Origin of the sequence: Streptomyces violaceorubidus (assembly GCF_000717995.1) — a bacterium.
Lineage (GTDB): Bacteria > Actinomycetota > Actinomycetes > Streptomycetales > Streptomycetaceae > Streptomyces > Streptomyces violaceorubidus.
In genome coordinates this window covers 57672-113559 of the sequence record NZ_JODM01000030.1, presented here as the reverse complement: position 1 = coordinate 113559, position 55888 = coordinate 57672, and the positions used below count along the sequence as shown (strand labels likewise).

Below are 55888 nucleotides of genomic sequence, written 5' to 3'. Positions count from 1 at the left end.
CCCGGCTGCCGATCCGCACCGCGAAGGCCGCCGCTGGCAGATACGGGATCAGGGAGAGGGCGCTGGTCAGGTTGAGCGCGAAGTCGAAGGCGTCGCTGGAGAAGCTGGTGGCGATCAGCACCACCTGGGTGAGCAGCGACGACATCAGCAGCGCCGGCACCGGCACGTCGGCGGCGCTGGCGCGGCGCAGGAAGCGCGGCATGTCGTCGTCCTTGGCCGCGACGAAGAGCACCTCCGCCGCCATCAGCGTCCAGGCCGGACAGGCGCCAGGCCAGACCGACCCCACGGTCGACATGATCAGGACCCAGTACGTCACGTTGCCCACACAGGAGCTCGCCCAGTAGCCGAAGGCGGCGAAGAAGCCCAGGTACTCGCCGAAACCCGCCTTGGCGTACGCGTACACACCGGCGTCGAGGTCGGGTCTGCGCACCGCGAGGGACTGGAAGACGAAGGCCAGGGTCAGCATGCCGGTGCCCGCGATCGCCCGGGCGATCAGCGCGCCCGCGACGCCGGTCTCCGCGGCGAAGCGCCCCGGCAGCGAGAACACCCCGGCGCCCACCATCGACCCGACGACCATGGCGGTCAGGGTGAACAGGCCCACCTTCGCGGTGGGCGGGGATGTGCGCTCGACGTCGGAAGCAGCGGCCTGCGACATGCCGTCCCTCCGGGTGGCCGGTCGATTGGGACCAATGTGCACCAGGTAGGCGCTTGGGGCATCTTGGTCAGCCGTGCAGGGCGAGGTACGGGGCGAGCGCGAACAGCGTCGCGATCAGGGCGTACTTCAGCCGGCGCGTGGGCAGCGCGTGGGCGATCCGCCAGCCCAGCAGCACCCCGGCCAGCTCGGGCACGCCGACCAGCACCGCCAGCGGCCAGTCGACGGCACCCCGGGCCAGGTAACCCACCGTTCCCACCCCGGCGATGACGACGGACTGGGCCTGCGCGGCGGCGAGGGCCTCCAGCAGGGGCACGCCCATGGCCACCAGCACGGGGACGGTCAGCATCGGTCCGCCGATGCCCACGACCCCGGCCGCCACGGCCACCGCGCCGCCCAACCCCGCCACCACCGCCGTCGACGGGTGTGCCCGCTCGGCGGCCGGACGGCGAGCCTCGCGGAACCACACCAGGCCCGCCACACCCGCCGTGAACACCCCGAGGACCAGGCCGAACATCCGCTCGGACGCATACGAGTTGACCAGGACGCCGAGCGGGGCACCGGCGACCGCGGTCACCGCCAGGACCAGCGCGGTGTGCCGGGTCCCCGACTCGCGCAGCTGCCCGGAGCGCAGGTAGGCGGCGGTCGCGAGGACCCCGGTGGCCACATGGGTGACGAGGGCCGTCCCGGCCACCTCCGCGGGCGTCAGGCCGGTGAGGGCGAACAGACCGATGGTGGGCAGCACTCCGCCCGGCCCGACGGCGGTGATGCCCACCCCGCCGAACAGACCCAGCAGCCCCGGGGCCACCAGCACGGGCACACTCGCACCGGCCACCGCCGGCCTCCTCTCACATGTCCCGCGGCCCACCACGACGGAGCGTGGCGCGCAGGGTCATCCGGTCCGCGCGGATCCGGATCGACTCCGTGTCCACCGGCCGACCGTCCGCCAACCGGGTCAGCCGCTCCAGGGCGAACACCGCCGCCCCCGGCTCGATCCCCAGCAACCGTGCCGTACCGGGGTCCGCGTTGACCGCGTGCACGGCCACCTCGGCCCGCCCGAGCCGGACGCCCGCCGCTTCCTCGATCAGGCCGAACACGTCCCGCTCCCGCAGGTCGCCCGCGAGCACGGCACGGCCGATGCCGGCGGTCAGGTAGCTGGTGTCCAGCGACAACGGCAGCCCGTCCAGCCACCGCAGCCGCTCCACGTACACACCGCCCTCCCCGGCCGGCACCTCCAGGCGGCCGGCGATCGCGGCGGGCAGCACCGGCACCCGAGCGGCCACCCGCACCTCGTTGGTCACGGTGCCGCGCCCGGTCAGCTCCTCGGCCAGCCCGGTCAGCCGGTCGAGAGCGTGTCCGTACTTCGGCAGCAGCACCGTCGTCCCGACCCCGCGCCGACGGGTGATCAGACCCTCGTCGCGCAGCAGGGCCAGGGCGTCCCGCACGGCGTTGCGCGAGGATCCGAACCGGCGGCCCAGGTCCCGCTCGTCGGGCAGCCTGCCGCCCGCGAAGGCACCGTCCGTGATCTGCTGCCGCAGGATGTCGGCCAGCTGCCGCGCCCGCTCCTCGCGCGGCCGTCCCCCGTGGTGGTCCATGCCGCCCACGGTAACCCGCACGATGTTTCGCCGAGGTTACGCCACCCGCATTGACCTGCGGAAACGGCTGACCTGCGAGTTCGCGGGGGAGGGCGGCGCGCTGCGCCACCCGGCCCGCGGGAGGGTCACCGCGCGGTGCGCAGATCAGCGCCGCGCCGGGCCAGGTTCAGCACCCCTACGACGATCAGCGCCACCCCGAGGAGCTGCGGCACGACCCACCAGTCGCCCCGTACGTCCTCCCGGTACAGGACCACGCCGAGCAGGAGGCTCACCGTCGCGTCGCCCAGCGTGAGGGCGGGCTGGGAGGCGACCAGCGGACCGCCCTGCATGGCGTGCTCCAGCAGGAGCACGGCGCACACCCCCGCCGCCGCGAAGCCGTAGGTCTGCCAGGCGGTGCAGAAGCCGACCATGCCGTCGTCGCCCAGGACGCGCATGGAGTCCTTCATCAGTCCGGCCGTCAGCGCGTAGCACACCGCCGTGGCCGCACCGAGGCAGCCGGCGCGGGCCTTGCCCACGGGCCGCTTCAGGCCGGCGGCGGCCAGCAGGACGGCCGCCCCCGCACAGGCCGCCAGCGTCGGCACCCAGCGGTCCAGGGGCACGTCGGTCTCGCCGCCGCCCGGAGCGGCCGAGGCCAACGCGACTCCGAGCCCCACGACCACCCCGCCCACGGCGAGCCACATGACCTCCGGCAGCCGGTTGCCGGTCAGCAGCGAGGCCAGCAGCAGGGCCAGCGGAAGCTCCAGCACGAACAGGGGCTGTACGAGTGACAGCGGGCCCGTCGCCAGGGCGACCGCCTGACCCACACCGGCCACCACGACGGCCAGCATGCCGCCGAGCCACACGGGGCGCCGCAACAGGTCGAGGACGAGTCCGGGGCGGAACCCCTGGGACTGCGGCACGGTCAGCGCGGCCCGCCGCTGGAGCACGGTGGCCAGCGCGTTGCTGAAGGCGGCGACGAGTGCGAAGAGCACCGGCAGGACAACACCCATCCCCTGATCCTCACCCCGATCCGCCCCGGCCGCGCGCCGCGTCGTGTCGCGTCCGGGGTGCCGGGGTTGTTCAGCTGCCGCTCTGCCCGGCGGGAGCCTCGGCTGAGGGGTCCTGCTGCTGCTCGGACGGGGTGGCCCCGGTGGCGGTGTAGTAGACCGAGGTGCCCTGCTTGGTGCGCTGGGCCTGGTTCTTGGCGACGAGGCCCTCGAGCGTGGTGCGCACGACCGTGGTCTTGACGGTGCGTCCGGAGTGGGCCTCGCTCAGCGCCGTGGTGACCTCGGCGGCGGACCGCGGTTCCCGCTGCCCGGCGAGGTGCTCGCGCACCATCTCCACCAGGGTGGGCCGGCCCGCGTCCCGCGCCGCCGCGGGCTTCCCGGCGGTCTTGGCGGCGGACTTGGCGGACGGCTTGGCGGATGCCTTGGTCGCGGTCTTCGCGGGTGCCTTGTCGGGTGTCTTGGCGGCCGTCTTGGCGGCCGTCTTCGCAGGCGCCTTGTCGGCCGTCTTCGCGGGTGTCTTGGTCGTGGTCTTCGCGGGCGCCTTGTCGGTCTTCTCGGTGGTCGTCGCGGCGGTCGACCTGGTGGCCTTCTTCGCCGTCGGCTTCGGCGCCGGCTTGGCACCCGGCTTCGGGGCCGTCGCGCGCTTGGCCGCGGCGGGGGCCTTCTTGCCGCGAATCGCCCTGCCCCCGGACGACCGCGGCACGGCACCGCCACGCGGAGCCGGCACCGTCGCCGCCCCGGCCGAGGCGGCGGGCTCCGGCGCGGGGGCGGACTGCGGCGGCGAGGTGATGCCGAGAGCCTGCTGCATGTTCACCAGCAGGGCGTGGTCGTGCTGCAGCGCGGCCAGTTGCTGCTGGAGAGCCGTGATCTCCGTGCTGACACGTTCCTGCTCCTTGACGTTGCGCTCCAGGTCGTCGGTGACCTGGACGCTGTACTGCGACGCCAGTTCGGTGGCGGACTGCATCGTGCTCTCGGACATGGTGTGACTCTCCTTGGTTCGCGGCCGTGAAGCCTGACGCGCAGCCTCAGTTGTCGCTTTGTTCGCTGCCGAGTCGGTATACCACGTATGACCGCCGTCGTGGTATGTGCCGCCGCAACCCCGTGCGTGTGTTCGGGTCGCGGAGGGCGGGGGTCACCCGCCCTGGGGCACCTCCACGACCTTCCCGTGCTCGTCGACGGTATGTGTCTGCCAGTAGGTGTCCCACTTGTCGCCGACGTGTTCCGGGACCTTGCCCTCGGGGTAGCGGGTGTAACCCGCGGGCGGCTCCTCGCCCTTGGGCACACATGCGCTGCCGGTGCCACCGATGCTCAGCACCGGGTACTCGCCGCCGCCGCAGGTGGCCTCCTCCATGGAACAACCGGTCAGGACCGCCGCGGCGGCCACACAGGCCAGGACGAGACCGCGGACGGACCGCCCGGCGCGGACGGAGGGCGCGGTCGGCGGTCGGTGCAGCAGATGGGTGGTTCGCACGTTGACTCCCTGGAGGGCGACTGGTGCGGCAAGCGTCCCCCGGCGGGGGGAAGCACCTCATGAGTATGAGTACTCAATCGGACGAGCCCCTTACCTGCCCCGGTCGGCCAAGCGGTCCACCCGGCGCGCGCTCGCCCGTGCCGCCCGCTCGGCCTCCGCGACGGCGTCCGCGGCCGTACGGCCCCGCTTCTCGGCCTCCCGCCGTTCCCGTTCGGCCCCGTCGAGGTCCTCGCGCGCCGCGCGCAGCCGCTCCTCGGCGGCGGTCACCGTCTCGCGGACGCGCCCCAGTTCCTCCTCGGCCCGGCGCAGTGACTCCTGCGCGCCGGCCTGCTCGGCGCGTGCGTCCCGCAGGTGCCGTTCGGCCCGCTCGGCCTCCTGTTCGGCCCGCTCCCGTTCTTCACGCCGTTTGCGGCGCCGCTCGGCGAGTTCGTCCTTCGCGTGTGTGCGGGAGGCGGTGCGGGGAGACTGCCGAGGCTCCCTCGACCCGGGTGCGGTCCGGGCGGGCTCCGCCGGAGCGGTGCCCGAGGGAAAGGCCGAGGGCGGGGTGAGGGAGACCTCCAGACGTCCTCCGGCCCACCGGTCGGCGGCGTCCGGGTCCGCGAGGACCGCGCGCAGGGTCGCCTCGACCTCCCGCTGTGCCGCCGGGGAGAGCCGTTGCCCGGTCTCCTCGGCGAGCCGCGCGGCCTGCCGGGAGAGGGCGGCCACGATCTGCCGGCGCTGCGCCGAGAGTTCCTTCAGCCCGGCGGCGTCCAGGGTGCGGTGTGCCGCGCGCAGTGCCTGCCCCAGCTCCAGGAAACGGCGGGTCTCCTCCGGCCGGGAGCGCGTCAGCAGATTCGCCGCCCATGCGGCGAGTGTGGGCCGGCGGGCGGCGTGGATGCGGCGGGCGTCCTCCTTGCGACCGGCCGTTCTCGCGGCGGCGGCGTGTTCCTCACGCCGGGAGACGAAGGCGGACGGGGGTGTGGCGTACAGCTCGTCCAGGACCTGCTCGACCGCTTCCTCGTCCGGGCCGTCCATTTCCGGGCCGTCCTCTTCCGGGCCGTCCGTGTCCCGGCGTCGCCCGCCCTTGCGCTGCATGGAATCCGCCCTTCGTCCTTCGCCCTCGCCGGTGTGGGCTACCTCGCCGCCGCCTCCACGTCGTCGTAGACGAGCAGGCCGTCCGACCGCAGCCGGACGCCCGGGGTGGGGGAGTGGGCGGTCAGCCGGCCGTCGTGCATGAGGTGGTCCGCGGGGGTGTCACGGGCCAGCACGGCGAAGTCGGCGATGAGGCGCCGGTGGCACCGCCACCACACCGCCTCGCCGCACATGACCGCGGTGCGTTCGTGGGCCGCCCGCGCCAGCAACTCGTCCATCGCCTCGACGAACTCCGGCGAGCGGGTGTGGCCCGCGTACGCCCGGAAGGAGGCGTTGCGCCAGACGACGTCGGGCGAGCCGGGTGCGGGCTTGCGGAAGCCGCCCAGACGACGTTCCCACCGGTAGTCGAGGCCCTCCTCGGGCATCCACCGGGCCAGCCGGTCCCGCAGCAGGTCGGGGTCGCGGCGGCTGCCGGGGGCGGTCCTGACGTCGACCACGGAGGTGACACCGGCGCCACGCAGCAGTGCGGCCAGCTCCGCGCGGCCCGCGGTGCCGTGCCCGAACGTGAGCAGGTGAGGCTGCGACATGTCGTCACCGGTCCCCTCGCTGCCCGCGCCCATGCCTTCTGTCTACGGTCACCCGGGCGGCCCCGCGACCCGAACGGGGCCGACCCGGGCCGCGCTGCCGGCCGCGGGCGGTCAGCCGAAGGTGCGCCGGTAGGCGTGCGGGCTGACTCCGGTGGTGCGCTTGAAGCGGTCGCGGAAGGCCGTCGGCGAGCCGAAGCCGACCTGGGCGGCGATGCGTTCCACCGAGTGCTCGGTCGTCTCCAGCAGGTGCTGCGCCTGGCGGACCCGGGCGCGGTGCAGCCACTGCAGCGGGGTGCTGCCGGTCTGCTCCCGGAAGCGGCGGATGAGAGTCCGGGTGCTCATCCCGGCATGGGCGGCGATGTCGGCGAGGGAGAGGTCCCGGGCCAGGTTCTCCCGCAGCCAGGTGAGCAGGGGTTCGAGGGCGGAACCGCGGGGCACGGGCGGGTAGTCGTGGACGATGAACTGGGCCTGGCCGCCTTCGCGTTCGAGCGGCATCACCGACAGCCGGGCGGCGTGTGCGGCGACCGCCGAGCCGTAGTCCCGCCGGATCATGTGCAGGCACAGGTCCAGGCCCGCGGCGGCACCGGCCGAGGTGAGGATCTGGCCGTTGTCGACGTACAGGACGTCCGGGTCGACGTCGAGGTCCGGATGGGCGTCGGCGAGGGCTTTCGCGGCAACCCAGTGGGTGGTGGCCCGCAGCCCCTCCAGCAGTCCGGTGGCGGCCAGCGGGAAGGTGCCGGAGCAGATGGAGGCGATCCGGGTGCCGTTCACGGCGGCCGCCCGCAGCGCGTCGCGGACGGCGGGGGAGAGCGGGTCGGCGGCGGTGGCCGTCCCGGGCACGATGATGGTGTCCGCCCCGCGCAATCCGTCCAGCCCCCAGGGTGCGCGCAGCGTGAAGGCGCCGGCGTCGATCGCGGGGTGCTCGGCGCACACCCGGATCTGGTATCCGGGACGGCCGTCGGGGAGCCGGGTCCGGGTGAAGACCTCGATCGGGGTGGACAGGTCGAACGGGATCACCCGGTCCAGCGCGAGAACGGCGACGGTGTGCATGGCCGGAACGTACCTCCTCGCGGGACGGTGATCGGCGGCAGTGGCGGTTTCCCGTTGAAAGCCGTCACTCGTGCCACAGGCAGCGCGAACCGGGCTCCCTGTCACGCCAAGCCATTTGCCTAATACAATTAGGACGATACATAATCGACTCAGGAAAGAGCCGCACAGGCAGCCGCACCACCGCCGGAGGCGACATGCACACCAGGGACGACTGGATCACCACACCCATCACCGCGGACCTCCTGCGGGGCGCCCTCGACCTGGAGCGCACCGAGCGCGGCCTGCTGCCCCACCGGCTGCCCGCCGGGGCCCGCGCGCAGAGCAACGACGGACAGCTCGCCATGGCCGAGTCCCAGCCCTCCGGCGTACGCCTGGTCCTGCGCACCCGCGCCACCGCCCTCGAACTGGACACCCTGCCCACCAAGCGGGTCCACGCCGGTGTCCCGCAGCGCCCGGACGGCGTGTACGACCTGCTCGTCGACGGCCGTCCGGCGGGCCGGGGCAGTGTCACGGGCGGCAACACCCTGACCATCGACATGACCACCGGCACGGCGGGCGTCGAGCCCGGCCCGGTCGGCACCCTGCGCTTCGCGGACCTGCCCGAGGGCGACAAGGACATCGAGATCTGGCTGCCGCACAACGAGACCACCGAACTCGTCGCCCTGCGCACCAACGGCCCCGTCGAGCCCGCCCCGGACTCCGGCCGCCGGATCTGGCTGCACCATGGCAGCTCGATCAGCCACGGCTCCGACGCCGCGAGCCCCACCACCACCTGGCCCGCCCTCGCCGCCTCCCTCGGCGGCGTGGAACTGGTCAATCTGGGGCTGGGCGGCAGCGCCCTGCTCGACCCGTTCACCGCACGGGCGATGCGTGACACCCCCGCCGACCTGATCAGCGTGAAGATCGGCATCAACGTGGTCAACGCCGACGTCATGCGCCTGCGCGCCTTCGGCCCGGCCGTGCACGGCTTCCTGGACACGATCCGGGAGGGCCACCCCACCGTCCCGCTGCTCGTCGTCTCGCCCATCCTGTGCCCCGTCCAGGAGGACACCCCCGGCCCCCTCGCCCCGGACTTCTCCGGCATCGCCGAGGGAAGCGTGCGGTTCGTCGCCACGGGGGACCCGGCGGAACGCGCGAGCGGGAAACTGACCCTGAACGTCATCCGGGACGAGCTGTCCCGGATCGTCACCCAACGGGCCGCCGACGACGAGAACCTGTACTACCTCGACGGCCGCGAACTCTACGGACAGACCGACGCGGTGGACCTGCCCCTGCCGGACAACATCCACCCGGACGCCGCCACCCACCGCCTCATCGGCGAACGCTTCGCCAAGCTGGCCTTCGCCGACCGAGGCGCCTTCAGCGGCTGACCCTCATGAGTCGGTCCGCGGGGACCGATGAGCGTGGGCCGGTCAGAAGGGGGCCGCTTCGCATGGGGCGCGCCCCATGAGCCGGTGCTCACGCCCCGACGACGACCGCGGCGAAGCGCCGGGCCACCTCGCGCCAGACCACCTCGGCCGCGGGCTCGTCGAGCTCCGCCCGGCGGGAGAGTGCCACCGGGTCGAGGCCACGGGCCCGGAGCCGGTCGGCGTCCCAGGCCCCGACCCGGTCCGCCCCCGCCTCCGGGTGGAACTGCACGCCCCACGCCCGCTCACCGACCCGGAACGCCTGGTACGGGCACCGCTCGCTCGACATGAGCCACGCCGAGCCGGGCGGCAGGGCGGTGACGGCGTCCTGGTGGTGCTCGATCGCCGTCACCCGCTCCGGCAGCCCACCGAAGAGCGGATCCGCCCCGGCCTCGGGCCGCACGGTCAGCGGGGTGCTGCCGAACTCCGGTTCGCCGTGCTCACCGCGCACCGTGCCGCCGGCGACCTGGGCGAGGAGCTGCCCGCCGAGGCAGATCCCGAAGACCGGGTCACCCCGCCCCACCGCCTCGGCGACCAGGGCACGGGTGGGTGCGAGCCAGGGAGCGCGCACGTCGTCGTCGGGCAGGTAGCCACCGCCGAGCACCAGCACGCCGTCGTGCTCCGGACGCCGGGGCAGGGCCTCGCCGGCGTAGGCGTGCACCACGTCCAGGGTCACCCCGTCCGCGGCCAGCCAGTCACCGAACCGGCCCGCCCCACCGCCCCGATGGTTCTGCACCACCAAGAGCCGCGACATCTCCCCACCCCGCCTCACCTCGTCCGGACCCGGCCTCGCCACCCGGGAAACGCGGGGCCGTCCGCCCACCGTGTCACAGACTGGCCGCCCGATGTGCGGCTCAGCGGCGTGCCAGGTACAGGGACACGGCCTTGTGCAGCACCCTGTTCAGCGGATAGTCCCACTCGCCGAGGTACTCGACGGCCTGTCCGCCCGCGCCGACCTTGAACCGGAGCAGCCCCAGCAGGTGGTTGTCCTCGTCCAGGGTGTCGGTGATGCCGCGGAAGTCGTAGACGGCCGCGCCCAGTTCACGGGCGTCGCACATCATCCGCCACTGGAGGGCGTTGTTGGGCTGCACCTCGCGCCGCCGGCTGGTGGACGCGCCGTAGGAGTACCAGACGTGTTCGCCGACCGTCAGCATCGTGGCCGCGGCGAGTACCTCCCCGTCGTGATGGGCGAGGTACAGGCGCATGCGGTCCGGGTCCTCGGCCGTCAGCGCCTGCCACATGCGCCGGAAGTAGGGGAGGGGACGCGGCACGAAGCGGTCCCGGCGCGCGGTCTCCACGTACAGCTCGTAGAAGGTGGGCAGGTCCTCCTCGTCGCCCCGGACGACCTTGACCCCGGCCTTCTCGGCCTTCTTGATGTTGCGCCGCCACTGCTGGTTGAAGCCGTTCCGCAACTGCTCCAACGACCGCCCGGCCAGCGGTACCTGGCACACATGGCGCGGCTGGCCCGAGGCGAAGCCGTCCTCGCCGCCGGGCTCGGTGCGCCGCCAGCCCATCCGGCGCAGCCGCTCGGCGGTCTCGTCGGCCCCGGGCTCCCGCACCGTCGCCTCCACGTCGCCCAGCCGCCGGGCATCCGGGTCGGCGATCGCCGCCTTGACCGCGTCGGCGCTCCAGCGCCGCGCCACCACGGGCGGCCCCATGCGTACCGTGAACGCGCCGCGTCCCCTCAGGTACGCGAGCATCGGCTCCAGCCACCGCTCCAGACCGTCCGCCGTCCAGTCGATGACCGGGCCCTCGGGCAGGTAGGCCAGGTACCGCTTCAGCCGCGGCAGCGGCCGCAGCAGCACCAGCCCGGCGCCCACCAGCTCTCCGCCCTCGTCGAACCACCCGAGGCTCTCCGCCCGCCAGTCCGGCTTCACGTCGCCCCAGGAGGGGACCTGGAGGTGGCTCACGGAAGGCCGGGCCGTGACGAAGCGCAGATGCTCCTCGCGGGTGATCGGCTTCAGACGACAGCTCATGGGGTGTCCCTCTGTTCGGCTTCGTTCGACGGATCGTGCGGCGGTGCGACGGGTGGACGGCCGAGCCGCCGGAGCGTCCGCCGTCCCGCACCCCTCACAGGGAACAACGGCGACGGCCGTTCCGCGCGCTGTCACCCGGCCGCCCACCCGTGTGCTCCGTCCGCCGCGCGGGGCCGTCGGCCGGATGGCAGCGTGGCAGGACCTGGCGGTACGAGCGGGACGGACGGAGCGGACGGCCGTGGCACGGGCGATCTGGACGGGTGTGATCACCTTCGGGCTGGTCTCGGTGCCCGTCGGTCTGTTCACGGCGACCGAGGACCACACGGTCCACTTCCACCAGTTGCAGCGCGGCACCTCGGACCGGATCCGCAACCGACGGGTCAACGAGCGCACCGGCAAGGAGGTCGGCGCCGACGACATCGTCAAGGGATACGAGGTGAGCGAGGGCGAGTACGTCGTCGTGGAGCCGGAGGAACTGGACGAGATCGCGCCGGGACGCTCCCGCACCCTCGAGATCACCGACTTCGTGGACCTGGACCGGATCGAGCCGGTCTACTTCGGCCGCACCTACTACCTCGCCCCGCGCGGCGAGGAGTACCTCAAGGTCTACGAACTCCTGCGCACCGCCCTCGCCGAGACCGGCAAAGCGGGTGTCGCCACCTTCGTCATGCGCAATCGGCAGTACCTGACCGTGCTGCGTGCCGAGGACCGGGTCCTGCTGCTCCAGACACTGCACTGGGCCGACGAGGTCCGCGACCCCGTCGAGGAGCTTCCGGAACTGCCGCCGGACCGGGTGGGCCGGGGCAAGGAACTGGACATGGCGCTGCGTCTCGTCGACGCCCTCAGCGGCGACTGGGACCCCGCGGGCTATCGCGACACCTACCAGGAGAGGGTCCGTGAGCTGGTCCGGGCCAAGGCCGAGGGCGAGGAGGTGGCCGTCGCCGCGCAGGCGCCCGAGGCGACCAACGTCGTCGACCTGATGGAGGTCCTGCGCGGAAGCCTGGAACAGGCGAAGGGCAAGGGCAAGGGCAAGGGCGACGGCTCGGACGGCGGGAAGCCGTCCGCGCCGAGGAGGAAGGCCGCCGAGCCACGGAAGAAGACCGGCGGGCCCGCCCAGGGCGAGTTGCGGGAGCTGAGCAAGGCCGAGCTCTACCGGCGGGCCACCGAGCAGGACATCGCCGGCCGCTCGAAGATGAGCCGCCGGCAACTCGTGGACGCGCTCAGCGCCAACGGAAGCGGGAGCGGCAACGGCAGCGGCGACGAACACCGAAGCCGCGGTCGCCGGAAGAAGAAGACGACCGCGGCCTGATGAGTCCGGAGCACCGCTCAGGCGGTGCTGAGCATGCCTTCCCGCAGCCGGGTCAGCAGGCGTGAGATCAGCCGGGACACATGCATCTGGGAGACACCGAGGCGCTCGCCGATGTCCTTCTGGGTGAGTTCCTCCACGAACCGCCAGTGGATGATCTGCCGGTCGCGCTCGTCCAGCTCGGCGATCATCGGAGCCAGGGCGTGGAAGTCGTCCACGAGCGCCAGGGCGGCGTCGTCCGTACCGATGAAGTCCGCGAGCGCCGACTCGCCGTCCTCGCTGCCGTTGATCGCCGCGTCGAGAGAGGCCGAGTTGTAGCCGTTGGCCGCCAGACGGGCCTCGACGACCTCGTCCTCCGGCAGGCTCATCAGCTCGGACAGCTCCTGCGTGGTGGGGTTGCGACCCAGTCGGCTGCGCAGCTCCTCGGTGGCCCGGGCCAGCTGGACACGGGCCTCCTGGAGACGCCGGGGCACGTGCACCGCCCACGAGGTGTCCCGGAAGAACCGCTTGATCTCCCCGACGATGTACGGCACGGCGAAGGAGGTGAACTCGACCTCGCGGGTCAGTTCGAACCGGTCGATGGCCTTGATCAGTCCGATCATGCCGACCTGGACGATGTCCTCCATCTCCTCCGGCCCGCGGCTGCGGAACCGGCCGGCCGCGAAGCGGACCAGGGACATGTTCATCTCGATCAGCGTGTTGCGCGCGTACTGGTGCTCGGGCGTGCCCTCCTCCAGAACCGCCAGCTGCTCGAAGAAGAGCTTCGACAACTCCCGCGCGTCCTTGGGCGCCACCTTGGACGGGTCCGCGATCTCCGGCATCTCCGTCGTGGCGTGCTCGGTGGCCTGTGCGGTCGTCGTCGTCATGATGTGCCCTCCCTGTGGATCGGTCGTCGTGTCACCTTGTCGGCCGACGACCGATCGCCTACCCCGGGTCAGGCATCGCACACATGGCGGATTGCCATTACTTCGGCGAGGAATCCGCAAGGGTGCCTCCAACGCCCAGGTAGAAGCGGACGGCGGTGCCCTCCTCGGTCGTGTGAACCCGCACCAGATCGGCGACGTAGTGGACCAGCAGCAGGCCGCGGCCACCGATCTGTCCCCGTTCCGCGGGCCGCCGCCCGGCGAGCGGATCCGTGAGCCGGCCCCCGTCGCGGACCTCGCACACCACCTGGCCCGCCTCGGCCCAGACCGCGACCGTTCCGCTGCCGCCGCCGTGGACCACGCTGTTCGTGGTCAGCTCGGACACCGCCAGCTCCGCGTCCTGCAACCGTCGCCCGGTCAGCCCGAGCGAAGCGGCCCGGTCGACCGCGAAGCGGCGGGCCTCGGGCAGCTGACCGGGGCCGAACCGAAGGACGTCGGCGTCGGGCACACGTGCGAGCGGCTCGTTGTAGCGGGCGACGACCGCGCGCCAGTCGTACCGCTCGCTGACCCGCTCGCTCCCCGCGGTGATGACCGTCGGGTGGGTGACCAGGGCGTCGGCCAGGACGTCCGCGGCCAGCAGGGTCTCGTCGTACGGGCACAGGATGGTGACGGGACGGCCCTCGAAGGCCGCGTTGATCAGCGCCTCGTGCTGGGCGCACGCCGGGTACTCCGCGGCGCTGCGTCCGGCCCAGACGGGCTCGCCGATGATCCGCACCCGTCCCCGCGGGTGCGCGTCGGCGAACGCCCTCAGGACGCCCGGGATGATCCGCCCCGGGTTGCGCCCAGCCTCGGTCATGTCCAGGAAGGTGACGTCCCGCGCGTCCGTGCCCAGCCCCGCCCGGATCAGTTCCAGGTTGGGGCCGGGGACGGCCACCGCCACCGGTTCGCCCGCTGCCAGACCCTCCCGTACGAACGCCACCGTCCGGTCGGTGTACTCGGCCGCCGAGCGGTAGAACAGTGCCGGATGGATGAATGCCCCGTCGGTGGTCGCCGTGCTCATCGTGGCGCCACCTCGATCCGGTGCAGGGAGGGCCAGAACAGGTCGAGCACCCGTGGCAGCTGCGGCGGCGGGCGTTCCACCACGACCCGGCCGACGGGCAGGTTCAGGGCGGTGACGGCCAGTGCCGTCACCCCGGCCACGTCGACGAACCGCACCTCGGACAGCTCCACGTAGGACACGTCCGTGTGCCGCCGGGACAGTTCGGTCAGCGCGTTCTCCCAGGAGAGCCGGGTGCTCACAGTGATCTCGCCGCTGGCGCGGATGCCAGGCCGGCCGGGCAACGGGCCCACGTCCAGCAGGGCACCCCACCGGGCGCGGGCCGGGTCGCCCTTGGCGCCTGTGCCATCCACACTCGATCCCCTCCGGTACTCCACCGGGCCCCCGTCGGAACCCTTCTCCCGGCCAGGCAGCCTATCCCGACCGGACGCGCTACGCCGGTGAGGGGACAGGGAGGCGACAGCCGGGCGAAGCGGGGAACAAGACACTGAGCGCGTCCTCGGAAGGGAACTGGGCATGTTTGAAGCCGAAAACATTCGTGACTGGCGCGGCCTGGATGTCGTGGACTACGACGGCCGCAAGATCGGGACCCTGGAGTCCATCTACTTCGACACCCTCACCGACCGGCCCGCGTTCGCCACGGTCACCATCGGGCTGCCGACCCGCCGGCGGCTCGTCTTCGTACCGGTGGACAAGGCCACCGTCGGACCGTCCTACCTGAAAGTGACCTACGACAAATCGCTGGTCAAGGACGCGCCCGGGATCGACCCGGACGGTGAGCTGGCCGCCGAGGACGAGGGCGCGGTCTTCGCCCACTACCACCTGCCCTACGAGCAGGGCAGCCGCGGCGAACGCCGCCTCGGCCGGCGCTGAGGCCGGGGGGTGTCCCGGCCACCCGGCCGGCACACCCCCCTGACCCGGGCGGTCCCGCTACGCGACTTCCGCGCCGCGGGCCGCCGCCTCCGTCTCCGACGTCGCGCTGCCCGTCGCGAGGGTGCCGCCGGCGCTCTCCAGATGGGCCCGCACGAACCACTGGAACTGCTCCAGGTCCCTGAGCTGGCCGATCAGCAGGTCCTCCGTGGCCGTGTCGATCTTGCCGGCCTCCTCGATCGCCGCGCGCATGCCCTGGACGACGCCGGTGTACACGACGTCGAGCGCGCCGAGATGGGCGATGGCGTCTGCCCGTCCGATGGAGTAGTCGTCCCACTTGCGCTCGGCCACCAGCGCCCCGGGCGTGCCCTGGGCCACTCCGCCGAGCGCGGCGATGCGCTCGGCGACGTCGTCGGCCATGTCGCGCACCTGGTCGACCTGGGGGTCGATCATCTCGTGGACCGCTATGAAGTGCGGACCCACCACGTTCCAGTGCACGTGCTTGAGGGTCAGGTGCAGGTCGTTGAGGGCGTGCAGGCGCAGCCGCAGGACACCGATCAGCCGTCCGGCGGCCTCGCGCTCGATGCCGGGGACCGTGTACTGCGGGGTCAGGTCGTGCGTCATGGCGGACCTCAGCTCCTCATGCGTTTCGTACGTCATTGCTCGTGCACGAATGCCCCGTATCGGCTCCGGCAGACATGCGCGGGCGGCCTCCGGTCAGGACGGCGGGGCGGGCAGCGGCATCGCGCCGAGGGCCCGCGCCGCGTGCACGAGGTTGGACGCCATGGCCCGGCCGGTGGAGACCGACCACTCGTGGCCGCGCTCGTCGTCGAGGAAGTCCGGACCCGGGCCGGGACCGAGGTGCCAGTAGGTCCAGGCCTGGCCGGGGATGGTGTAGCCGATGTCCGCGAGCCCGCCGCTGATCTCGCTGATGACGTGGTGGGCGCCGTCCTCGTTCCCGGTGACCAGGACACCGGCGACACGGTTGTAGGCGACCGGGCGGTCCTCGTCGTCGGTCTCGGAGAGCATCGCGTCCATGCGTTCCAGGACCCGCTGGGCCACGGAGGAGGGACGGCCCAGCCAGGTCGGCGACGCGATGATCAGGATCTGCGAGGCCAGCAGCCTCGCGTGCACGTCGGGCCAGTCGTCCCCGTCGCCCATGTCGGTCTCGACCCCCGGTTTCAGGTTCAGGTCGACGGCCCGTACGACGTCCACCTCCGCCCCGTGGCCCTTGAGCGCCGCGATGACCGTGGCGGCGAGCGCCTCGGTGTTCGACGGCTGGGGGGAGGGTTTGAGGGTGCAGTTGATCACGAGTGCGCGCATGCTCACCCGTGTTCCCCGGTGGCTCCGGCGCTATCGTCGGCCGTATGGCTGACGAGTGCTTCCGGCATCCGAGGCTCGCCGCGCTCTACGACGTGCTCGACACCGACCGCGGCGACCTCGTCCCGTATCTGCGCATGGCCGAGGGGTTCGGGGCGCGGCGCGTGCTGGACATCGGCTGCGGGACCGGGGTGTTCGCCCTGCTGCTGGCCGGTCGCGGCATCGAGGTCGTCGGCGTCGACCCCGCCGGGGCCAGCCTCGACGTGGCCCGTGGCCGGCCGGGCGCCGACCGGGTGCGCTGGATCGAGGGCGACGCCACCTCGCTCCCCGCGCTCCGCGTCGACCTCGCCACCATGACGGCGAACGTCGCCCAGGCCATCACCGACCGGCCCTCCTGGCAGGGGACGCTGCGCGGCGCGTACGAGGCCCTGCGGCCCGGCGGGCACCTGGTGTTCGAAACCCGGGACCCGGCCCGGCGCGCCTGGGAGGAGTGGACCCGCGAGCACACGCACCGGATCGCGGACGTCCCCGGCGTGGGCACCGTCGAGAGCTGGTGCCGGCTGCTGGACGTGAGCGTTCCGATGGTCACCTTCCGGTGGACCTACGTCTTCGGCGCGGACGGCGAGGTGCTGACCTCCGACTCGACCCTGCGCTTCCGGGAGCGGGAGGAAGTGGCGGCCGACCTGGCCGAACAGGGGTACCTGGTGCGGGAGGTGCGCGGGGCACCGGACCGCGAGGGGCGGGAGTTCGTCTTCGTCGCGCGGCGTCCGGGGGAGGACGGCCGCTGACGCCGCCCGCACTCCGGGAACCGGCAACCAACGGCGCCCGCTCACTGCCCGGGCAAACCCGTGACGTGGCGCCCCGCGAGCGGCCGTCCTCGCCGCATGGCCCGCTTCCGGCACACCGTGGCCCTCGCCCCCGTACCCCGCCGCCGGCTGGAGTCGTGCGTCGCCGCGCTGCACGACCTGGCCGAGGGCACGGACGTCGAGGGAACACGCCTGCGGCTGCCCGACGGACGTCCGGTGCCGGGCCTGGTGCCGGCACGGGGGAGGCACCTGGGGGCGGGCGCGCGCAGTACCGCCCGTGCGCGATCAGGACGGTGCACCGGACGCCGACCAGTGCCTCACCGTGTCTCCTGGGACCGCCGCCGGGAGACGGCGCTGGAGGTCGACACTCTCGACGGCGACCCGCCCATCGCGCCCGCCTGGTCTGCGCACTCGGGCTCAGGAGCGCCGAACGGCCCCGCACGGCGTGGCTGTCGGTGGCGCTGCGCTGGAGCGGCGGCAAGCGGGCCAGACACCTCGGCGGCACCGGACGTCCGCACCTCGACCTCGGCAGACGGTGGCAGGCGACGGGCCACGGCCGCCACCCGTCCCGCGCCCCTCTGAGCGGGACCCGCACGCACCCGCTCGCCCGTGTCCCGGTGACGGTCGTACCGCGCCCCGCCCCGACGGACGCCGGCGGGTGACCGTGCAGGCACGGCTCAGCGACCGCTCCGTCGCCCGTCCGCTCCTCCCCCAGGCCGGGGCGGTTCTGGGTGGCGCCGTGTGCCTGGCAGGCCTGTGCCGAGGCCCTGGACCGCGCGGCGGCGGCCTGGAACACACAGGTCCCCGAACGGGGCCGCAAGGACGGCGAACGACTGGGCGCCGAACTGGCCGACGCGCTCCTCGGGCCGTGAGACGGCAGCCGAGCCCCCGCAGGCGCACCAGCGCGCGGAAGGCGCACACGGAAAACGAGTGAGCCCTGTACGCGCCCCCTTCACGGTGCGGACAATCCCAGTGACCGTGATCACCCGGCGGAAGACGCGGTGTCGTCCGGCCGCCGACTCCCGGGAAGCAGGTCGATCGCCATGCAGTTGCGTCAGCCCACGACCGTGACGGAAGCGCAGGAGTGCCTGGCGCAGGGCGCGGTGCCCGTCGGCGGGGCCACCCTGGTGTGGGCCACCTGGCAGCGCGACGGCTTCCCGGAGCTGGCCATGTCGCTGCGCGGACTGCCGGAGGCGACCGCCGTCGAACCCGAGTCGCTGGGCGCGGCCGTGGTGCTGCACCGGATAGACGACCGGGTACCGGAGGTACTGCGCCGGGCGGCGGGCTCGGTCGGCACCGGAGCCGTACGCCGGGCGGCGACGGTCGGCGGCAACCTGGTCGGCAGCAGTCTGCGCTGCCTGTTGCCCGCGGCCCTCGTCCTGGACGCCCGCGCCACGGTGCTGGGCCCGGACCGGCCCTACGAGACCGATCTGGCCGAGGTGATGGCGAAGCGTCACCTGCTGCTCGGCCTGCGCTGGCGCACTCCGGTGGCCAGCGGCTACCGCAAGCAGCCCGCCGAGGCCGGCGGCCCGCCGCCCCTGGTGGTCGCCACCGCCGTGCACGCCGACGGTGACGGCCGGCACCGGCTGCGGGTCGCCGTCCGCGACGGCTACGACGTGCTCAGCGAGAGCGCCGGGTGCGACGCGGGCGCCGACGAGACCCTCGGCGCCCTGGAGCGGACGGACATCGGCGCGCTGCCGGCCGGGGCCCGGGACATGGTGCGCGAGCAGGTCACCGACATTCTGGGCCCCCTCGCCGGCCGCTGAACCCGGCGGCCGGCGAGGGGACGGACCGAGTCAGCCCGTGGCCAGGGCCTTGACGCGGTCCAGCGACCCGTTGAACTTGTCATGGTCCCCGACGGTCGGCCCGGACGAGGTGTACTGCCACATCGTGTGGAAGTCCCAGCCGGCCGGGAGGGTCCCCACGGTCGAGGCGTAGCGGGCGACCCACAAGGGGTTGTTCGCGCCGAAACCGCTGTAGTTCCCGGTGCACTGCGTCCACCAGTTGGTGGAGGTGTAGAGGGCGGCATGGCGGCCGGTGCGCTGCTTGTACCGGTCCAGGAAGGCCCGGATCCAGCTCACCATCTGACTGTGCGTCCGTCCGTAGCACGTGGCCCCGTACGGGTTGTACTCGATGTCGAGGACCCCCGGCAGCGTCTTGCCGTCCTTCGACCAGCCGCCGCCGTGATCGACGAAGTAGTCGGCCTGGGCGGCGCCGCCCGCGGTGTCCGGGGTCGCGAAGTGGTACGCGCCGCGGATCATTCCGGCGTCGTACGAACCGCCGTACTGCTGGGCGAAGTAGGGGTTGCGGTAGGAGGTCCCCTCGGTGGCCTTCACATAGGCCCACTTCACGCCGCTGTTCCAGAGCGTCGACCAGGCGACGTTGCCCTGGTGGCTGGAGACGTCCACCCCCTCGGTCTGGGCGACGCGGGTGCCGACGGGGCGGCCCTGGATCCCTTCGTGGGCGAGGACGCCGGTGCCCATGTGGGCGGTGCCGCGAGCGGGTGTCCGGGTGTCGTCGGCGGAGGCGGTGGCCGGGACGACGGCCAGGGTCAGGAGGAGTGACTGGGCGGCGAGGACGACGCCTGAGGTGAGCAGGCGTGAGTGGCGTTTCGCCACGGCTATGGGTCTGCGCATGGCACCCATCCGAACCGCAGTCGGGCCCCACCGCATCCCACAGTCGCCCAGACGGTGTTGGGGTGGTCTCAGACCGACGCCTGGGAGACCGGCACGGCCTGCCCGGTGACCCGTGTGCGCGGATCGGTCGGACTGACCTCGATCAGCAGCTCGCTGGTCCGGCCCATGTCCTCGCCCTGGCGGATCGCGATCGCGGCCGGTCCGGTGACCAGGCCCAGTTCGCGGAGGTACCCGCCGAACGCCGCGGCCGCCGCACCCGTCGCCGGGTCCTCCACGACGCCGCCGACGGGGAACGGGTTGCGGGCGTGGTAGCGCTCGGCCGACTCGCGCCACACCAGGTCCACCGTCGTCCAGCCGTACCGCCGCATGACCTTGGCGAGATCGTCGAAGTCGTAGTCGAGGTCGGCCAGCCGGGCCCGGGACGCCGCGGCGAGCACGAGGTGGTCGTTGCCCCCGAACGCCACGTGGGCGGGCAGGGCGGGATCCAGGTCGGCCGTCGTCCAGCCGAGCGCCCGCAGCGCGGCGTCGCGTTCGGCGGGCAGGGCCGGGCGCGAACGCGTCGGCACGCTGGTCAGGGTGGCCCGCACCGCTCCTGACCCGCCGTCGAGCGCGGTGGACACCGGGATCTCACCGGCGGGCGTGTCCAGGACGACCTCGCCGGGGCCCAGCCGCTCGGCGAGGGCGACGGCCAGCGCGACCGTCGCGTGCCCGCAGAACGCCACCTCGGCCAGCGGACTGAAGTAGCGGACCCGGAACCGCCGTCGCCCGACATCGCCGCCGGTGACGAACGCGGTCTCCGAGTAGCCCACCTCGGCGGCGATCGCGAGCATCGCCGCGTCGTCCAGCCCGGCGGCGTTGAGGACCACTCCGGCCCGGTTGCCGCCCGTCGGGTCGTGGGTGAAGGCCGAGTAGCGCAGGATCTCCGTCGTCATGGCGGATACGCTGCCAGCCGTCGGGCGATCGTGTCCAACGATCGTTTGTGATCCATGCCATCGACAAACCGCATACCCTGGCCCCGTGGACACCCGACTGCTGACGACCTTCACCGTGCTCGCCCGCACCGGCGGCTTCACCGCCGCCGCGGCCGAACTGCACCTGGCCCAGTCCACGGTCACCGTGCACATCCGCACCCTGGAACAGGACCTCGGCGTACGGCTCTTCGACCGCCTGCCCGGCGGTGCGCTGCTCACCGACGCAGGGCGCCGCCTCCTCGAACGCGCCGAGGAGGTGCTCGACGCGGTCGCGCGGCTGCGGGCCGCGAGCGCGGAGGCCGGTGCCGTGTCGGGGCGGGTGGTGATCGGCAGCCCGTGATCGGCAGCCCGGAGTCCCTGTGCGCGAGCCGGCTGCCGGGGCTGGTCGCCGCGCTGCGCACGAGCCATCCCGAGGTGGACGTCCACCTGTACGCGGCCGGGACCCGGGAGTGCGTCGAAGGGCTGCGGTCCGGACGCCTCGACCTCGCCCTGCTGCTGGAGGAGGCGACGGACTGCGCCGACGTGACGTCAGAGCCGGTCGGCCGTGAGCCACTCGTCCTCGTCGCCGCCCCCGCACACCCCCTGGCGGCCCGGGACCGGGCGGTGGGCTGGCCGGAGCTCGCGGGGGAGAGCTTCTTCCTGCTGGAGGAGGGCTGCTCCTACAGCGACGCGCTGGCCCGCCGGCTGCTGGAGGTGCCGGACGCCAGGCCCCGGCTCACCAGGTTCGGCAGCGTCGACGCGGCGCGCAACTGCGTCGCGGCCGGACTGGGACTGACCCTGCTGCCGCGGACCACGGTGACGGAGGAACTGCGGCGCGGGCGCCTGGTACGGGTCGAGGGGCCCGACTTCCCCGACGTGCCGGTACGGCTCGCCCGGCACCGCAGACGGTGGACGGCACCCGCCGCGCAGGAGGTCGCCCGGGCGCTCGCCCGCCATCTGGGCGACTGAACGCCACGCGCTCCGTATCCGCCCGGAACGTCTGCCCGGTGCCTCTGCCCGGTGCCTCTGCCCGGAACACCCGCCCCATGCAGAACGCCTGTAGCACACCGGTGAGTTCGATCGCCGAGATGTCGGGAAAGTTCGCTCCTCGGTGGGGTCTGCGGCCGGTCCGGCCTGTGCGGTCAACCCGGTGACTAGCATGAGCCGCAAGCCCGCCGGAGTGATCACCACTCCTCGGTGGCACGGCTCCGACCCAGGTCGACCGGCCCTTTCCCCGCTCTCAAGGACCCGAGGGACCGCGGAATGTCAGTGTCTGCACCCCCCACCCCGCCCCGGACGCAGAAACCTCACCGCTCCACCCCAGCCGCCCCGCTGCTCGTGCTGCCGACCGCGGCCGCGGCCGCCGGTGCCGCCTGGGCGGCCGCTCCCGAGACCGCTCGGGGCTGGACCGCCACCCTCGCCGTGACGTCCTGGCTGTGCGTCGCCGTGTCCGTCGTCCTCGGCTCCCACCTGGTCGGACGGGCGCGCCGGACCGCGCTGGCCCGGCGGGCGGAGATCAGCGCCCTCAAGGCCCAGCTCGCACAGGAGAACGCCGGGCTCGTGCACCTGGTCAACGTGGCGCTGCCGGGCATCGCCCAGCAAGTGCGTGACGGCACCGGCGCGGACGAGGCCGTCGCCCACACCGCCCCCGCTTCCGGGCCGCACCTGCGTCAGGTCGTGCAGAGCTTCGCCGTCCTGGTGGAGGACGCCGTACGGCACGCCGCGGACGCCGAGTCCCGGCGGCAGCAGGCACTGCGGGAGACGCGCCAGGGCATCGCCGAGCTGGAACACCTGACGAACAGCACCCTGCCCGCCGCGGTGGAGAAGCTGCGGGACGGCACCTCGGCGGAGATCGTCCTCGCCGAGCTGGAGTGGCCCCGGGGAGCGCCGGCCCGCGCCTGCGCCGAGCTGTTCGTCCGGGAACTGGCCCACAGCGAACGGCGCACCGCCGCCGCGCAGGCCGCCTCCGCCAAGTCGCTGAGCCGCGTCCAGGCCAAGGCCGTCGGCATGCTCGCCGATCTGAGGGACATGCAGGATCGTCACGGCGAGGAGGTCCTCGGAGACCTGCTGCGCCTGGACCACAGCACCTCGCAGCTCGGCCTCATCACCGACCGGCTGGCCCTCCTGATGGGCGGGCGCTCCAGCCGGGCCTGGAACAGGCCCATCGTGATGGAGAGCATCCTGCGCGGAGCCGTCGGCCGGATCGCCGCCTACCAGCGGGTGCGGATGCACTGCTCCACCGACGCCGCCATCTCCGGCTACGCGGCCGAGGGCGTCATGCACCTGCTGGCCGAACTCATGGACAACGCCGCCAACTTCTCGCCGCCCATCGACGAGGTCCACGTCTACGTGGAGGAACGTACCGCCGGAATCGTCGTCACCATCGAGGACAGCGGGCTGAAGATGGCCGACGCCGCCATGCGCCACGCCGAAGAGGCGGTGTCGGGGCGGATGAACGACCTCGCCTCGTTGCAGGGCACGCGCCTCGGCCTCGCCGTGGTGGGACGGCTGGCCGCCAAGTACGGGGTCGGCGTGAGCTACCGTCCCTCCTCGCGCGGCGGCACGGGAGTCGTCGTCCTGGTGCCGCCCCAACTGCTCGCCCAGCAGCGGGATCCGGGACTGGTGCTGACCGGCCGTACCTTCGGCGGGGGCGGCGCCGTCCCCGTCCCCGGCCCCGCCCCGGCCGCGGAGGCCCCGGCCCTCACCCGGCGCGTCCCGGACGTCCGGCCGGCGGAGCCGGTGGAGCTGCCCGAACCGGCGGCGCACCGCGGACCCGCGCCCGCCACGCCGGGCGGCCTGCCCATGCGCTCCCCGGGCCGCGCGATGGCCGAGGCGGAGGCCGAGCGGGAACGCCGCGACCACCACCGGCAGCCCGCCGCCCCGGCCGCGTCGGCCTCCCGCGACGCCGGGGCCAGCTTCGGCGCCTTCCACCGCGGACGCCGGTCCGCAGCGGCGTCCGGGGCACCCGAGTCCGAACCGCCGGCCCCGGGCTAGGCGGCCGCGCGCCCGTCCCGCGCCCCCGTCGCAACCGCACCGCGCCGCGCCGCACGGCTCCGTACCGGTGCCCCGACCCTCTTGCCCGTGTCGCTCGTGAGATTGGAGGAACGGGCCGGTGCCCGCAGCACCTGGAACCACCGTCCCCGCACCCATCATGCAGACCACCGACAACAGCCTCACCTGGCTCCTGCAGAACCTCCTGGACCGCACCCCCGGCACCCGCCACGCCCTCGTCCTCTCGCGCGACGGCCTCAAGCTCTGCTGGACCGAACACCTCACCCTGGACCGGGCCGACCAGCTCGCCGCGATCTGCTCGGGCATCCAGGCACTCGCCCAGGGCGCCTCCGTCGAGTTCGGCAACGGAACGGGTGGCGTCCGGCACTCCATGACCGAGTTCCACGGGGGACTGCTGTTCATCGTGGAGGCGGGTGAGGGCGCGCACCTGGCCGTCGTCGCGGTGGAGGACGCCGATCCCGGCGTGGTGGGCCACCAGATGACCGAACTGGTCGAGCAGATCGGTGAGCACCTGAGGGCCGAGCCGCGCCACGCCGTCCCCGGCGGCAGCCCGTCGTGACGCGCAGGCCCGTGGACACCGGCCCACCCGACCGGCTCTACACGGTCACGGGCGGACGCAGCCGTGCCGACGACTCGTTCGACCTCGTCACCCTCGTGGTCGCCGAGTGCGGCCCGTCGGCCGGCATGCAGTCGGAGCACGTGCGCATCCTCGACCTGTGCCGGCACCCCACGGCCGTGGTCGAGGTCGCCGCCGAGCTGGCCCTGCCGATCACGGTGGTCCGCATCCTGCTCGGCGACCTGCTCGCCACCGGGTCCATCACCGCCCGCCACCCGCGCCTGGGCCAGACCGCCGCGTCGCACCCCGATACCGCCCTACTCCAGGAGGTGCTCCATGGGCTCCGCAACCTCTGACCCGACCGCCTCCGGCTCCACCGCCTCCGGGGCCACGGCGGTCTCCGGACGCAAGCCCCTGACCGATGCCGCGGAGACCGGGCTGAAGATCGTCGTCGTCGGCGGCTTCGGCGTCGGCAAGACCACCCTCGTCCGCTCGGTGAGCGAGATCCGGCCGCTCAACACCGAAGAGGTCATGACCCAGGCCGGAGTCGGCGTCGACGAGACCGGCGGGGTCGTCTCCAAGACCACCACCACGGTGGCCTTCGACTTCGGCCGGATCAGCCTCAACGACCGCATGGTGCTGTACCTGTTCGGCGCCCCCGGCCAGGAGCGTTTCTGGTTCCTGTGGGACCGGCTGTTCTCCGGCACCCTCGGCGCGGTCGTCCTGGTCGACACCCGCCGCATGGACGACTCCTGGTACGCGATAGACCGGCTGGAGCACCACCGCACCCCGTTCGTGGTGGCCGTGAACCGGTTCGACGACGACACCGCCCGGCACTCCCTGGACGAGATCCGGCTGGCCCTCGCGCTGCCCGAGCACGTGCCGCTGGTCGACTGCGACGCGCGGGTGCGGACCTCGGGCAAGAAAGTGCTGGTCACCCTCGTGGACCACCTCTACCAACTGGCCCTGGCGCAGGAGAGCGCATCGTGACCGACATCGACCCCTCACCGCACCCCTTCGCCGCGCCGGGCTGCCCCGCGCACCCGGACGCCGTACCGCTGGCCGGACTGGAGTACCAGCAGACGCCGTCCCAGCTGTACCGGGGGCTGCGGGCCGAACACGGCGCCGTGGCGCCCGTACTCCTCGACGGCGGCATCCCCGCCTGGCTGGTCCTCGGCTACCCCGAGGTCAGCTATGTGACCAGCCACGACGAGCTGTTCGCCCGCGACTCGCGCCGCTGGAACCAGTGGGGGAGCATCCCGCCCGACTGGCCCCTGCTGCCCTACGTCGGTCATCAGCCGTCCGTCCTGTTCACCGAGGGCGAGGAGCACCGGCGGCGGGCCGGTGTCATCACCCAGGCACTGGCCGGCATCGACCAGTTCGAGCTGGCCCGGGACTGCCGGCAGCTCGCCGACCGGCTCATCGCCGCCTTCGCCGGAAGCGGCCGGGCCGAGCTCATGAGCGGCTACGCGCACCCCCTGCCGATGCGGGCCGCCGTGCGCGTGTGCGGGATGCCGCACGGCGGCGCCGAGACCCGGCACCTGGTCGAGGACCTGCGCATCTCCCTGGACGCCTCCGAGGGCGACGACCCGGTCGCCGCCTACACGAGGGTGGGCGAGCGCATCCACCGACTGGTCCGCCACAAGCGCGAGCGGCCCGGACCCGACGTCACCTCCCGCATGCTGACCCACCCGGCGGGACTGACCGACGAGGAGGTCGTCCAGGACCTGATCTCGGTCATCGCCGCCGCCCAGCAGCCCACCGCCAACTGGATCGGCAACACGCTGCGGCTGCTGCTCACCGACGAACGCTTCGCCCTGAACGTCTCCGGCGGCCGCCTGAGCGTGGGGGAGGCGCTCAACGAGGTGCTGTGGCTGGACACGCCCACGCAGAACTTCATCGGACGCTGGGCCGTCAACGACACCCAGCTGGGCGGCCGGCAGATCCGGGCCGGGGACTGCCTCGTCCTCGGCCTCGCCGCGGCCAACACCGACCCGCAGCTCTGGCCCGAGGCACACGTCGGTGCCGAGAACTCCGCGCACCTGTCCTTCAGCAACGGCGAGCACCGATGCCCCTACCCCGCGCCGCTGCTCGCCGACGTCATCGCCCGCACCGCGGTCGAGACCCTGCTGGAACGCCTCCCCGACCTCGTACTGGCCCTTGATCCCGAGCAGTTGACCTGGAGGCCGTCCATCTGGATGCGCGGACTGACGGCCCTGCCCGCGCTCTTCACGCCCGTCGTGGCCTGAGAACCGGCGCGCGGTACCTCATCAGGACACGGGGGTGAAGCGCACCGGCAGCGACTGCGGGCCCCGGGTGAACACCCCCCGCTCCACCACCTCGAAGCCGTCTTCCGTCCGCAGGTCGGGCAGCGCGTCCAGGAGTTGCCCGACCCCGGTCTCGACCTCGGCCTTCGCCAGCAGGGCGCCGACGCAGAAGTGCCGGCCGAGAGCGAAGGCGAGGTGGTCGGCGGCGGCCGAGAAGGCGGTCGTCGTGGTCAGGTCGTCGCGCATGATGTCGAAGCGGTCCGGGTCGCGGTAGCGGCTCTCGTCCCGGTTGGCCGCCCCTATCAGGCACGTGACGGTGGCACCGGCGGGTATCGTGCCGCCGCTGAGCGTGACCTCCGTCGCCGTCTGACGCATGATCATGTGGACCGGAGGGGTGTAGCGCAGGGTCTCGGCGAAGGCGCGGGGGATCAGGCTCCGGTCCTCGCGCACCGCCGCCAACTGCTCCGGGTGGGCCAGCAGGTTGGCGAAGATACCGGCGATCGCCTTGTCGGTGGTCTCGCCGCCCGCGGCCAGCAGCAGGCTGCAGAACGCCTTGATGTCCTCGTCGCTCATGCGGACCCCGTCCACCTCCGCGGCGCACAGGGTCGACAGCAGGTCGTCGCCCGGGTTCTCGCGGCGCTCCCGGACGACCGGGATCATGTACTCGGCGAACTCCGTCCGGGTGCGCGCACCGGCCGCCGCGACCTCCGGGTCGCCGGAGAGGTTGCCGAGGAACGCGATGACCGACGTGTACCAGCCGTGGAACCGGTCGTGGTCGGCCTTGTCCAGGCCCAGCATGTCCGCGATGACGTTGACCGGGAAGCGGGTCGCGTAGTCGGCGACCAGGTCGGCGCGGCCGGTGTGCCGGAAGGCGTCGATCAGTTCACGGGAGTTGCGCTCGATCACCGGCAGGAACCGCTCCTGGAGGTCGGCCCCCCGGAAGGCGGGGGCGACCAGGGCGCGCCGGACCGCGTGCTCCCGGCCGCTCAGCTGGAGGATGGTCCTGCCGTGCACGGGCTCGAGCTGCCAGTCGTAGTTCTCCGTCGTGAACCGGTCGCCGCGGTCCTTGAAGACGCGTTCCACGTCCTCGTAGCGCGAGACGATCCAGCTCTGGGTGGCCTCGTGCCGGATGAGGGGCGCGCCGTCCCGCATCATCCGGTAGACCGGATACGGGTTCGCCGCGAATTCGGGGGAGAGGATGTCGGGGACCTGCTGCGCTGTGGACATGAGGCTCCTCGGTCGGCAACGGCCTTGTCCCGCCAGGCTATTGTCGACGCGGCGCCTTCGACAGACCGCGCGGCCGGGTGACCGCTCCCTCAGACCTCGCCGTCCCCGGCGCCGTCCACCGAGGCGCGCAGCCGTGCGCCGGCCATCCGCACGTGCTCGGCCGTCGCCCGGTCCGCCGCCTCCGGGTCGCGGGCCCGGATGGCCCGGAGCACCGCGTCGTGTTCGCACAGCGTGCCGCTGACGGTGCCCTCGATGTCGCTGACGCGCTCAGCGATGTCGACGTCGATGAACGCCGTGGCGTCACCGCCCGCGTCGCGCAGGTGCCGGAGGTGCTCCTCCAGCCCGGCCACGTCCGCGTCGCTCGCCCGCTGGGCCGCGAGCCGGGCCGAGACGCCCTCCATGTACGTGCGGACCTCGACCAGGTCCCGCGTACGCCGCTGGCCCAGCATGGCCCCAGTTGATCGCCCGGGGCAGGAACTCCGAGGTGCCCTCGCGGACGTAGGACCCCGAGCCGGGACGGATCTAGATGATCCCGAGCACGTCCAGGAACTCGTGCCGCTGATGAAACCGGGCACCGTCGTCCTCACCCCCGACCCGGCCGCCGCCTACGCCGGCCTGCTCTTCTCCCGCGGGGACGCCGCCAAGCAGGAACTGGCCTTCGGCGCCGTCGCTCGGGCGGGGCGGGCACCGCGGGAATGCACCGGCGGGGGTCGGTGTTGTGCCCATGTGACTGACATGCGCGAGTCAGAACGGATGCCGCGCACGAGGTCGGAAGGAGCACCCATGGCACGCAGTACCGCACGCCCGGTCGTCCGGCTGAAGTCGACGGCGGGGACCGGCGTCACCTATGTGACGCGCAAGAACCGGCTCAACGACCCCGACCGTCTCGTGCTGCGCAAGTACGACCCGGTGGCGGGGGAGCACGTGCCGTTCCGCGAGGAACGCTGATCGACGCGACGGCACGACGGCACGTCCGAGCGAGGAGAGACCCATGAAGGTGCGTAAGTCGCTGCGCTCACTCAAGGCCAGGCCCGGGGCGCAGGTGGTGCGCCGCCGCGGTGTGACCCATGTGATCAACAAGAAGGACCCGCGTTCCAAGGCCCGCCAGGGCTGAGCGGGCGAGCGTGCCGCGGCCCGGCCCCGCGATCGGCGGAGCCGGGCCGCGGCCTGTCCGGCCGGGGCGGCCCGCGCCGCCGACGTCCCGCGCCCCCCTGGCACACTGCTGGACGCGTGGACGCGCCACCCGCTTCAGGCATCAGGAGGACTTCGCCATGACCGAGCAGCCGCTGGACCGTGTCGCCCGGATCGAGCGCCGGTTCAACAGGCTCTTCGCGGAGTACTTCGACACCCTGGGCGCGACCTTGGACGCCCCCTCCTTCAGCCGTTTCACCCCGGACTGCGTCGGCCTGCTGCGCGACCTCTCGCTGCGCGGCGGCAAGCGGATGCGGGTCGTGCTGCTGCACGAGGCCGCGCGCCTGGTGACCGCCGAACCGGTCGAGGGGCTGGACGCCGCCGCGCTGAGCGTCGAACTCCTGCAGACCCACGGCCTGGTGCACGACGACCTCATCGACGACAGCGCCACCCGGCGCGGCGGCCCCACCACCTACTACGCCTACCGGGAGCGCTTCCCCGGACATCCGCGAACGGCACTCGGCCTCACCGTGCTCGCGGGCGACCTCGCGCTCGCCCTGAGTCTGCGGGTGCTGCTGGACGCGGGGCTGCCGGTCGGGGTGCGGCAGGCCATGGTCGAGGTCCAGACGCGGGCCGCCGCCGACACCTTCGTGGGACAGATCCTCGACCTGGAGCGGGACTTCGCCGACCCGGTACCGGACGCCGAAGCGCTGCACGACGTCGCCGACCACAAGACCGCCCGCTACTCCGTGCTCGCACCGATGCGCCTGGGGCTCCTGGCGGCGGGTGCCGAACCGGACGCCCACGAGGACGAGCTGCGCCGCTACGCCCGGCTGGTCGGCATCTGCGGGCAGATGCGGGACGACTGGCTGGACCTGTTCGGCGCCGAGGAGAACACGGGCAAGCCGGCCGGGGGCGACCTCCGCGAGGGCAGGCGCAGCTACGCCGTCACGCGCCTGCTGGCCGCCGTGACCGGCCCGGAACGCGTGACGGTCGAGGCCGCCCTCGGCGACCGCTCCTGCCCGCCGCAGACCGTCGCCGAGATCCGGGACATCGCCGAACGGCACGGTGTGGACGCCCTGTTGGAGGCGGACATGCGGGGCCACGCCGAAGCCGCCCGCCGGGTGGCCGAGGGCTGGCGCGGCCGGTGGCGGGCGGAGGCCGTCGACTTCTTCGCACGGGTGCCGCTCTGGAGCGTCGAACGCACCGCCTGACCGGTCCGGGGGGACAGCACCGCTGTGCTCCGGGGTGTACGTCCCCGGAGCACAGGTCACACACTCACGTCGTCGCACGACCGCACGGTGATGCGGTCACGGTACGAGCCTCAGCAGGCGGTTGGGCGAGCCCGTGCCGGGGGCGGTCACCTTGCCGGTGGTCGCGCCGTTCACCAGGGCGGTGTCCACCTGGGCCGGGGTGGCCGAGGTGTGGCCGGCCAGGTGGACGGCCGCCGCTCCCGCGACGTGCGGGGTCGCCATCGAGGTGCCCGAGATGGTGTTGGTGGCCGTGTCGCTGGTGTGCCACCCCGCCGTGATCGACGAGCCGGGCGCGAACAGGTCCAGCACGGAACCGTGTGGGGAGTACGGACGGTCCCGGCGCGGCCGTTGTCAGTGGCCGCCCTTACGGTTTCGGGCAGTGGGACCCGTGGAAACGCCGCGGGACCGGCCGGGGAGAGGTCTGCCATGTCGAGGACGTACCTGGAGCTGTCGCAGGACGACGGGAGCACGCACAAGTTCTACGAAGTCACCGTCCAGGGGCAGGTCGTGACGGTGCGCTACGGCCGGATCGGCGCGGCGGGACAGACCCAGACGTCGACCTTCCCCACCGTCCAGAAGGCCGAGGCCGCGGCGGCCAGGAAGATAGGCGAGAAGGTGCGCAAGGGCTACGAACCGGCCGTGCAGGGACAGCGCGCGCCCCGCGCGGTCACCCGCCGGCAGGTGGCCTCCGCGCCGTCGACGGCTCGCGCGGTCGCACCGGTCCTGTGGCGGTTCCGCACCGGCTCGGCGGCCTTCGGCATCCACATCGACGAGGACAGGTGCTGGGTGGGCAACCAGGCGGGCGACGTCTACACCCTCGCCCACGGCGGCGAGGTCCTCGCCCGCTACCAGCTGCCGGACGGCGTCAAGTGCCTGGTCGCCGACGACTTCTGGATCTACGCCGGCTGCGACGACGGCCGGGTCTACGACCTGTCGTCCAAACTGCCCTTCGCCGCCTACGACATCGCGGCCGACGTGGACATCTTCTGGCTCGACATCCACGAGGGCGTGCTGAACGTCGCGGACCGAGCCGGCCGGCTCACCGTGATCGACCACGAGGACGAACACCAGTGGTCGCGTGGCGGACGCGGTGAGCACGCCTGGATGGTGCGCGCCGACGACCGGGCCGTCTACCACGGGCACACCCGCGGCGTGACCGCCCACTCCCCGGACGGCGGCGCCGAGTTGTGGCACACACCCACCCAGGGCGCCGTGCTCTTCGGCTGGCAGGAGGACGACGCGGTCTACGCGGGCACCGCGCGGCACACGGTCCAGCGGCTGTCCAAGGCCACCGGTGCCGTCGAGGCGACGTACCACTGCGACAGCCCGGTGTACTCGTGCGCCACCTCTCCCGGTGGCCGGTTCGTCTTCGCCGGCGACTCCGCGTCCTCGGTGTACTGCTTCGACCGGGACGGCACCCGGCTGTGGAAGCTGGGCACGGGAGGTGGCTCCGCCCTGTCCATGCAGTACCGCGACGAGCGGCTCTTCCTCGTCACCACCGACGGTTCCCTGGTGTGCGTGGACGCCGGAGAGGCGGCGGTCACGGCCGCGCAGCAGGGCTCGGTGCCCGTCGCCCGCGACGTGAAGCTCGCGGCCACCCTGCCGACGTACGAGCCCGCCACCGCCGCGGCCGCCGTGACGACCGTGACCGCGGCGCCCGCGGGCTCCGTCGTGGTCGAATGCGTCCAGGACAACGGCCGCACCCGGATCCACGTGGTGACGGAAGGGTACGACCGGTCGTGGAACGTCCAGTTCCCGAGGGCGATCCGGGAACCGGGCGCGCGCTACGTGGTCGACGCGCTGCACGCCGCGTCGGGCGGCTTCTACCGGGTGCGGGGTGACATCAGGCGTCTGCGGTGACGGTGCCGGGCGGCGTCAGGCGATCGAGGCCGCGATGACGGCGGAGACGGCGAGGTTGCAGGACGCCGTCACCCACACGGCCGGGTGCGGCTCCGGCTCCACCAGCGTCGCGCCCAGCCGCCCCGGGGTGATCAGGTCGACCACCAGGAAGGCCACCGCCATCATCACCAGGCCCAGCAGCCCGAAGACGGCCGTGGAGACCAGGCCCTTGCCGAAGTCCTCGTACGTCGTCCATATGGAGGTGAAGACGATGCCGCCGATGCCCAGCAGCGCCGAGCTGAGCACCAGGGCGGCGTTGCGGTTGCGCTGCTCCCAGATCTGCCGGCCGAGCTTTCCGGGCGTCAGCACGTCCACGAGGACGATGCCGAGGACCAGGAGGACCAGCCCCAGCCCGCCGTATGCGGCGGCCCGGCCGAGTCCGTTGACGATGTCGCTCGTACATGGCGCCGATGCCGAGGCCGAGGGCCATCAGGACGATGTCGTTGGTGATGGCGAAGGCGCCGATGACCCCGTCGAAGGAGAAGGAGGCGTCCAGCACCTCCAGGTAGAGGAACATGAAGAACGCCGCCTTGCCCGCCAGCCGGACGGGGGACCCGGACGGCCTCCCCGCCCGTTCCGCGTCCTTCTCCGCCTCCTGCTCGCGCTCCTCCTCGTCCTCCAGCCGTTGCTCGAAGAAGCCGGAGAGGCCGCCGACGACCAGATAGGTGATCAGACCGGCGACGCCCGCCAGCAGCACCGTCTGCGCCTTGTCGGCATGCGTGCCACCGTGCTGGTGGGCGTGGGCGCCGAAGGTGGTCGCCGAGACCAGCAGCACGATCAGGGCGATGCAGACCGACAGCATGTCCACCCTGCCGAGCCGCGCCAGCGGACGCTCCAGCCACTCCAGCCACTTGATCTCCCGGTCCTCGAACACGAAGTCCAGGAAGATCATCATCAGGAACATGCCGCCGAAGGCCGCGATCGACGGATGGGCGTCCGTCACCAGCTCCTGGTAGCGGTCCTTGTCGGTGAGCGCCAGGTGCACCGCGTTCCAGGGACTCAGCCGGGCACTGATCGCCACGATCACCACCGGGAAGACCAGCCGCATCCCGAACACCGCGATCACGATGCCGACCGTGAGGAAGATCCGCTGCCAGAAGACGTTCATCTTCTTCAGGATCCCGGCGTTGATCACCGCGTTGTCGAAGGAGAGCGAGACCTCCAGGACCGACAGGATCGCCACGATGCCGAGGGCGGTCCAACCGTCGTAGAACACACCCGCCACCAGGCCGAGGGCCGTGACGGCGAAGGCCCAGCGGAACGTCCTGACAAGCACCGGCACTCATTCCTGTCGTCGCGCTGTACGGGGCGGCATCCCATGCCAGTGCCCACCACGCACGTTGTTTACCACGCTGGAGTCGTTCGTTTCCTTGAGTGGTTCGTGTCTCAGGGAGTAGGTTCGCCGCCATGACGGCATCCCGGCACTTCCGGAATCCGGCCACCGCAGAGGAGCTGCGCCGGGCGGGACTGCGGGTGACCGCCGCCCGGGTCGCGCTGCTGGAGACCGTACGGGCGGGGGACCACCTCGACGCCGAAGCCCTCAGGTCCGGGGTGCGCCGGCGCGTGGGACACGTCTCCCTGCAGGCCGTGTACGACGCCCTGCACGCCCTCACCGCGGCACGGCTCGTGCGCCGCATCGAACCGCCCGGCGGACCGGCGCGGTTCGAGGGACGGGTCGGTGACAACCACCACCACGTCCTGTGCCGGACCTGCGGCGCGATCGCCGACGTCGACTGCGCCGTCGGCGACGCGCCCTGCCTGACCGCCTCCGACGACCGCGGGTTCGTGATAGACGAGGCCGAGGTCATCTACCGGGGCCTGTGCCCCGACTGCTCCACCCCCGGCAGTTCTCCAGCACCCTGATCCGCCCCGTTCGGAAGGATTCCCATGTCCGAGAACCACGACGCCATCGTGACCGACGCGAAGGCCGAGGAGACGGGTGGCTGCCCGGTCGCCCACCAACGCGCCCCGCACCCCACGCAGGGCGGCGGAAACCGTCAGTGGTGGCCGGAGCGGCTCAACCTCAGGATCCTCGCCAAGAACCCCGCCGTCGCCAACCCGCTCGGCGACGGGTTCGACTACGCCGCGGCCTTCGACTCCCTCGACCTGCCGGCCGTGAAACGCGACATCGCCGAGGTGCTGACCACCTCGCAGGACTGGTGGCCCGCCGACTTCGGCCACTACGGCCCGCTGATGATCCGGATGGCCTGGCACAGCGCGGGCACCTACCGCATCAGCGACGGCCGCGGCGGCGCGGGCGCCGGACAGCAGCGCTTCGCCCCGCTCAACAGCTGGCCGGACAACGGCAACCTCGACAAGGCCCGCCGCCTGCTGTGGCCGGTCAAGAAGAAGTACGGCCAGAACCTCTCCTGGGCCGACCTGCTCGTCCTCACCGGCAACGTCGCGCTGGAGACGATGGGCCTGGAGACCTTCGGCTTCGCCGGCGGCCGCGCCGACGTCTGGGAGGCCGAGGAGGACGTCTACTGGGGCCCCGAGACCACCTGGCTCGACGACCGGCGCTACACCGGCGACCGCGAGCTGGAGAACCCGCTCGGCGCCGTCCAGATGGGTCTGATCTACGTCAACCCGGAAGGCCCGAACGGCAACCCGGACCCGATCGCCGCCGCCCGCGACATCCGTGAGACGTTCCGCCGCATGGCGATGAACGACGAGGAGACCGTCGCGCTCATCGCCGGCGGACACACCTTCGGCAAGACCCACGGTGCCGGTCCGGCAGACGCCGTCGGCGACGACCCCGAGGCCGCCGCCATGGAGCAGCAGGGCCTCGGCTGGAAGAGCACCCACGGCACGGGCAAGGGCGGCGACGCCATCACCTCCGGCCTGGAGGTCACCTGGACCAGCACGCCCACCCGGTGGGGCAACGGCTTCTTCAAGAACCTCTTCGAGTACGAGTACGAGCTGGAGCAGAGCCCGGCCGGCGCCCACCAGTGGGTGGCCAAGGACGCCCCCGAGATCATCCCCGACGCGCACGACCCGGCGAAGAGGCACCGCCCGAGGATGCTCACCACCGACCTGTCGCTGCGCCTCGACCCGGTCTACGGGCCGATCTCCCGCCGGTTCTACGAGAACCCGGAGGAATTCGCCGACGCCTTCGCCCGCGCCTGGTTCAAGCTGACCCACCGTGACATGGGCCCGAAGTCCCTGTACCTCGGCCCGGAGGTCCCCGAGGAGACCCTGCTCTGGCAGGACCCGCTGCCCGAGCCCGAGGGCGCGCCCGTCGACGCCGAGGACGTCGCGACCCTGAAGACCAAGCTCCTCGAGTCCGGCCTGTCCGTGGCACAGCTGGTCACCACCGCCTGGGCCTCGGCGTCCACCTTCCGCGGCAGCGACAAGCGCGGCGGCGCCAACGGCGCCCGCATCCGCCTCGAGCCGCAGCGCGGCTGGGAGGTCAACGAGCCGGACGAGCTGGCGCAGGTGCTGCGCGTCCTGGAAGGCGTCCAGCGGGAGTTCAACTCCGGTTCGGGCGCGAAGAAGGTCTCCCTGGCCGACCTGATCGTCCTCGGCGGCTCCGCGGCCGTGGAGAAGGCGGCCAAGGAAGCCGGATTCCCCGTCGAGGTCCCCTTCGCCGCGGGCCGCGTGGACGCGACGGAGGAGCACACCGACGCCGAGTCGTTCGAGGCCCTCGAACCGACCGCCGACGGTTTCCGCAACTACCTCGGCAAGGGCAACCGGCTGCCGGCCGAGTACCTGCTCCTGGACCGGGCGAACCTGCTCACCCTGAGCGCACCCGAGATGACCGTCCTGGTCGGCGGTCTGCGCGTGCTGGGTGCGGGCCATCAGCAGTCCCAGCTCGGCGTGTTCACCCGGACGCCCGGCTCGCTGACCAACGACTTCTTCGTCAACCTGCTCGACCTGGGCACCGAGTGGAAGGCGACGTCCGAGGACCGGACCACCTTCGAGGGCCGCGACGCCGCCACGGGCGAGGTCAAGTGGGCCGGCAGCCGCGCCGACCTGGTGTTCGGCTCGAACTCCGAGCTGCGGGCGCTCGCCGAGGTCTACGCGAGCGACGACGCCAAGGAGAAGTTCGTGCACGACTTCGTCGCCGCCTGGGTCAAGGTCATGAACCTCGACCGCTTCGACCTGGCCTGATCCACTCACCCGCACCGGGGGCCTGTCCCAGAGCCCCCGGTACAGGTCTTGGTACGGGCTCCGGGCGGGGCGAAATCCGGTGGCCGGGCCCGGCGCACGGTGCTGGGATGGCCTGATGCTCAGTGACGCGCCGGTGACCGTGGACCGGGGGCGGTACCAGGACACCGTCACCCCCTGGGAGGAACCGGCCTGGCGCACCGAGGCCATCGGCTGGATCGAGGCCCGGCTGGCCGCCCACGGCCTGCGGCCGACGGGACCGTGGCGGGTGCGGCTGCGGCCCTGGTCCGTCCTGCTGCGGCTGTGCGTCGGGGGAGGCGACATCGTCTGGTTCAAGGCGAACCCGCCCGCCAGTGCCTTCGAGGGCGCGCTGACCGCGGCGCTGGCCCGCTGGGTCCCCGGGCACGTGCTGGAGCCGCTGGCGGTGGACACCGGCCGGGGCTGGTCGCTGCTGCCGGACGGCGGGCCGCTCTTCCGGGACGTCCTGGCACGGGAGACGGTCACTCCCGGCGCGTGGGAGGAACTCCTGCGCCAGTACGCGGCCATGCAGCACGCCCTGACCTCGCGCGCGGGCGACATCGAACGCCTCGGGGTGCCCGCCGTGCCCGTGGGCGCGCTGCCCGGCGTGCTCGACCGGCTCGACCAGACCCCGCTGCCCCGGCGCCACCGGCTCGCGCTGCGGGAACTGCGCCCCCGACTGCCCCACTGGTGCGCGGAGCTCGCGGCCCTGGGCGTCCCGGACTCCCTCGACCACGCGGACCTGCACGACGGCCAGCTCTTCTGGCCCGCGCCCGGCCGGTTCACCTTCTTCGACTGGGGCGACGCCGTCGTCGCCCACCCCTTCTCCAGCCTCGCCGTCCCCGCCCGCCGGGCGGCCGAGCTCCATGGAACGCGGGTACTGCCGCGCCTGCGCGACGCCTACCTGGAACCCTGGACGGGCGACGGCCGTACGCCCGCACAGCTGCGGCGCGCGGTGAGCCTCGCCTGGCGGCTCAGCGCCCTGCACCGCGCCGCCGCCTACGGCAGGCTCTTCCCCGCCGCGTCCGGCGGCGCGGGTGCCGCGACGGGCGCGGCAGGCGCACACTGCCTCCTCGAACTGCTGGACGAACCCCCTGTGTAGCGGCGGCCGGTCCCAGCGGCCGGTCCCAGCGGGCCGGACCCGGCGGCCGGTCCCCGGCGCGCGGGCCGTTGTCAGTGGCGGATGCGAGGCTTCACCACATGGATGAGGTGGAGTTCATGCGGGGCAGGGTCTACGGCGCCGACCACGACAGCCCCGGGCCGCGCGCCGGGCGCAGCTACGCGCACCTGGTGGGCGGCCCCCTGGACGGCCTGCTGCTGGACGTCACGGACCTCACGGAGCAGGAGCGCGGAGCTGCCGTGGCGCTGGCGACGGAGATAGGCCGCTACGGCCCGGGCGGCCGCTCCTCCTACGCCCCGAGGCCGGGCGACGCCCGCCGCTTCGACTGGCGGGGCGACGTGCCCTGATCCGGCCCCACCGCCGTCTGAGCGGTCAGCGCCGCCAGCAGCCAGTCGTGCGCCGTCCCGGGGGTCGGCTCCGGCCGCCCGCCCGGCGCGGTGTTCACCTCGGCCACCAGCTCCCAGTAGCCGTCCAGGCGGGGATCGGCAGCGAGTTGTCCGGCCAGTCGGCGGCGGAAGCCGGGAGTATCCCGCACCCCGTACGCATCCGCGTACGCGGTGACGAACCCGTCCAGCGCCTCACTCGGGTGCGGCTCCCGGCCCCGGCGCAGGTGCGCCCCGGCCAGCTCGTACGCCTCCGCGAGCCCCGCGTACAGCACGGCGGCTCCCCACGCCCCGGCGGACCGGTGCGCCTCGGGCTGGGGCCGGGCGGTGCCCGGACACGGGGCGAGGGCGAGGGCGTTGAGACGGGCGAAGGCCAGGACCTGGGCGGGAGCGGGATCGTCGGGCGGCTGCGGCACCGCCACGTCCAGGAAGGCGCCGGCCGACCGGGTCGACATCCGCGCCGGCAGCCAGCCGCGCCAGAACCGCACCAGTGGTGCCGTGCTGGGCGGGACGGACACGGCACCGATCAACCGCAGCCGGTCTGCCTGCTCGCCCGGCGCGGATTCCTGGACCAGCCGCAGCGCGGCCTCCCGCCAGCGCAACGCCCTCAGCTCCGAGCCGACCTCACGCAGCCGGCCCGCCACCGCGGCCTCCAGCGCTCCGCCCTCCCGTGCGCCACCGGCCGCCGTGCCGTCCGTGTGCCGCTCGTCGAGGATCCGCCGTACCTCGGGGACGCCCAGCCCCAGGGCACGCAGCGAACGGATCATCCGCAGCCGGTCGAGTGCCTCCGGGCCGTACCGCCGGTGCCCGCCGGCGCTGCGCGACGCCTCCGGCAGCAGACCCCGGTCCGAGTAGAAGCGGACCGTCTTGACGGTGACACCCGCCCCCTCGGCCAGCTCGCCGATGCCGCACAGGCCGTCGTTCGACGTGAACACTTGAACCTCCCTCAGGGGGAGTTCCTACCGTACCGGCGACGGCGGACCGGCGATCGGGCCGGGCCGCCCCGTGGACGGAGGAGAGAGAAGACCATGACCGCGTTCATCCTGGTGCCGGGCATGTTCACCGGCACGCACATCTGGCAGGACACCGCCGCGCGCCTGACCGCGGCGGGCGCCGAGGTGCACACGGTCGCCCTCACCGGACTCGACGGACCGCGCACCTCCCATCGCGCCGCAGTCGACCTGGAGACCCACATCGCGGACGTGCTCGCGGTGGTCGACTCGGTGGGCGCGGACGAGGACCGGCGGATCGTGCTGGTCGGCCACGACTACGGCATCCACCCGGCGGTCGGTGCCGCCGACCGGCGTGCGGAGCGCGTCCAGCGGATCGTCCACCTGGACTCGGGCCTGGCGCGGGACGGCGTCCCGGCCCTGGCCGCCGTACCCGACCAGTCCCTGCGCGAGCGTCTCGCCGGAACCGCCGGGACCGGTGGGGCGGACCAGGCCCAGGGGCTGCTGCCGCCCCCGGCGCTCGACGAGTGGCGTGACTGGGGCAGCACCGCGGGAGTCTCCGACGCCGCGCTGGACCGGCTCACCGCCCTCGCCGCGCCGCAGCCCCTGGGCACCCTGCTGCAGCCGCTGCGGCTGACCGGCGCCGTCGACCAGGTGCCCACCACCGGGGTGCTGTGCACCGGCAACGGCACGAGCATCGAGCTGATCCAGATGCTGGTGCGCCTCGGCGACCCCGCGCTGCGCCCGCTGACCGATCCCCGGGCGACCTTCTTCGAACTCCCCACCGGCCACTGGCCGATGCTGTCCTGCCCCGGAGAGCTGACGGACGTACTGCTGCGGGCCGCGGCGGGCGAGGGGCACCGGCTGGAGCCGGTCGACGACGCCGCGGGGCCGGGGCATCTGCGGCCGTTCCTGATGGATGTGCCCGAGGTCCCGAGGGAGCGGCACGGGAACGTCGACCTCTATCTGCCCGCCGCCGAGGAGCCCCGGCCCGCGGTGGTGTTCGTGCACGGCGGCCCGGTCCCCGCCGACGCCCGGCCGACCCCGCGGGACTGGCCCACCCTGACGGGGTACGCACGGTGCGTGGCCGGGGACGGAGCTGTGGGCGTCCTCCTCGACCACCGTCTGCACGACCTCGGCGACTACGAGCGGGCCGCCGCGGACGTGGCCGCCGCCGTGGAGCTGGCGCGGGCCGATCCGCGGGTGGACGGGGACCGGATCGCGCTGTGGTTCTTCTCCGGCGGGGGCCTGATCGCCGCCGACTGGCTGGACGCGCCCCCGGCGTGGCTGCGCTGCCTGGCGGCCACCTACCCCGTGCTGGCGCCCCTGCCGAACTGGGGACTGTCCGGGACCCGTCTGCGACCTGCGCGCGCCCTGGCGAACGCGGGTGACCTGCCCGTCGTGCTCACCCGGGTGGGACGGGAGATGCCGGAACTCGCCGCCACCGTCGAGGAGTTCCTGGCCGCGGCCGAGGACTGCGGGGCGGACGTGGAGGTGATCGACGTACCGCACGGCCACCACGGCTTCGAGACCATCGACGTCACCGACGCATCGCGTACGGCGGTACGTCACGCGGTGCGCACGGTGCTGGACCACACCTTCGGGGCCGGGACCAGGGCCGGGACCAAGAGCAGGACAGGGACCGGGACACGGTGACGGCGGGCGGCAGGCGGCACGGTCACCCTCGGCTTCACCGCGCACAAGGGCGGCACCAACACCTCCCCGACCGCGTTCAGCCTGAACGAAGCCCGCTGCGCCACGACGTGACCGTCACCACGACACCTCGCGGACGTCGGCCCGGCTCTGCGGCTGCGTCGTCGCCGTGATCTCCGAGCGGTGACGGCTCGCCGTGAACGTCACCTCGAGGGTCTGCGGCGCGCTCTGCTCCGTACTCACCGTGAAGCCCTGGTCCGGCACGGCCGAGATCAGGCACACCCCGCCGTCGCCGAACCGCACGGTCGCCTTGCCGCCCTCGGACGGCACCGTGTACACGCCCGCCCCGCCCTCCTCGCATCCCGGGTCGCCCCCGCCCGCGGGAGGTCGCGGGGCGGTGGAGCGGGCGCTCGGCGTCGGCGTGGGGGGCGTGGTCGGCTCCGGCGGGCGCGCGCTGGTGCGGGACGGCCGCGGGGTGGGCTTCCGGCTGGTCGGTGACGGGCTGGGAGCGGCCGTCACGGTCTTGGAGACGGTCGGACGGGGCGGGGCCGGCAGTTCCTTGGGCGCCGTCTGCGCGACCGGCGCGGTCGGCCGGGTCGACCCCACCACGAAGTGGATGGTGATGATGACAGCCGTCACGCTGGCCGCCGTGCAGGACAGCCAGATGATCAGGTAGCGCAGGAGGCGGGACACGACACCATAGTGACGGACCGGCTAACGTGCCTGCCCATGGCCTCCGTACTTGTCGTCGAGGACGACCCTGTGATCCGGGCCGCGCTGATCGAGGTCCTCACCGGCCACGGCTACGCGGTGAAGACCGCTCACCAGGGTTTCGAGGCGCTGCGCGACATCACCCAGAGCCCGCCGGACATCGTCGTGCTCGACCTCGGCCTGCCCGACCTCGACGGACTCGACGTGCTGCGGATGATCCGGGGCATATCCCGCGTCCCGGTGCTGGTCGCCACCGCCCGGGACGACGAGACCGAGATCATCCGGCTGCTCAACGCCGGGGCCGACGACTACCTGGTCAAACCCTTCTCCGGCGGTCAGCTCGCGGCCCGGCTCGGCGCCGTGCTGCGCCGCTCCGCGCCCGCCGAGCTCCGGGCCGCGCGGCTGCCCGTCCTCCAGGTCGCCGACCTCCGCATCGACCCCACGGCACGCACCGCCCACCTCTCCGGCCGCGAGCTGCCCCTCACCCGCCGCGAGTTCGACCTGCTCGCCTACCTGGCCGCCAACGCCGACCAGGTCATCTCGCGACAGCGGATCCTCGCCGAGGTGTGGCAGCAGCCGTACGTGGAGGACCAGACGGTGGACGTCCACCTGTCCGCACTGCGCCGCAAGATGGGGGAGAAGGCGCGCAAGCCCCGCTACCTCCACACGGTGCGCGGCATCGGCATCAAGCTGGTCAGCGCGCCATGAGACGGGCCCTGGCCGGGATCGCCCTGGCCGTCACCTCCATGGTGGCGCTGTCGTTCCTCGTCCCCCTCGCCCTCCTCGTGCGCGAACAGGCCCGCGACCGGGTCACCACCGCCGCCGAGCAGCGCGCCGCCGCCCTCTCCCCGGTGCTCGCCCTCACCACCCGGCGCGCCGACGTCCAGCAGGCCGTCGCGGAACTCGGCTCCGCCGACCAACTGGTCGTGCGGTTGCCCGACGGCGGCTTCGTCGGCACCCCGCACGCGCCCGAGGAGGCCCTCGACCGGGCCGTACGGGGGCGTGAGACGCTCGCCGTGGACACCGCGGACGGCTGGGCCTACCTGCAGCCCGTGGTCCTGCGGGGCGACCGGGTCGCGGTCGTCGAGGCCTACGTGCCCGCCGCGGACCTCACCCGGGGCGTCGCGGCCTCGTGGGGCGTGATGGCACTGCTCGCCGTCGGCCTGGTGGGCGGCTCCGTACTGGTCGCCGACCGGCTCGGCGCCCGGGTGGTCCGCTCCTCCCGGGGCCTGAAACGGGCCTCCCTCGCCCTCGGCACCGGCGACCTCGGCGTACGGGTCGAACCGGACGGCCCGCCCGAGCTCCAGGAGGCCGGGGTGGCGTTCAACACCATGGCCGACCGGGTCGTCGACCTGCTCGCCGTCGAACGCGAGCTGGTCGCCGACCTCTCGCACCGGCTGCGCACCCCGCTGACCGCCCTCTACCTGGAGGCCGACCGGATGGGCGCGACGCCGAGCGCGCGGCGGGTCACGGAGGCGGCGGGGCAGCTGGAGCGCGAGCTGGACTCGATCATCGCGGCGGCGCGCACCCCGTTGGCGTCGGCGCAGCTCGCCGGGGCCGGGGCGGGTACGGCGAAACCGTGCGACCTCGCCGAGGTGGTCGCCCTGCGCCTGGACTTCTGGTCGGTCCTCGCCACCCAGCAGGAACGTCCGTTCGAGCGCTCCCTCACCCCGCGGCCGACACCCGTGGCCTTCCCCGAGGACGACCTCGCCGCCGTCGTCGACGCCCTGATCGGCAACGTCTTCCGGCACACCCCGCAGGGCACCCGCTTCCTCGTGCGCGTGGAACGCCGGGACCGGCACGTGCACCTCACGGTCGACGACGCCGGAGGGGGCGTGGCCGATCCCGAGGCGGCCCTCACCCGGGGCGTCAGCGTCGGCGGTTCCACCGGTCTGGGCCTGGACATCGTGGCCCGGGCGGCCCGCACGGCCGACGGCGAACTGACGATCAGCCGCGCGCCGCTCGGGGGCGCACGGGTGACGGTGTCGTTCGCGCTGGCGGACACGCGGTCGGCCGCCGGCGGTGAGCGGTGAGCGGTGACAGTCGCGGCCGGGTGGCGGTGAGCGGTGACGGCCGCGGCCGGGTGGCGGTGAGCGGCGTCAGCGGCCGGTGCCGAAGTCCTGGGTCCACCAGGGGCCGCCGTCGCCGAAGTGGACGCCGACGCCCAGCTCCTTGAAGGAGCAGTTGAGTATGTTCGCCCGGTGGCCGGGGCTGTTCATCCAGGAGTCCATCACCGACGCGGCGTCCGCCTGGCCCCGGGCTATGTTCTCGCCCAGGGTCGACCACTGGTAACCGGCGGCCTCGACCCGGCTCGCCATGGTGGAGCCGTCGGGCCCCGTGTGGGACATCACACCGCTGCTCGCCATGACGTCGCTGTAGTCGTCGGCGGCCCGGGTCAGCCTGTCGTTCGCGGTGACCGGCGAGCAGCCCGCCGCGGCCCGTTCCTCGTTCACCAGCGCGAGGACCTGCGCCTCGGCCCCGCCCGTCGCGCCGGAACCCGATCCGGAGTCCGACCCGCCGCCCGACCCGGAGCCCGATCCCGACCCCGAGCCCGATCCGGCCCCGGAACCGCTGCCGCCGCCGGACCCGTCACCGGCGCTCTTCGTGGTGGCCCTGACGGGAGTCTTCGAGGCCGGTGCGGGAGCCTCGGTGGGGTCGGCCGTCGGGCTCGCCGTCCGCCTCGGCTTCTTCTTCGGCTCGGTGCTCGGGCTCGGCGAACCACTCGCCGTGGGGCTCGGGCTCGCCGACGTGGAAGCGAGCGGTGCCGCACCGCCCGCCGCGTCCTCGGCGTTCGGCGCCCGGTCGGCCGCGTCCGCGGTGACCCGGTCCGAGGCCCCGCCGTCGTCGCCGTCGGTGACGGCCAGCGTGATACCGACGCCCGCGGTCAGGGTGAGGGCGCCGAGCGCCAGCGCGGTGCCGCGGGTCCTGAGCCCGCCGCGGGGGCGGGCGTGGGAGCGGGACGGGCGAGCGGCTCGGCGGGAACCCATGCGCAGGACACCTCGGCTTGTCGGTCGGCTGACGGAGCCCCCCGTACCCGGTGGACGCGACCGCGCCCACCGGGACCGTGGGGGGTGTTCGAGAGCCTAGGACCCGGCCGGCGTGGAAACGCCCGTTCGAAGGTCATCTTCAGAAAGCCTTAAAAGAGCCGCCAAAGTCCGTTGAGGAAGCATGCCGGCACCGCGGCGGCCCCGCCCGCCCCCTTACGCACACGCCGCTCGCCACCCTCGGTCCGCACCGGGGCGCTTCAACGTGAAGGGCGGACACGGGTGCTCACAGGAGCCCGTCCCGTGCCCCCGGTGCTCCGCCGTCACCCCGTGCCCGGCGATTGCCGTGCCGGACGGCCGGACAGCCTGTCGGCGTGCACCGGCAGGTCGCCGGACACCGCCGGCGCGCCCGAGGAGACCGGGTCCTCCCGCCCACCGCCCCGGGCGCGCCGCGCACCGACCAAGGAGGTACCGGACATGCCGTCCACCGCCGACGAACGACAGCTGATCGACGAACTGCGGGACCTGCTGGCCGCCACGGTCGAGGACCTGACCGTGGAGGAGATCGAGCCCGACTCCTCCCTCCAGGACGACCTGGGCGTCGACTCGCTGGCCCGGCTGGAACTGGTCGCCGCGATCGAGGACCGCTGGCAGATCGAGGTGCCCCAGGAGCAGGCGGACCGGCTCACCACGGTGCGGCAGATCGCCGCCCACCTCGCCGAGGCCGTCGCCGCCCCCGCGGGCGGCACCGCGTGAGCCCACGGCACGCCGCCGACCCCGCCCCCGAGGACCGGTCCGCCCTCGTCACGGGGCTGGGACTGACCACCGCGCTGGGCGGCGACACCCCCTCCACCTGGCGGGCCCTGCTGGACGGCGTGTGCGGCGTCGAGCGCGTCGACTTCGCGGAGCCGGAAGGGCCGGCGCAGGTCTATCTCGCGGCCCCGGCAGCGGTCGACCCCAAGACGGTCCTGTCGTCCGCCAAGGCGGCGCACTGCGACCGCGCCGCCCAGTTCGCCCTCGTCGCCGCCCGTGAGGCCGTGCGCGACGCGGGGTTCCCCGACCTGCAGGCGCTCGCCGCGGGCGGCTCGCGGGTGGCCGTGGTCGTCGGGGTGGGGCTGGGCGGCCTCACCAGCATCCTGGAGCAGAACCGGCGCCTTCAGACACAGGGCGCCGGACGGGTGAGCCCGCGCACCATCCCGGTCATGCTGCCCAACCACCCGGCCGCCGAAGTGGGGCTGATGGTAGGAGCCAAGGCCGGTGTGCACACCCCCGTCAGTGCCTGCGCCTCCGGCGCCGAGGCCCTCGCCCAGGCCCTCGACCTGATCCGGGACGGCCGCGCGGACATCGTGGTCGCGGGCGGCGCCGAGGCCGCGCTGCATCCGCTGGCCCTCGCCGGATTCGCGCGGCTCCAGGCCCTCTCCCGGCGCCACGACGACCCCAAGGGCGCCTCCAGGCCCTTCGACGCCGACCGGGACGGCTTCGTGATGGGCGAGGGCGCCGGCATGCTCGTCGTCGAGAGCGCCGCGCACGCCGCCGCCCGCGGCGCCGCTGTGCACGGCAGGCTGACCGGGGCGGGCATCACCAACGACAGCCACCACGTGGCCCAGCCCGCGCCCGGCGGTACCGGCTGCGCGGCGGCCGTCGGCGCCGCGTTGCGCGACGCGGGGCTGGTCCCGGAGCAGGTCCGGCACGTCAACGCCCACGCGACCTCCACACCGCTCGGCGACCTCGGTGAGGCACAGGCGCTGCACAGCGTCTTCGACAAGGCGGTGCGGGACGTGGCGGTCAGTGCCACCAAGGCCGCCTTCGGGCACACCCTCGGGGCCGCCGGAGCCATCGAGGCCGTCCTCACCGTCCTCGCCCTGAGGGAGAGGACGGCACCGCCCGCGTGCAGCCTCGAACGGGTCGACCCCGAGATCGGCCTGAACGTCGTCGGCCGCGACCCGGCGGCCCTGCCCCGAGGACCCCTCGCCGCCGTCACCACGAGCATGGGCTTCGGCGGGCACAACGTCGCGCTCGCCTTCGCCGACGCCTCATGAGGAAGGACCCCCAGGCCCCCACCGGCGGCACACCACGCACCGTGCTGATGTGCCCCGGCCAGGGGGCCTACCTCCCCGGCGCCCTGCGACACCTCAGCGAGGTCCCGTCCGTCTCGCGGGTGCTGCGGACGGTGGACGCCCACGGCAGCGCACTCGGCGGCACCCGCACACCCGTCGGCCGCCTCCTCACCGACGCCGCGGCGCCCGAGCCCGGCCACCTGGTGCGCAGCGACCCCCTGGCCTTCGACCTGGCCACCTACGCCGCCGTGGTCGCCTCCGCCACCGTCCTGCTCGACCTCGCCGCGCCGCCCGTCCACGCGGTGCTCGGCCACAGCGTGGGCGACCTCGCGGCGCTCACCGTGGCCGGCGTCATCACCCTCGAACAGGGCGTCCGGCTGCTGCACGTGCGCGACCGGCTGCTGCGCGACGCGGCACTCCCGGCGGCGGGCCTGCTGGCCACCGACCTGACCCCCGAGCTGGCGACCGACCTGCTGGGCGCCGAGGACCTGCCGCAGGTACGCATCGCCGCCCGCAACGCGCCCGGCCAGACGGTCCTGGCCGGACCCGACGACCAGTTGGCCGCCCTCCGTCGCACCGCCCGGGCGCTCGGCCGCCGCGCCACCGTGCTGACCAGCCGCACCGCCTACCACCACCCCCTCCTCACCGAGGTCCACCGGACCTTCCGGCGCCTGCTGCGCGCACAGCCCGTCGCCCCGCCCACCCTCCCCGTGTACACGGCCACCACGTCCAGGGCCGCCCGCACCCCGGCCCAGCTGCGCACGGCGGCCGCCGCCCACCTCTGCGAGCCGCTCGCCTTCCACCGGACCCTGCGCGCGCTGCGCCTGGCCGGTTTCACCACCTACCTCGACAGCGGACCCAGGGCGCTGCTGAGCACCCTGGCCAGGGCCGGTCTGCCGGACTGCACCACCGCCGCCCCCTCCCGCACCCCCGTCGGCGTCGACCGCATCCGCCACCGTCTGACCGCCGCCCTGCGGTGACGAGGGCCCCTTGACCCGACGGCGGTGGCGCGCCTTCATGAGGGAGCCGGGAGTGGCCCGGCTCACATGGCGTACCGAGGGCGGCGCCGACACCATGGTCTCGTCACCCGGCAGGCTGAAGGGATCAAGAATGTTCCGCAAGGTGCTGGTCGCCAACCGCGGTGAGATCGCGATCCGTGCGTTCCGTGCGGGCTACGAGCTCGGCGCGCGCACCGTCGCCGTCTTCCCGCACGAGGACCGCAACTCGCTGCACCGGCTCAAGGCCGACGAGGCCTACGAGATCGGGGAGCCGGGGCATCCGGTGCGCGCGTACCTCTCCGTGGAGGAGATCGTCCGCGCCGCCCGCCGCGCGGGGGCCGACGCCGTCTACCCGGGATACGGGTTCCTGTCCGAGAACCCCGAGCTGGCCCGTGCCTGCGAAGAGGCCGGGATCACCTTCGTCGGACCCAGCGCCCGGATCCTGGAACTGACCGGCAACAAGGCACGGGCCGTGGCCGCCGCCCGGGAGGCCGGCGTACCGGTGCTCGGCTCCTCGGCGCCCTCCACCGACGTGGACGCACTCGTGCGCGCCGCCGACGACGTCGGTTTCCCCGTGTTCGTCAAGGCGGTCGCGGGCGGCGGCGGGCGCGGCATGCGCCGGGTCGAGGAGCCCGCCCAGCTGCGCGAGGCCATCGAGGCCGCCTCCCGCGAGGCCGCCTCCGCCTTCGGCGACTCCACGGTCTTCCTGGAGAAGGCGGTCGTCGAACCCCGCCACATCGAGGTCCAGATCCTCGCCGACGGCGAGGGCGACGTCATCCACCTCTTCGAGCGGGACTGCTCGGTGCAGCGCCGCCACCAGAAGGTCATCGAGCTGGCGCCCGCACCCAACCTCGACCCCGGGCTGCGGGAGCGGATCTGCGCCGACGCCGTGAACTTCGCCCGGCAGATCGGCTACCGCAACGCCGGCACCGTGGAGTTCCTCGTCGACCGGGACGGCAACCACGTCTTCATCGAGATGAACCCCCGTATCCAGGTCGAGCACACGGTCACCGAAGAGGTCACCGACGTCGACCTGGTCCAGTCCCAACTGCGCATCGCCGCCGGGGAGTCGCTCGCCGACCTCGGCCTTGCCCAGGAGAGCGTCACCCTGCGCGGTGCCGCACTCCAGTGCCGCATCACCACCGAGGACCCGGCCAACGGCTTCCGCCCGGACACCGGCCGGATCAGCGCGTACCGCTCGCCGGGCGGCTCCGGCATCCGCCTCGACGGCGGCACCACCCACGCCGGTACGGAGATCAGCGCCCACTTCGACTCGATGCTGGTCAAGCTTTCCTGCCGGGGACGGGACTTCACCACCGCCGTCAACCGCGCCCGGCGCGCGGTCGCCGAGTTCCGCATCCGCGGCGTCGCCACCAACATCCCCTTCCTCCAGGCGGTGCTGGACGACCCGGACTTCCAGGCCGGCCGGGTCACCACCTCGTTCATCGAGCGGCGCCCGCACCTGCTCACCGCCCGGCACTCCGCCGACCGCGGCACCAAGCTGCTGACCTACCTCGCCGACGTCACCGTGAACAAGCCGCACGGCGAGCGCCCCGAGCTGATCGACCCGCTGACCAAGCTGCCGCCCCTGCCGGCCGGTGAACCCCCCTCCGGTTCCCGCCAGTTGCTGGCCGAACTGGGCCCCGAGGGCTTCGCCCGCCGGCTGCGCGAGTCCTCCACCATCGGCGTCACCGACACCACCTTCCGCGACGCCCACCAGTCGCTGCTCGCCACCCGGGTGCGCACCAAGGACATGCTCGCCGTGGCGCCCGTTGTCGCCCGCACCCTGCCCCAGCTGCTGTCCCTGGAGTGCTGGGGCGGCGCCACCTACGACGTCGCCCTGCGCTTCCTCGCCGAGGACCCCTGGGAGCGGCTGGCCGCCCTGCGGGAGGCGGTGCCCAACATCTGCCTCCAGATGCTGCTGCGCGGCCGCAACACCGTGGGCTATACCCCGTACCCCACCGAGGTGACCGACGCCTTCGTGCAGGAGGCCGCCGCCACCGGCATCGACGTCTTCCGCGTCTTCGACGCCCTCAACGACGTCGAGCAGATGCGGCCCGCCATCGAGGCCGTACGGCAGACCGGCACCGCCGTCGCCGAGGTCGCGCTGTGCTACACCGCCGACCTGTCCGACCCCTCCGAGCGGCTCTACACCCTCGACTACTACCTGCGGCTGGCCGAGCGGATCGTGAACGCCGGCGCGCACGTGCTGGCCGTCAAGGACATGGCCGGCCTGCTGCGGGCCCCGGCCGCCGCGACGCTGGTGACCGCGCTGCGCCGGGAGTTCGACCTGCCGGTCCACCTGCACACCCACGACACCACCGGCGGTCAGCTCGCCACCTACCTGGCCGCGATCCAGGCCGGCGCGGACGCCGTCGACGGCGCGGTGGCGTCCATGGCCGGGACCACCTCGCAGCCGTCGCTGTCGGCGATCGTGGCCGCCACCGACCACACCGAGCGGCCCACCGGGCTGGACCTCCAGGCCGTGGGCGACCTGGAGCCGTACTGGGAGAGCGTCCGCAAGGTCTACGCGCCCTTCGAGGCGGGCCTGGCCTCTCCGACCGGCCGGGTCTACCACCACGAGATCCCCGGCGGCCAACTCTCCAACCTGCGCACCCAGGCCGTCGCGCTCGGGCTCGGCGACCGCTTCGAGGACATCGAGGCCATGTACGCCGCCGCCGACCGGATGCTGGGCCGCCTGGTGAAGGTCACCCCGTCCTCCAAGGTCGTCGGCGACCTGGCCCTGCACCTGGTGGGCGCCGGTGTCTCCCCGGCGGACTTCGAGGCGGAACCGGACCGGTTCGACATCCCGGACTCCGTGGTCGGCTTCCTGCGCGGCGAGCTGGGCACCCCGCCGGGCGGCTGGCCCGAGCCGTTCCGCAGCAAGGCGCTGCGGGGCCGCGCCGGGGCCAAGCCGCCCGCCGCACTGTCCGAGGACGACCGCACCGGTCTGGACAAGGACCGCCGGGCGACCCTCAACCGGCTGCTGTTCCCGGGACCGGCCCGCGAGTTCGACACCCACCGGGCCTCGTTCGGCGACACCAGCGTCCTCGACAGCAAGGACTTCTTCTACGGACTTCGGCCGGGCAAGGAGTACACCGTCGACCTCGACCCCGGCGTCCGGCTGCTCATCGAGTTGCAGGCGGTGGGCGACGCCGACGAACGCGGCATGCGCACCGTGATGTCCTCACTGAACGGACAGCTCCGCCCGATCCAGGTCCGCGACCGCTCGGCGGCCTCGGACGTCCCGGTGACGGAGAAGGCCGACCGGACGGACGCCGGCCAGGTCGCGGCGCCCTTCGCCGGCGTGGTGACCCTCGCCGTCGCCGAGGGCGACGAGGTGGAGGCCGGTGCCACCGTCGCCACCATCGAGGCGATGAAGATGGAGGCATCCATCACCGCCCCCAAGGCCGGTACGGTGACCCGGCTCGCCATCAACCGCATCCAGCAGGTCGAGGGCGGCGACCTGCTCGTCCAACTCGCCTGAGGACACGGGCCCCGGCCCACGGGTGACGCGCCCCGCTCCGCTGCGGGGCGCGTCGTCCCCTCAGGGGAACTGGACGACCTTGGACGGCACGGTGTCCGTCCCCGACGTGGCCGCGCCGGTGTCGTTGACGACATGGCGGTACTGGCCCTTGCCGCCGAGCGAGATCACCTGGAGGTTGCGCATCCGCACCCCCGACTTGACCGGCACCTGGAACCCGTGGTGCTGGACGATCGTCGGGTCGGACGTGTAGTTGCAGTAACTGCCGAGCGCCACCGCGTCGTGCACGTTCACCGAGTCGGCGACCTTGTAGGCCGCGTAGCCGACGATGCCGTCGTGGGTGATGGCGGCCTCGTTCGGGGCGTCGTAGGCCTTCTCGTTCTGGAAGAAGATGGTCCGCCCGCGCTCCCCGCTCCAGTAGACGTCGTACTTGTTGAAGTGCTCGACGAACAGTCCGGTCGCGAGGACGTCGTCCCCGTTGACCCTGAGGCCGTAGTCGGCGCGGTTGGTCTCCCAGCCGACGCCCTCGCCGTGGTCGGCCCGCCAGATCCAGGTGTGGTCGATGACCACGTCGTCGCTCTCGACCACGACGGAGTCGGTCGCCCTGCCCGGTCCCGCGCCGCCGACGCGGATGAACACGTCCTGCATGGTCGTCGGGTTGGCGGCGTGGTCCGCGCTCCCGCCCGGCGTCCCGATGCGCAGCAGCGTGTCGGAGTTCACCGGTCCGGCGTCGATGAGGAAGCCCGCGAGCCGGACGCCGTCGACGTCGGCCACGTGCATGGCGTCGACGCCGCCGTCCGGGATGATCGTGGCCAGCCCGAGGCCCAGCACGACGGTGTTCGCCCGGTCGACCTCGATGGTCCGGTCGATGTGGTAGACACCCGGCGTGAACAGCAGGTTGAGGCCCTGGTCGAGCGCGGCGTTGATGGTCGCCGCCGTCGCGCCGGGCTTGACGACGTAGAACTGACTGAGCGGCAGGGAGGTGCCGCCCGCGTTGGCGGGCCAGGACACGCCGCGGGCACCCGTTCGTTTGGCGGGCACGCGCACCTTGTACTCGTTGCCGTCCAGGTAGAGGAAGGGCTTCTCGCGGGAGACCGGCGTGGTGTCGAGCGTGGTGTACGGGCCGGTCTCGAAGTTGCCCGCCGGTGCGCCCTCGACACCCGTGAACGTCATGTTCCAGACGCCGTTGGTCCAGCCGCCGACCGAGCTGTCCCGGGTGTACCACTGCTGCTGGGAGTAGGGGCCGACCGTGCCGTCGATCTTCGAGTCGGCGATGTAGCCGCCGGAGGCCCAACCGTAGCCGTTGGGGGCGAGGTTGAGGCCGCCCTTGACGTGGATCCGGCGGAACGGGGCGGCCTGGGCGACCGCCCAGCGGTCGGTGCCGTTGGACGGCGTGATGGCGAGGTTCTCGGCCGAACGCCAGAAGTTCTGGGTGGCGTTGCCGTTGAACCAGCCCGCGTCCACGGTGACGTCACCGTTGATCTGTGTGTCGTCCGGGTTGAGACCGAGACCGGAGAGGGAGGTGTAGAAGCCGAGCTGCGCGTTGATGCCGTTGTAGGTGCCCGGCTTCAGCAGGAACTGGTAGCGCCCGCTGCCGAACTGGCTGGACTCCTGCTGGGCGAAGACCTGGTCGAACCTCTGCTGGAGGTTGGGCGTGGAGGGGTCCACGACGATGACGTTCGGCCCCAGGTCGCCGCCGCCCTCGACGGGGGGAGTGCCGGTGGTGCCGGTGTGCACGGCGACCTCCCACAGCGAGTAGCCGTAGCCGGTGGCGCGGGCGGTGCCGTACACGCGGACGTAGCGGCCGGAGCCGCCGACCTCGTAGGAGACTTTGCCGCCGGTGGCACCGGTGACGCTCTTCAGCGTCTGCCAGTTCTGCCCGTCCGAGGAGGCCTCGATCCGGAAGTCCTTGGCGTGGGCGGCCTCCCAGTTCAGGTCCACCCCGCACAGGTCCCGTACGGCGCCCAGGTCCACCCGCAGCCACTGCGGGTCGGCGGCCTGGCTGGACCAGCGGGTGCCGGGGTCGCCGTCGAAGGCAGCGGCGGCGGGGGTCCCGGCGTTCTCCACGGAGGAGGCGGAGGCGGGCCTGCCCTGCGCGGCGTTGGCGGTGTCGCACGCACCGCCCGGCGCGGTGCCGCCGGTGGTGCCGAAGACCTGGAACTCCCACAGGGAGTAGCCCCAGGGGGTGGCCCGGTGGACGCCCTGCATGCGGACGTAGCGGCCCTGGCCCGAGACGTCGAGCGCGTCGGTGCCGCCGTCGCCGCCGGTGACCGTCTTCGCGTCGGTCCAGGTGCTCCCGTCCTGGGACAGCTGGATCTTGTAGTCCTTGCCGTAGGCCGCCTCCCAGTCGAGCACCACCCGGGTGACGGAGGCGGTGGCGCCGAGGTCGACCTGGAGCCACTGGTCGTCGCTCGCGGCCGACGACCACCGGGTGGCGGTGTTGCCGTCGACGGCGTTGCCGGACGGCGTCGAGGCGTTCTCGGCCGACGACGACGTGGCCGTCCGGCCCTGGGAGAGGGGGGTGTCGGCCGCGGTGGCCGTCATCGGGGCGGGCAGGGTGACGAGCGCCGCCGTGGCGACGAGCGCGACACCCAAAGATCTCAGTCTCATGCGGGCGCTTTCTCGGGATGCGGACAGGACCGGTCAACCGCCTGACGCAGCGGCTTAGTTCAAGGTGTGATTTAAGTGGTGAGTCATTGATCCGGCAAGACTCCGGACAGGAGTTGTCAGTGCCGTGCGCAAGAATGCGGTCCATCGAGATCAACACCGGCCGGACCGGGTAGGCGTTCTCGAGTCACTGACCTGGAAAGGCCACCGCCGATGCCGCTCACCGCCGCCGCCCGCCCGCACACCGCCCGTGTGCACACCGCCGACTTCCGTGCTGCCGGGCGCCCCGCCCGGGCCGGTGCCGCCGAGAGCGAGGTCCTGCGCATCGTGACCGACGCGCGCACCCCCGTCTTCGTCACCGTGCGGGCCGACGGGCGGCGCAGATACAGCTACTGGCGCCCGCTGGACTCCGCCACCGGCCGGGGCGGTTGCTACGCGGCGCTGCCGACCGCCGAGTGCGACGCGCTGCACGCCGCCGGCCGGATCGTACTCGGCGAGCCACTCGCCGACCCGGACCGGATCACCTACCGGGTCAGTGCCACGCGCGCCCCGGCGGCGCCGACGCGGGCACTGCCGGAGCGGGCGCGCGCGGCGTGAGGGCGGACCGGGGCGCAGGGCACACCAAGCGGCCGACTCGCCCGTGAAGCACCGCCGTTCAGTGTTCGAGCGGCGCCCGCAGCGCGGGATCCGACGCCGCCCGCCACACCTCGGGCAGCTCCTGCCGCCGGGCCTGTGCCCCCGCCCGTTCGAGGCCGTGCAGCAGTCCCCAGGTGAACGCTGACTCACCCGCCCCGTGGGCGGCCACCGCCAACGCGCGCAAGGTGTCCTGGGCGACCACGGCGTCCTGGTGCTCGCCGAGCAGTCGCTGCACCGCCTTGGCACGCCTGCCGAGCCGGGCGACCGGCTTGCCGAGCGCGGGACGCGCGACCTCGGCCGCGTAGCGGAGCTTCTTGGCCGCCTTGCGTGCCTCGTGCAGCCCCGCCTCCCGCGACCGGCCGGCCGGCAGCGCGAGCGCCTCCTGCATCCTCCCGGCGAGACGGCCGTACTCCTTGAGCACCGCCCGGGCCATGGTCCGGGCCGGCTTGCCCGACGCCTTGGCGCGCAGGGGCGGGCGCGCCACCAGTTCGTCCAGCGCGTCCAGGAGACGCAGGTAGCGCTCGCTTCCCAGGGCCTCACGCGTCCGGGACCGCACGTCGACCTCCCCGGACACCTCCCACGCCCGCAGCCGGGCGGCCACGGGACCGAGCACCAGGTCGTCGGGGAGCCCGTCCAGCGCGGCGCCGACCCGTTCCCGCAGCACCTCCTGGTCGCGCGCGGCACCCAGCTCACCCGCCAGCCACCGCAGTTCCGCGCGCACCGGGTCGGTGACCCGCCGCTCCAGCACCGACCGGTACGAGCGCAGACAAGCGCGCAGTCGGCGGCAGGCGACCCGCATCCGGTGCACCGCGTCGGGCAGTTCACGGCGGACCGCCGGATCGAGGGCCACCAGGGTGCCCACCTGCGCCCGCAGATAGGCGAGCACATACGCGCCACAGGACCCGGCGACCACCCCGGCGTCCGGCCGCCGCACGGCCGCGCCGCCCACGCCGGTGTCCCGCAGCGCGCGGGCGAGCTTGGACGGGCTGTCGGCGCGCGCGATGCCCTTTTTGCGGAGCTTCTTCTCCACGAGGTCCAGCAGCCCGGCGTGGACGCCGTCGGCGAGTTCGACCTCCAGCTCGCCCCACTCGGCGCGGCCACCGCCACCCGCCGCCGCGTCCGCGCGCACCTCGTCGAGGCTCAGCTCGGCGAGCACCCTGCCGTCCGCGTCGCACAGCCGCCGCACGGTCCGGGTGGACCGGACGCGCACGACCGGACGCAGCTCGGCGCCCCGTGTGCGGGACAGCACCAGTTCGCGCAGCGCCCCGGGCACGTCGTCGGACAGCGGGGCCCACACCTCCTCGCGGGTGTCCCCGGCGAGCGGCAGCTTCAGGTGCCACCCCGCGTCGGGTCCCCCCGTCCGGCGGCGCAGCGTGACCGAGGAACCGGCGAGCCGCAGATCCACGGTGTCGTGGTACACCGCGTCGAGTTCCTCGGGCCCGGCCGTGGTGACCGAGGCGACGGGGCCGACGCCGCTGAGGTCGGGCAGTCCGGCGACGCCGCCGGAGGCAGGCTCGTACTTCCGCTCTGTCTCGCGCTTCGACTGGGTCATGTTGAGGTCTTCGACACGATCCGCCGGATCAAACCCCCTCCGGCACGACCCAGGGGCGCGGATCGGTGTAGTACCCGTCGAGGATGACCTCGAAATGCAGGTGGGGACCGGTGGACAGGCCGGTGGACCCGACCCGTCCGATCTGTGCCCCGGCCTCCACACTCTGCCCCGCGGCCACGCCCAGGGCGGAGAGGTGGCTGTAGGTCGTCTCCACCCGCTTGCCCTGGATGGTCCCGTGGTCGATCACGATCCGGTTGCCGTACGCGCTGGTGAGCGCGGCGAACACGACGCGGCCCCGCCGCGCCGCCACGACCTGCGCGCCCTGCGGCGCGGCGAAGTCCACGCCGGTGTGCAGCTTGGTCACCCCGGTCAGCGGGTGCTGGCGCGAACCGAAGGGCGAGGTGATGGTGAGCGGGCTCACCGGAGCGGTCAGCAGGGCACCGGCGGGCCCGCCCGCGCCCGCGGAGTCCTCCCGGTCGAGGGCCTCGTAACGCGGCACCAGGGCCTGGACCTCGTCGAGGTACGTCTTCGCCTCCGCGGGCACCCGCCCCGCCTCGGTGACGGAGTCCGTTCCCGCGGCGTACGCGGCGAGGGTCAGCTCCACGAGGTCGCCGTTGACCCGGCCCTCGGTGCGCAGTTCGGTCACCTTCTTCGCCAGGGAGCAGTCCCGCCGGCCCAGGG

Annotated in this window: 52 protein-coding genes and 5 pseudogenes (2 of these 57 only partly in view); 28 read left to right on the top strand and 29 right to left on the bottom strand. The window is 73.4% G+C overall.

Features of this window, described 5'->3' with window-relative positions; all coding sequences use genetic code 11:
- The 9 genes and pseudogenes from IE94_RS37550 to IE94_RS0128305 form a co-directional block, all read right to left on the bottom strand.
- Positions 1 to 655: pseudogene (locus IE94_RS37550) on the bottom strand (amino acid permease) (it extends 282 nt beyond the left edge of the window).
- 67 nt (positions 656 to 722) lie between these two features.
- The gene (locus IE94_RS0128340) at positions 723 to 1487 is read right to left on the bottom strand and encodes a sulfite exporter TauE/SafE family protein (RefSeq protein WP_030189767.1); all 765 of its coding nucleotides are present in this window, start codon (positions 1485 to 1487) and stop codon (positions 723 to 725) included.
- A gap of 13 nt (positions 1488 to 1500) precedes the next feature.
- Positions 1501 to 2247: a GntR family transcriptional regulator gene (locus IE94_RS0128335; RefSeq protein WP_245235325.1), complete on the bottom strand. Its 747-nt coding sequence runs from the start codon at positions 2245 to 2247 to the stop codon at positions 1501 to 1503.
- 125 nt (positions 2248 to 2372) lie between these two features.
- On the bottom strand, positions 2373 to 3236 hold the full coding sequence (locus tag IE94_RS0128330) for a DMT family transporter (RefSeq protein WP_030189763.1): 864 nt from the start codon (positions 3234 to 3236) through the stop codon (positions 2373 to 2375).
- Positions 3237 to 3306: 70 nt separating this feature from the next.
- Positions 3307 to 4212, bottom strand: a complete 906-nt coding sequence (locus tag IE94_RS0128325) for a hypothetical protein (RefSeq protein ID WP_030189761.1) — start codon at positions 4210 to 4212, stop codon at positions 3307 to 3309.
- Between the two features lie 153 nt (positions 4213 to 4365).
- The gene (locus IE94_RS0128320; protein ID WP_167343981.1) at positions 4366 to 4704 is read right to left on the bottom strand and encodes an SCO0607 family lipoprotein; all 339 of its coding nucleotides are present in this window, start codon (positions 4702 to 4704) and stop codon (positions 4366 to 4368) included.
- Positions 4705 to 4794: 90 nt separating this feature from the next.
- Complete coding sequence (locus IE94_RS0128315) at positions 4795 to 5778, bottom strand: hypothetical protein (RefSeq protein WP_030189755.1); 984 nt, start codon at positions 5776 to 5778, stop codon at positions 4795 to 4797.
- A gap of 38 nt (positions 5779 to 5816) precedes the next feature.
- Positions 5817 to 6362: a DUF488 domain-containing protein gene (locus tag IE94_RS0128310; protein ID WP_030189750.1), complete on the bottom strand. Its 546-nt coding sequence runs from the start codon at positions 6360 to 6362 to the stop codon at positions 5817 to 5819.
- A gap of 111 nt (positions 6363 to 6473) precedes the next feature.
- On the bottom strand, positions 6474 to 7412 hold the full coding sequence (locus IE94_RS0128305) for a GlxA family transcriptional regulator (RefSeq protein ID WP_030189748.1): 939 nt from the start codon (positions 7410 to 7412) through the stop codon (positions 6474 to 6476).
- Positions 7413 to 7606: 194 nt separating this feature from the next.
- Here IE94_RS0128305 and IE94_RS0128300 point away from each other — a divergent pair, with 194 nt between their 5' ends.
- Entirely contained in the window at positions 7607 to 8782 is a 1176-nt protein-coding gene (locus IE94_RS0128300; protein WP_030189745.1) for a GDSL-type esterase/lipase family protein, read from the top strand.
- An 88-nt stretch (positions 8783 to 8870) separates the two neighbouring features.
- Here the strand turns inward: IE94_RS0128300 and IE94_RS0128295 are convergent, their stop codons facing one another.
- Positions 8871 to 9572, bottom strand: coding sequence for a type 1 glutamine amidotransferase (locus IE94_RS0128295; protein WP_030189743.1), 702 nt, complete (start codon positions 9570 to 9572; stop codon positions 8871 to 8873).
- Between the two features lie 100 nt (positions 9573 to 9672).
- Positions 9673 to 10794 (bottom strand): peptidoglycan bridge formation glycyltransferase FemY, encoded by a 1122-nt coding sequence (gene femY / locus IE94_RS0128290; RefSeq protein ID WP_030189741.1) that lies wholly within the window; start codon positions 10792 to 10794, stop codon positions 9673 to 9675.
- 238 nt (positions 10795 to 11032) lie between these two features.
- Between femY and ku the strand changes: the two genes are divergently transcribed.
- On the top strand, positions 11033 to 12103 hold the full coding sequence (gene ku / locus IE94_RS0128285; protein ID WP_030189738.1) for a non-homologous end joining protein Ku: 1071 nt from the start codon (positions 11033 to 11035) through the stop codon (positions 12101 to 12103).
- A gap of 17 nt (positions 12104 to 12120) precedes the next feature.
- Here the strand turns inward: ku and IE94_RS0128280 are convergent, their stop codons facing one another.
- From IE94_RS0128280 to IE94_RS0128270, 3 genes are all read right to left on the bottom strand, one after another.
- Complete coding sequence (locus IE94_RS0128280; RefSeq protein WP_030189735.1) at positions 12121 to 12966, bottom strand: RNA polymerase sigma factor SigF; 846 nt, start codon at positions 12964 to 12966, stop codon at positions 12121 to 12123.
- A gap of 97 nt (positions 12967 to 13063) precedes the next feature.
- Entirely contained in the window at positions 13064 to 14023 is a 960-nt protein-coding gene (locus tag IE94_RS0128275; RefSeq protein ID WP_030189733.1) for an anti-sigma factor RsbA family regulatory protein, read from the bottom strand.
- Positions 14020 to 14373: an STAS domain-containing protein gene (locus IE94_RS0128270; protein WP_030189730.1), complete on the bottom strand. Its 354-nt coding sequence runs from the start codon at positions 14371 to 14373 to the stop codon at positions 14020 to 14022. Before IE94_RS0128270 ends, IE94_RS0128275 begins: the two co-directional genes overlap by 4 nt.
- Before the next feature lie 163 nt (positions 14374 to 14536).
- Between IE94_RS0128270 and IE94_RS0128265 the strand changes: the two genes are divergently transcribed.
- Positions 14537 to 14893 (top strand): PRC-barrel domain-containing protein, encoded by a 357-nt coding sequence (locus IE94_RS0128265; RefSeq protein ID WP_030189729.1) that lies wholly within the window; start codon positions 14537 to 14539, stop codon positions 14891 to 14893.
- Positions 14894 to 14950: 57 nt separating this feature from the next.
- Here the strand turns inward: IE94_RS0128265 and IE94_RS0128260 are convergent, their stop codons facing one another.
- Positions 14951 to 15514 (bottom strand): Dps family protein, encoded by a 564-nt coding sequence (locus tag IE94_RS0128260; RefSeq protein ID WP_030189725.1) that lies wholly within the window; start codon positions 15512 to 15514, stop codon positions 14951 to 14953.
- Between the two features lie 93 nt (positions 15515 to 15607).
- Complete coding sequence (locus IE94_RS0128255; protein WP_030189722.1) at positions 15608 to 16213, bottom strand: flavodoxin family protein; 606 nt, start codon at positions 16211 to 16213, stop codon at positions 15608 to 15610.
- Between the two features lie 44 nt (positions 16214 to 16257).
- On the opposite strand from IE94_RS0128255, the gene IE94_RS0128250 reads away from it, so the two are divergent.
- The 3 genes from IE94_RS0128250 (at position 16258) to IE94_RS0128240 (ending at position 18782) form a co-directional block, all read left to right on the top strand.
- Positions 16258 to 16998 (top strand): class I SAM-dependent methyltransferase, encoded by a 741-nt coding sequence (locus IE94_RS0128250; RefSeq protein WP_030189721.1) that lies wholly within the window; start codon positions 16258 to 16260, stop codon positions 16996 to 16998.
- A gap of 749 nt (positions 16999 to 17747) precedes the next feature.
- Positions 17748 to 17888, top strand: a complete 141-nt coding sequence (locus IE94_RS41285; protein ID WP_245235324.1) for a hypothetical protein — start codon at positions 17748 to 17750, stop codon at positions 17886 to 17888.
- 171 nt (positions 17889 to 18059) lie between these two features.
- Positions 18060 to 18782: an FAD binding domain-containing protein gene (locus tag IE94_RS0128240; protein ID WP_030189720.1), complete on the top strand. Its 723-nt coding sequence runs from the start codon at positions 18060 to 18062 to the stop codon at positions 18780 to 18782.
- Between the two features lie 30 nt (positions 18783 to 18812).
- Here IE94_RS0128240 and IE94_RS0128235 read toward each other — a convergent pair whose 3' ends face one another.
- Together IE94_RS0128235 and IE94_RS0128230 are read right to left on the bottom strand one after the other, a co-directional pair.
- Complete coding sequence (locus tag IE94_RS0128235; protein ID WP_030189719.1) at positions 18813 to 19652, bottom strand: lysozyme; 840 nt, start codon at positions 19650 to 19652, stop codon at positions 18813 to 18815.
- A gap of 68 nt (positions 19653 to 19720) precedes the next feature.
- Positions 19721 to 20584, bottom strand: coding sequence for a PhzF family phenazine biosynthesis isomerase (locus IE94_RS0128230; protein ID WP_030189717.1), 864 nt, complete (start codon positions 20582 to 20584; stop codon positions 19721 to 19723).
- An 85-nt stretch (positions 20585 to 20669) separates the two neighbouring features.
- On the opposite strand from IE94_RS0128230, the pseudogene IE94_RS36165 reads away from it, so the two are divergent.
- From IE94_RS36165 to IE94_RS0128200, 6 genes and pseudogenes are all read left to right on the top strand, one after another.
- Positions 20670 to 21571, top strand: a pseudogene (locus tag IE94_RS36165) (LysR family transcriptional regulator).
- A 294-nt stretch (positions 21572 to 21865) separates the two neighbouring features.
- Positions 21866 to 23596 (top strand): sensor histidine kinase, encoded by a 1731-nt coding sequence (locus tag IE94_RS0128220; protein ID WP_037923751.1) that lies wholly within the window; start codon positions 21866 to 21868, stop codon positions 23594 to 23596.
- Positions 23597 to 23753: 157 nt separating this feature from the next.
- Positions 23754 to 24173 carry a roadblock/LC7 domain-containing protein gene (locus IE94_RS0128215; RefSeq protein ID WP_030189712.1) on the top strand — a complete coding sequence of 140 codons (420 nt, stop codon included), beginning with the start codon at positions 23754 to 23756 and terminating at the stop codon, positions 24171 to 24173.
- The gene (locus IE94_RS0128210; protein ID WP_030189711.1) at positions 24170 to 24526 is read left to right on the top strand and encodes a DUF742 domain-containing protein; all 357 of its coding nucleotides are present in this window, start codon (positions 24170 to 24172) and stop codon (positions 24524 to 24526) included. Before IE94_RS0128215 ends, IE94_RS0128210 begins: the two co-directional genes overlap by 4 nt.
- Positions 24507 to 25160 carry a GTP-binding protein gene (locus tag IE94_RS0128205; protein ID WP_030189709.1) on the top strand — a complete coding sequence of 218 codons (654 nt, stop codon included), beginning with the start codon at positions 24507 to 24509 and terminating at the stop codon, positions 25158 to 25160. The genes IE94_RS0128210 and IE94_RS0128205 overlap by 20 nt, the downstream gene beginning before the upstream one ends.
- A complete protein-coding gene (locus IE94_RS0128200; RefSeq protein WP_030189706.1) occupies positions 25157 to 26419 on the top strand; it encodes a cytochrome P450 in 1263 nt (420 codons plus the stop codon). Before IE94_RS0128205 ends, IE94_RS0128200 begins: the two co-directional genes overlap by 4 nt.
- A gap of 21 nt (positions 26420 to 26440) precedes the next feature.
- Here IE94_RS0128200 and IE94_RS0128195 read toward each other — a convergent pair whose 3' ends face one another.
- Both IE94_RS0128195 and IE94_RS36160 read right to left on the bottom strand, forming a co-directional pair.
- Entirely contained in the window at positions 26441 to 27664 is a 1224-nt protein-coding gene (locus IE94_RS0128195; RefSeq protein WP_030189705.1) for a cytochrome P450, read from the bottom strand.
- 89 nt (positions 27665 to 27753) lie between these two features.
- Positions 27754 to 28210 (bottom strand): annotated as a pseudogene (locus IE94_RS36160) (FadR/GntR family transcriptional regulator); the annotation flags it as partial.
- Positions 28211 to 28447: 237 nt separating this feature from the next.
- Here IE94_RS36160 and rpmG point away from each other — a divergent pair.
- The 3 genes from rpmG (at position 28448) to IE94_RS0128175 (ending at position 30009) form a co-directional block, all read left to right on the top strand.
- Entirely contained in the window at positions 28448 to 28612 is a 165-nt protein-coding gene (gene rpmG / locus IE94_RS0128185; protein ID WP_019330754.1) for a 50S ribosomal protein L33, read from the top strand.
- Positions 28613 to 28655: 43 nt separating this feature from the next.
- The gene (locus tag IE94_RS0128180; protein WP_030189703.1) at positions 28656 to 28778 is read left to right on the top strand and encodes a ribosomal protein bL36; all 123 of its coding nucleotides are present in this window, start codon (positions 28656 to 28658) and stop codon (positions 28776 to 28778) included.
- A 157-nt stretch (positions 28779 to 28935) separates the two neighbouring features.
- Positions 28936 to 30009, top strand: coding sequence for a polyprenyl synthetase family protein (locus tag IE94_RS0128175; RefSeq protein WP_030189702.1), 1074 nt, complete (start codon positions 28936 to 28938; stop codon positions 30007 to 30009).
- Positions 30010 to 30105: 96 nt separating this feature from the next.
- Here the strand turns inward: IE94_RS0128175 and IE94_RS0128170 are convergent.
- Positions 30106 to 30375: pseudogene (locus tag IE94_RS0128170) on the bottom strand (S8 family serine peptidase); the annotation flags it as partial.
- A 99-nt stretch (positions 30376 to 30474) separates the two neighbouring features.
- Here IE94_RS0128170 and IE94_RS0128165 point away from each other — a divergent pair.
- Positions 30475 to 31908, top strand: a complete 1434-nt coding sequence (locus tag IE94_RS0128165; RefSeq protein WP_030189700.1) for a WGR domain-containing protein — start codon at positions 30475 to 30477, stop codon at positions 31906 to 31908.
- Positions 31909 to 31923: 15 nt separating this feature from the next.
- Here the strand turns inward: IE94_RS0128165 and IE94_RS0128160 are convergent, their stop codons facing one another.
- The gene (locus tag IE94_RS0128160) at positions 31924 to 32337 is read right to left on the bottom strand and encodes a DUF350 domain-containing protein (RefSeq protein ID WP_030189699.1); all 414 of its coding nucleotides are present in this window, start codon (positions 32335 to 32337) and stop codon (positions 31924 to 31926) included.
- Position 32338: 1 nt separating this feature from the next.
- Positions 32339 to 33223, bottom strand: a pseudogene (locus IE94_RS36155) (DUF475 domain-containing protein); the annotation flags it as partial.
- Positions 33224 to 33354: 131 nt separating this feature from the next.
- Here IE94_RS36155 and IE94_RS0128140 point away from each other — a divergent pair.
- From IE94_RS0128140 to IE94_RS0128125, 4 genes are all read left to right on the top strand, one after another.
- Positions 33355 to 33810 carry a Fur family transcriptional regulator gene (locus tag IE94_RS0128140; RefSeq protein ID WP_030189696.1) on the top strand — a complete coding sequence of 152 codons (456 nt, stop codon included), beginning with the start codon at positions 33355 to 33357 and terminating at the stop codon, positions 33808 to 33810.
- Positions 33811 to 33834: 24 nt separating this feature from the next.
- Positions 33835 to 36057 (top strand): catalase/peroxidase HPI, encoded by a 2223-nt coding sequence (gene katG, locus IE94_RS0128135; RefSeq protein ID WP_030189695.1) that lies wholly within the window; start codon positions 33835 to 33837, stop codon positions 36055 to 36057.
- 115 nt (positions 36058 to 36172) lie between these two features.
- Entirely contained in the window at positions 36173 to 37174 is a 1002-nt protein-coding gene (locus tag IE94_RS0128130) for an aminoglycoside phosphotransferase family protein (RefSeq protein ID WP_030189693.1), read from the top strand.
- Between the two features lie 98 nt (positions 37175 to 37272).
- The gene (locus tag IE94_RS0128125; RefSeq protein WP_030189692.1) at positions 37273 to 37539 is read left to right on the top strand and encodes a hypothetical protein; all 267 of its coding nucleotides are present in this window, start codon (positions 37273 to 37275) and stop codon (positions 37537 to 37539) included.
- On the opposite strand, the gene IE94_RS0128120 is transcribed toward IE94_RS0128125, so the two are convergent.
- Positions 37482 to 38510, bottom strand: coding sequence for a MerR family transcriptional regulator (locus tag IE94_RS0128120; RefSeq protein ID WP_037923745.1), 1029 nt, complete (start codon positions 38508 to 38510; stop codon positions 37482 to 37484). The genes IE94_RS0128125 and IE94_RS0128120 overlap by 58 nt on opposite strands.
- A gap of 93 nt (positions 38511 to 38603) precedes the next feature.
- On the opposite strand from IE94_RS0128120, the gene IE94_RS0128115 reads away from it, so the two are divergent.
- The gene (locus IE94_RS0128115; protein ID WP_051777710.1) at positions 38604 to 40181 is read left to right on the top strand and encodes an alpha/beta hydrolase; all 1578 of its coding nucleotides are present in this window, start codon (positions 38604 to 38606) and stop codon (positions 40179 to 40181) included.
- Between the two features lie 114 nt (positions 40182 to 40295).
- Here IE94_RS0128115 and IE94_RS41280 read toward each other — a convergent pair whose 3' ends face one another.
- Entirely contained in the window at positions 40296 to 40871 is a 576-nt protein-coding gene (locus IE94_RS41280; RefSeq protein ID WP_245235327.1) for a hypothetical protein, read from the bottom strand.
- Between the two features lie 36 nt (positions 40872 to 40907).
- Between IE94_RS41280 and IE94_RS0128100 the strand changes: the two genes are divergently transcribed.
- Positions 40908 to 41597: a response regulator transcription factor gene (locus IE94_RS0128100; protein WP_030189677.1), complete on the top strand. Its 690-nt coding sequence runs from the start codon at positions 40908 to 40910 to the stop codon at positions 41595 to 41597.
- Positions 41594 to 42922, top strand: coding sequence for a sensor histidine kinase (locus tag IE94_RS0128095; RefSeq protein ID WP_030189674.1), 1329 nt, complete (start codon positions 41594 to 41596; stop codon positions 42920 to 42922). The genes IE94_RS0128100 and IE94_RS0128095 overlap by 4 nt, the downstream gene beginning before the upstream one ends.
- A 66-nt stretch (positions 42923 to 42988) precedes the next feature.
- On the opposite strand, the gene IE94_RS0128090 is transcribed toward IE94_RS0128095, so the two are convergent.
- Positions 42989 to 43876, bottom strand: coding sequence for a CAP domain-containing protein (locus IE94_RS0128090; protein ID WP_030189670.1), 888 nt, complete (start codon positions 43874 to 43876; stop codon positions 42989 to 42991).
- Between the two features lie 474 nt (positions 43877 to 44350).
- Here IE94_RS0128090 and IE94_RS0128080 point away from each other — a divergent pair, with 474 nt between their 5' ends.
- The 4 genes from IE94_RS0128080 (at position 44351) to IE94_RS0128065 (ending at position 50415) form a co-directional block, all read left to right on the top strand.
- Positions 44351 to 44629: an acyl carrier protein gene (locus tag IE94_RS0128080; RefSeq protein WP_030189667.1), complete on the top strand. Its 279-nt coding sequence runs from the start codon at positions 44351 to 44353 to the stop codon at positions 44627 to 44629.
- Positions 44626 to 45912, top strand: coding sequence for a beta-ketoacyl-[acyl-carrier-protein] synthase family protein (locus tag IE94_RS0128075; RefSeq protein ID WP_030189664.1), 1287 nt, complete (start codon positions 44626 to 44628; stop codon positions 45910 to 45912). Before IE94_RS0128080 ends, IE94_RS0128075 begins: the two co-directional genes overlap by 4 nt.
- Positions 45909 to 46910 (top strand): ACP S-malonyltransferase, encoded by a 1002-nt coding sequence (locus IE94_RS0128070; protein WP_030189662.1) that lies wholly within the window; start codon positions 45909 to 45911, stop codon positions 46908 to 46910. Before IE94_RS0128075 ends, IE94_RS0128070 begins: the two co-directional genes overlap by 4 nt.
- Before the next feature lie 130 nt (positions 46911 to 47040).
- Positions 47041 to 50415, top strand: coding sequence for a pyruvate carboxylase (locus tag IE94_RS0128065; RefSeq protein WP_030189660.1), 3375 nt, complete (start codon positions 47041 to 47043; stop codon positions 50413 to 50415).
- Positions 50416 to 50475: 60 nt separating this feature from the next.
- On the opposite strand, the gene IE94_RS0128060 is transcribed toward IE94_RS0128065, so the two are convergent.
- A complete protein-coding gene (locus tag IE94_RS0128060; RefSeq protein ID WP_030189658.1) occupies positions 50476 to 53022 on the bottom strand; it encodes a discoidin domain-containing protein in 2547 nt (848 codons plus the stop codon).
- 210 nt (positions 53023 to 53232) lie between these two features.
- On the opposite strand from IE94_RS0128060, the gene IE94_RS0128055 reads away from it, so the two are divergent.
- The gene (locus tag IE94_RS0128055; RefSeq protein ID WP_030189656.1) at positions 53233 to 53616 is read left to right on the top strand and encodes a hypothetical protein; all 384 of its coding nucleotides are present in this window, start codon (positions 53233 to 53235) and stop codon (positions 53614 to 53616) included.
- Positions 53617 to 53674: 58 nt separating this feature from the next.
- Here IE94_RS0128055 and IE94_RS0128050 read toward each other — a convergent pair whose 3' ends face one another.
- Complete coding sequence (locus IE94_RS0128050) at positions 53675 to 55207, bottom strand: CYTH and CHAD domain-containing protein (RefSeq protein ID WP_030189654.1); 1533 nt, start codon at positions 55205 to 55207, stop codon at positions 53675 to 53677.
- A 28-nt stretch (positions 55208 to 55235) separates the two neighbouring features.
- A protein-coding gene (locus IE94_RS0128045; protein WP_030189652.1) for a M23 family metallopeptidase crosses the window boundary here: on the bottom strand, positions 55236 to 55888 show its 3' portion. The gene runs 523 nt beyond the window's last position; the window shows 653 of its 1176 coding nt (coding positions 524-1176); its start codon lies off the right edge, out of view — the gene reads right to left on this strand; the stop codon is at positions 55236 to 55238.

Coding starts and splice junctions, on each gene's coding strand:
- katG (WP_030189695.1), top strand. CDS start 33,835: ATGTCCGAGAACCACGACGCCATCGTGACCGACGCGAAGGCCGAGGAG.
- femY (WP_030189741.1), bottom strand. CDS start 10,794: ATGAGCTGTCGTCTGAAGCCGATCACCCGCGAGGAGCATCTGCGCTTC.
- IE94_RS0128255 (WP_030189722.1), bottom strand. CDS start 16,213: ATGCGCGCACTCGTGATCAACTGCACCCTCAAACCCTCCCCCCAGCCG.
- IE94_RS0128130 (WP_030189693.1), top strand. CDS start 36,173: ATGCTCAGTGACGCGCCGGTGACCGTGGACCGGGGGCGGTACCAGGAC.
- IE94_RS0128050 (WP_030189654.1), bottom strand. CDS start 55,207: ATGACCCAGTCGAAGCGCGAGACAGAGCGGAAGTACGAGCCTGCCTCC.
- IE94_RS0128220 (WP_037923751.1), top strand. CDS start 21,866: ATGTCAGTGTCTGCACCCCCCACCCCGCCCCGGACGCAGAAACCTCAC.
- IE94_RS0128300 (WP_030189745.1), top strand. CDS start 7,607: ATGCACACCAGGGACGACTGGATCACCACACCCATCACCGCGGACCTC.
- IE94_RS0128205 (WP_030189709.1), top strand. CDS start 24,507: ATGGGCTCCGCAACCTCTGACCCGACCGCCTCCGGCTCCACCGCCTCC.
- IE94_RS0128240 (WP_030189720.1), top strand. CDS start 18,060: ATGCAGTTGCGTCAGCCCACGACCGTGACGGAAGCGCAGGAGTGCCTG.
- IE94_RS0128195 (WP_030189705.1), bottom strand. CDS start 27,664: ATGTCCACAGCGCAGCAGGTCCCCGACATCCTCTCCCCCGAATTCGCG.
- IE94_RS0128165 (WP_030189700.1), top strand. CDS start 30,475: ATGTCGAGGACGTACCTGGAGCTGTCGCAGGACGACGGGAGCACGCAC.
- IE94_RS0128310 (WP_030189750.1), bottom strand. CDS start 6,362: ATGTCGCAGCCTCACCTGCTCACGTTCGGGCACGGCACCGCGGGCCGC.
- IE94_RS0128180 (WP_030189703.1), top strand. CDS start 28,656: ATGAAGGTGCGTAAGTCGCTGCGCTCACTCAAGGCCAGGCCCGGGGCG.
- IE94_RS0128060 (WP_030189658.1), bottom strand. CDS start 53,022: ATGAGACTGAGATCTTTGGGTGTCGCGCTCGTCGCCACGGCGGCGCTC.
- IE94_RS0128295 (WP_030189743.1), bottom strand. CDS start 9,572: ATGTCGCGGCTCTTGGTGGTGCAGAACCATCGGGGCGGTGGGGCGGGC.
- IE94_RS0128090 (WP_030189670.1), bottom strand. CDS start 43,876: ATGGGTTCCCGCCGAGCCGCTCGCCCGTCCCGCTCCCACGCCCGCCCC.
- IE94_RS0128325 (WP_030189761.1), bottom strand. CDS start 4,212: ATGTCCGAGAGCACGATGCAGTCCGCCACCGAACTGGCGTCGCAGTAC.
- IE94_RS0128100 (WP_030189677.1), top strand. CDS start 40,908: ATGGCCTCCGTACTTGTCGTCGAGGACGACCCTGTGATCCGGGCCGCG.
- IE94_RS0128275 (WP_030189733.1), bottom strand. CDS start 14,023: ATGAGCACGGCGACCACCGACGGGGCATTCATCCATCCGGCACTGTTC.
- IE94_RS0128265 (WP_030189729.1), top strand. CDS start 14,537: ATGTTTGAAGCCGAAAACATTCGTGACTGGCGCGGCCTGGATGTCGTG.
- IE94_RS0128065 (WP_030189660.1), top strand. CDS start 47,041: ATGTTCCGCAAGGTGCTGGTCGCCAACCGCGGTGAGATCGCGATCCGT.
- IE94_RS0128175 (WP_030189702.1), top strand. CDS start 28,936: ATGACCGAGCAGCCGCTGGACCGTGTCGCCCGGATCGAGCGCCGGTTC.
- IE94_RS0128235 (WP_030189719.1), bottom strand. CDS start 19,652: ATGCGCAGACCCATAGCCGTGGCGAAACGCCACTCACGCCTGCTCACC.
- IE94_RS0128140 (WP_030189696.1), top strand. CDS start 33,355: ATGACGGCATCCCGGCACTTCCGGAATCCGGCCACCGCAGAGGAGCTG.
- IE94_RS0128080 (WP_030189667.1), top strand. CDS start 44,351: ATGCCGTCCACCGCCGACGAACGACAGCTGATCGACGAACTGCGGGAC.
- IE94_RS0128070 (WP_030189662.1), top strand. CDS start 45,909: ATGAGGAAGGACCCCCAGGCCCCCACCGGCGGCACACCACGCACCGTG.
- IE94_RS0128330 (WP_030189763.1), bottom strand. CDS start 3,236: ATGGGTGTTGTCCTGCCGGTGCTCTTCGCACTCGTCGCCGCCTTCAGC.
- IE94_RS0128215 (WP_030189712.1), top strand. CDS start 23,754: ATGCAGACCACCGACAACAGCCTCACCTGGCTCCTGCAGAACCTCCTG.
- IE94_RS0128280 (WP_030189735.1), bottom strand. CDS start 12,966: ATGACGACGACGACCGCACAGGCCACCGAGCACGCCACGACGGAGATG.
- IE94_RS0128095 (WP_030189674.1), top strand. CDS start 41,594: ATGAGACGGGCCCTGGCCGGGATCGCCCTGGCCGTCACCTCCATGGTG.
- IE94_RS0128230 (WP_030189717.1), bottom strand. CDS start 20,584: ATGACGACGGAGATCCTGCGCTACTCGGCCTTCACCCACGACCCGACG.
- IE94_RS0128125 (WP_030189692.1), top strand. CDS start 37,273: ATGGATGAGGTGGAGTTCATGCGGGGCAGGGTCTACGGCGCCGACCAC.
- IE94_RS0128315 (WP_030189755.1), bottom strand. CDS start 5,778: ATGCAGCGCAAGGGCGGGCGACGCCGGGACACGGACGGCCCGGAAGAG.
- IE94_RS0128335 (WP_245235325.1), bottom strand. CDS start 2,247: ATGGACCACCACGGGGGACGGCCGCGCGAGGAGCGGGCGCGGCAGCTG.
- IE94_RS0128115 (WP_051777710.1), top strand. CDS start 38,604: ATGACCGCGTTCATCCTGGTGCCGGGCATGTTCACCGGCACGCACATC.
- IE94_RS0128260 (WP_030189725.1), bottom strand. CDS start 15,514: ATGACGCACGACCTGACCCCGCAGTACACGGTCCCCGGCATCGAGCGC.
- rpmG (WP_019330754.1), top strand. CDS start 28,448: ATGGCACGCAGTACCGCACGCCCGGTCGTCCGGCTGAAGTCGACGGCG.
- IE94_RS0128055 (WP_030189656.1), top strand. CDS start 53,233: ATGCCGCTCACCGCCGCCGCCCGCCCGCACACCGCCCGTGTGCACACC.
- IE94_RS0128305 (WP_030189748.1), bottom strand. CDS start 7,412: ATGCACACCGTCGCCGTTCTCGCGCTGGACCGGGTGATCCCGTTCGAC.
- IE94_RS0128250 (WP_030189721.1), top strand. CDS start 16,258: ATGGCTGACGAGTGCTTCCGGCATCCGAGGCTCGCCGCGCTCTACGAC.